General features: G+C 41.5%; 55 protein-coding genes (2 of these 55 only partly in view). 32 read left to right on the forward strand and 23 right to left on the reverse strand.

From position 1 onward, the window contains the following. From pafA to MB380_RS21865, 3 genes are all read left to right on the forward strand, one after another. Positions 1-1,190: the 3' portion of an alkaline phosphatase PafA gene (pafA, locus tag MB380_RS17385; protein WP_253528936.1), read on the forward strand. Its footprint begins 442 nt before the window's first position; the window shows 1,190 of its 1,632 coding nt (coding positions 443-1,632); its start codon lies beyond the left edge, outside the window; it ends in the stop codon at positions 1,188-1,190. 179 nt (positions 1,191-1,369) lie between these two features. Continuing rightward, positions 1,370-2,536, forward strand: a complete 1,167-nt coding sequence (locus tag MB380_RS17390; RefSeq protein WP_253528942.1) for an amidohydrolase family protein — start codon at positions 1,370-1,372, stop codon at positions 2,534-2,536. Further along, positions 2,533-2,664 (forward strand): hypothetical protein, encoded by a 132-nt coding sequence (locus tag MB380_RS21865; protein WP_256503996.1) that lies wholly within the window; start codon positions 2,533-2,535, stop codon positions 2,662-2,664. Before MB380_RS17390 ends, MB380_RS21865 begins: the two co-directional genes overlap by 4 nt. Positions 2,665-2,715: 51 nt before the next feature. Here the strand turns inward: MB380_RS21865 and MB380_RS17395 are convergent, their stop codons facing one another. Then, a complete protein-coding gene (locus MB380_RS17395) occupies positions 2,716-3,801 on the reverse strand; it encodes a hypothetical protein (RefSeq protein ID WP_253528950.1) in 1,086 nt (361 codons plus the stop codon). A 402-nt stretch (positions 3,802-4,203) separates the two neighbouring features. Between MB380_RS17395 and MB380_RS17400 the strand changes: the two genes are divergently transcribed. Genes MB380_RS17400 through recA form a run of 3 tightly spaced genes read left to right on the forward strand, consistent with a single transcriptional unit; the run spans position 4,204 to position 6,091 of the window. Beyond that, positions 4,204-4,743 (forward strand): SRPBCC family protein, encoded by a 540-nt coding sequence (locus MB380_RS17400; protein ID WP_253528954.1) that lies wholly within the window; start codon positions 4,204-4,206, stop codon positions 4,741-4,743. Between the two features lie 47 nt (positions 4,744-4,790). Then, positions 4,791-4,976 carry a hypothetical protein gene (locus MB380_RS17405; protein WP_253528957.1) on the forward strand — a complete coding sequence of 62 codons (186 nt, stop codon included), beginning with the start codon at positions 4,791-4,793 and terminating at the stop codon, positions 4,974-4,976. Positions 4,977-5,023: 47 nt separating this feature from the next. Further along, on the forward strand, positions 5,024-6,091 hold the full coding sequence (gene recA, locus MB380_RS17410) for a recombinase RecA (RefSeq protein WP_253528969.1): 1,068 nt from the start codon (positions 5,024-5,026) through the stop codon (positions 6,089-6,091). Positions 6,092-6,165: 74 nt separating this feature from the next. Here recA and MB380_RS17415 read toward each other — a convergent pair whose 3' ends face one another. From MB380_RS17415 to MB380_RS17440, 6 genes are all read right to left on the reverse strand, one after another. Further along, positions 6,166-6,843 (reverse strand): pseudouridine synthase, encoded by a 678-nt coding sequence (locus MB380_RS17415; protein WP_253528983.1) that lies wholly within the window; start codon positions 6,841-6,843, stop codon positions 6,166-6,168. Continuing rightward, a complete protein-coding gene (locus MB380_RS17420) occupies positions 6,840-8,399 on the reverse strand; it encodes an NFACT RNA binding domain-containing protein (RefSeq protein ID WP_253528986.1) in 1,560 nt (519 codons plus the stop codon). The genes MB380_RS17415 and MB380_RS17420 overlap by 4 nt, the downstream gene beginning before the upstream one ends. Positions 8,400-8,476: 77 nt before the next feature. Further along, positions 8,477-9,142 carry a family 16 glycoside hydrolase gene (locus tag MB380_RS17425; protein ID WP_253528989.1) on the reverse strand — a complete coding sequence of 222 codons (666 nt, stop codon included), beginning with the start codon at positions 9,140-9,142 and terminating at the stop codon, positions 8,477-8,479. 15 nt (positions 9,143-9,157) lie between these two features. After that, complete coding sequence (locus MB380_RS17430) at positions 9,158-9,985, reverse strand: alpha/beta fold hydrolase (RefSeq protein ID WP_253528995.1); 828 nt, start codon at positions 9,983-9,985, stop codon at positions 9,158-9,160. 10 nt (positions 9,986-9,995) lie between these two features. Beyond that, positions 9,996-10,646 carry an NADPH-dependent F420 reductase gene (locus tag MB380_RS17435; RefSeq protein ID WP_253528998.1) on the reverse strand — a complete coding sequence of 217 codons (651 nt, stop codon included), beginning with the start codon at positions 10,644-10,646 and terminating at the stop codon, positions 9,996-9,998. A gap of 108 nt (positions 10,647-10,754) precedes the next feature. After that, the gene (locus tag MB380_RS17440; protein WP_253529000.1) at positions 10,755-11,330 is read right to left on the reverse strand and encodes a Crp/Fnr family transcriptional regulator; all 576 of its coding nucleotides are present in this window, start codon (positions 11,328-11,330) and stop codon (positions 10,755-10,757) included. A 109-nt stretch (positions 11,331-11,439) separates the two neighbouring features. On the opposite strand from MB380_RS17440, the gene MB380_RS17445 reads away from it, so the two are divergent. The 5 genes from MB380_RS17445 (at position 11,440) to tatC (ending at position 17,719) form a co-directional block, all read left to right on the forward strand. After that, the gene (locus MB380_RS17445) at positions 11,440-12,930 is read left to right on the forward strand and encodes a xylulokinase (RefSeq protein ID WP_253529007.1); all 1,491 of its coding nucleotides are present in this window, start codon (positions 11,440-11,442) and stop codon (positions 12,928-12,930) included. A gap of 265 nt (positions 12,931-13,195) precedes the next feature. Beyond that, positions 13,196-15,652 carry a penicillin acylase family protein gene (locus MB380_RS17450; RefSeq protein WP_253529009.1) on the forward strand — a complete coding sequence of 819 codons (2,457 nt, stop codon included), beginning with the start codon at positions 13,196-13,198 and terminating at the stop codon, positions 15,650-15,652. A gap of 51 nt (positions 15,653-15,703) precedes the next feature. Beyond that, on the forward strand, positions 15,704-16,060 hold the full coding sequence (locus MB380_RS17455; RefSeq protein ID WP_253529021.1) for a hypothetical protein: 357 nt from the start codon (positions 15,704-15,706) through the stop codon (positions 16,058-16,060). Positions 16,061-16,185: 125 nt separating this feature from the next. Next, on the forward strand, positions 16,186-16,797 hold the full coding sequence (locus MB380_RS17460; RefSeq protein WP_253529023.1) for an OmpH family outer membrane protein: 612 nt from the start codon (positions 16,186-16,188) through the stop codon (positions 16,795-16,797). 40 nt (positions 16,798-16,837) lie between these two features. After that, positions 16,838-17,719 carry a twin-arginine translocase subunit TatC gene (tatC, locus tag MB380_RS17465; RefSeq protein ID WP_253529028.1) on the forward strand — a complete coding sequence of 294 codons (882 nt, stop codon included), beginning with the start codon at positions 16,838-16,840 and terminating at the stop codon, positions 17,717-17,719. Positions 17,720-17,795: 76 nt separating this feature from the next. Here the strand turns inward: tatC and MB380_RS17470 are convergent, their stop codons facing one another. Further along, positions 17,796-18,230: a (4Fe-4S)-binding protein gene (locus MB380_RS17470; protein WP_253529030.1), complete on the reverse strand. Its 435-nt coding sequence runs from the start codon at positions 18,228-18,230 to the stop codon at positions 17,796-17,798. A 178-nt stretch (positions 18,231-18,408) separates the two neighbouring features. Here MB380_RS17470 and MB380_RS17475 point away from each other — a divergent pair, with 178 nt between their 5' ends. The 8 genes from MB380_RS17475 to MB380_RS17510 all read left to right on the forward strand — a co-directional run bounded on the left by MB380_RS17475 (position 18,409) and on the right by MB380_RS17510 (position 28,187). Further along, the gene (locus MB380_RS17475) at positions 18,409-19,638 is read left to right on the forward strand and encodes a carboxypeptidase-like regulatory domain-containing protein (RefSeq protein WP_253529032.1); all 1,230 of its coding nucleotides are present in this window, start codon (positions 18,409-18,411) and stop codon (positions 19,636-19,638) included. 221 nt (positions 19,639-19,859) lie between these two features. Further along, positions 19,860-20,975, forward strand: a complete 1,116-nt coding sequence (locus MB380_RS17480; RefSeq protein ID WP_253529034.1) for a Re/Si-specific NAD(P)(+) transhydrogenase subunit alpha — start codon at positions 19,860-19,862, stop codon at positions 20,973-20,975. Positions 20,976-21,024: 49 nt separating this feature from the next. Next, on the forward strand, positions 21,025-21,333 hold the full coding sequence (locus MB380_RS17485) for a proton-translocating transhydrogenase family protein (RefSeq protein ID WP_390890884.1): 309 nt from the start codon (positions 21,025-21,027) through the stop codon (positions 21,331-21,333). A gap of 30 nt (positions 21,334-21,363) precedes the next feature. Continuing rightward, positions 21,364-22,761: an NAD(P)(+) transhydrogenase (Re/Si-specific) subunit beta gene (locus tag MB380_RS17490; protein ID WP_253529036.1), complete on the forward strand. Its 1,398-nt coding sequence runs from the start codon at positions 21,364-21,366 to the stop codon at positions 22,759-22,761. 128 nt (positions 22,762-22,889) lie between these two features. Then, positions 22,890-24,683 (forward strand): FAD-dependent oxidoreductase, encoded by a 1,794-nt coding sequence (locus tag MB380_RS17495; RefSeq protein WP_253529038.1) that lies wholly within the window; start codon positions 22,890-22,892, stop codon positions 24,681-24,683. Between the two features lie 58 nt (positions 24,684-24,741). Beyond that, positions 24,742-26,544, forward strand: a complete 1,803-nt coding sequence (locus tag MB380_RS17500) for a 2-oxoacid:acceptor oxidoreductase subunit alpha (RefSeq protein WP_253529040.1) — start codon at positions 24,742-24,744, stop codon at positions 26,542-26,544. Beyond that, on the forward strand, positions 26,541-27,593 hold the full coding sequence (locus MB380_RS17505) for a 2-oxoacid:ferredoxin oxidoreductase subunit beta (protein WP_101728367.1): 1,053 nt from the start codon (positions 26,541-26,543) through the stop codon (positions 27,591-27,593). The genes MB380_RS17500 and MB380_RS17505 overlap by 4 nt, the downstream gene beginning before the upstream one ends. An 84-nt stretch (positions 27,594-27,677) precedes the next feature. Beyond that, positions 27,678-28,187, forward strand: a complete 510-nt coding sequence (locus tag MB380_RS17510; RefSeq protein WP_409014600.1) for a DUF6265 family protein — start codon at positions 27,678-27,680, stop codon at positions 28,185-28,187. A gap of 76 nt (positions 28,188-28,263) precedes the next feature. On the opposite strand, the gene MB380_RS17515 is transcribed toward MB380_RS17510, so the two are convergent. Beyond that, positions 28,264-30,363 carry a BatA domain-containing protein gene (locus MB380_RS17515; RefSeq protein WP_253529043.1) on the reverse strand — a complete coding sequence of 700 codons (2,100 nt, stop codon included), beginning with the start codon at positions 30,361-30,363 and terminating at the stop codon, positions 28,264-28,266. A gap of 250 nt (positions 30,364-30,613) precedes the next feature. Between MB380_RS17515 and MB380_RS17520 the strand changes: the two genes are divergently transcribed. Continuing rightward, positions 30,614-32,965: a prolyl oligopeptidase family serine peptidase gene (locus MB380_RS17520; RefSeq protein WP_253529045.1), complete on the forward strand. Its 2,352-nt coding sequence runs from the start codon at positions 30,614-30,616 to the stop codon at positions 32,963-32,965. A 31-nt stretch (positions 32,966-32,996) separates the two neighbouring features. On the opposite strand, the gene pnuC is transcribed toward MB380_RS17520, so the two are convergent. The 3 genes from pnuC to MB380_RS17535 form a co-directional block, all read right to left on the reverse strand. Next, positions 32,997-33,650 carry a nicotinamide riboside transporter PnuC gene (pnuC, locus tag MB380_RS17525; protein WP_253529047.1) on the reverse strand — a complete coding sequence of 218 codons (654 nt, stop codon included), beginning with the start codon at positions 33,648-33,650 and terminating at the stop codon, positions 32,997-32,999. Between the two features lie 76 nt (positions 33,651-33,726). Then, the gene (locus tag MB380_RS17530; RefSeq protein WP_253529049.1) at positions 33,727-37,428 is read right to left on the reverse strand and encodes a HAMP domain-containing sensor histidine kinase; all 3,702 of its coding nucleotides are present in this window, start codon (positions 37,426-37,428) and stop codon (positions 33,727-33,729) included. Between the two features lie 53 nt (positions 37,429-37,481). Then, entirely contained in the window at positions 37,482-37,760 is a 279-nt protein-coding gene (locus MB380_RS17535; RefSeq protein ID WP_253529052.1) for an iron-sulfur cluster assembly accessory protein, read from the reverse strand. A 109-nt stretch (positions 37,761-37,869) separates the two neighbouring features. Between MB380_RS17535 and MB380_RS17540 the strand changes: the two genes are divergently transcribed. Then, on the forward strand, positions 37,870-38,394 hold the full coding sequence (locus MB380_RS17540) for a hypothetical protein (protein WP_101727977.1): 525 nt from the start codon (positions 37,870-37,872) through the stop codon (positions 38,392-38,394). Here the strand turns inward: MB380_RS17540 and MB380_RS17545 are convergent. Next, on the reverse strand, positions 38,387-38,902 hold the full coding sequence (locus MB380_RS17545; protein ID WP_253529055.1) for a DUF421 domain-containing protein: 516 nt from the start codon (positions 38,900-38,902) through the stop codon (positions 38,387-38,389). The two genes, MB380_RS17540 and MB380_RS17545, sit on opposite strands and share 8 nt — an antisense overlap. Before the next feature lie 197 nt (positions 38,903-39,099). Between MB380_RS17545 and MB380_RS17550 the strand changes: the two genes are divergently transcribed. Genes MB380_RS17550 through MB380_RS17560 form a run of 3 tightly spaced genes read left to right on the forward strand, consistent with a single transcriptional unit; the run spans position 39,100 to position 41,803 of the window. After that, the gene (locus MB380_RS17550; RefSeq protein ID WP_101727979.1) at positions 39,100-39,678 is read left to right on the forward strand and encodes an RNA polymerase sigma factor; all 579 of its coding nucleotides are present in this window, start codon (positions 39,100-39,102) and stop codon (positions 39,676-39,678) included. Positions 39,679-39,712: 34 nt separating this feature from the next. Beyond that, complete coding sequence (locus MB380_RS17555; RefSeq protein ID WP_253529058.1) at positions 39,713-41,209, forward strand: hypothetical protein; 1,497 nt, start codon at positions 39,713-39,715, stop codon at positions 41,207-41,209. Between the two features lie 45 nt (positions 41,210-41,254). Next, a complete protein-coding gene (locus MB380_RS17560) occupies positions 41,255-41,803 on the forward strand; it encodes a DUF255 domain-containing protein (protein WP_253529068.1) in 549 nt (182 codons plus the stop codon). A 282-nt stretch (positions 41,804-42,085) separates the two neighbouring features. On the opposite strand, the gene MB380_RS17565 is transcribed toward MB380_RS17560, so the two are convergent. Together MB380_RS17565 and MB380_RS17570 are read right to left on the reverse strand one after the other, a co-directional pair. Beyond that, a complete protein-coding gene (locus tag MB380_RS17565; RefSeq protein WP_253529070.1) occupies positions 42,086-43,345 on the reverse strand; it encodes an MFS transporter in 1,260 nt (419 codons plus the stop codon). Positions 43,346-43,529: 184 nt separating this feature from the next. Beyond that, positions 43,530-44,138 (reverse strand): DUF1080 domain-containing protein, encoded by a 609-nt coding sequence (locus tag MB380_RS17570; protein ID WP_253529073.1) that lies wholly within the window; start codon positions 44,136-44,138, stop codon positions 43,530-43,532. 199 nt (positions 44,139-44,337) lie between these two features. Between MB380_RS17570 and MB380_RS17575 the strand changes: the two genes are divergently transcribed. Next, positions 44,338-44,955 carry a hypothetical protein gene (locus MB380_RS17575; protein ID WP_253529076.1) on the forward strand — a complete coding sequence of 206 codons (618 nt, stop codon included), beginning with the start codon at positions 44,338-44,340 and terminating at the stop codon, positions 44,953-44,955. Positions 44,956-45,147: 192 nt separating this feature from the next. On the opposite strand, the gene MB380_RS17580 is transcribed toward MB380_RS17575, so the two are convergent. After that, on the reverse strand, positions 45,148-45,507 hold the full coding sequence (locus MB380_RS17580) for a hypothetical protein (protein WP_253529079.1): 360 nt from the start codon (positions 45,505-45,507) through the stop codon (positions 45,148-45,150). A 420-nt stretch (positions 45,508-45,927) separates the two neighbouring features. Between MB380_RS17580 and MB380_RS17585 the strand changes: the two genes are divergently transcribed. Together MB380_RS17585 and MB380_RS17590 are read left to right on the forward strand one after the other, a co-directional pair. Next, positions 45,928-46,206: a transposase gene (locus MB380_RS17585; RefSeq protein ID WP_253523194.1), complete on the forward strand. Its 279-nt coding sequence runs from the start codon at positions 45,928-45,930 to the stop codon at positions 46,204-46,206. Between the two features lie 44 nt (positions 46,207-46,250). After that, positions 46,251-47,087, forward strand: a complete 837-nt coding sequence (locus MB380_RS17590) for an IS3 family transposase (RefSeq protein ID WP_253523198.1) — start codon at positions 46,251-46,253, stop codon at positions 47,085-47,087. Here the strand turns inward: MB380_RS17590 and MB380_RS17595 are convergent. The 3 genes from MB380_RS17595 to MB380_RS17605 all read right to left on the reverse strand — a co-directional run bounded on the left by MB380_RS17595 (position 47,070) and on the right by MB380_RS17605 (position 48,894). Beyond that, positions 47,070-47,459 (reverse strand): hypothetical protein, encoded by a 390-nt coding sequence (locus tag MB380_RS17595; RefSeq protein ID WP_253529082.1) that lies wholly within the window; start codon positions 47,457-47,459, stop codon positions 47,070-47,072. The two genes, MB380_RS17590 and MB380_RS17595, sit on opposite strands and share 18 nt — an antisense overlap. 21 nt (positions 47,460-47,480) lie before the next feature. Then, a complete protein-coding gene (locus MB380_RS17600) occupies positions 47,481-48,377 on the reverse strand; it encodes a hypothetical protein (RefSeq protein WP_253529085.1) in 897 nt (298 codons plus the stop codon). Between the two features lie 67 nt (positions 48,378-48,444). Continuing rightward, positions 48,445-48,894 carry a hypothetical protein gene (locus MB380_RS17605; protein WP_253529087.1) on the reverse strand — a complete coding sequence of 150 codons (450 nt, stop codon included), beginning with the start codon at positions 48,892-48,894 and terminating at the stop codon, positions 48,445-48,447. A gap of 359 nt (positions 48,895-49,253) precedes the next feature. Between MB380_RS17605 and MB380_RS17610 the strand changes: the two genes are divergently transcribed. Both MB380_RS17610 and MB380_RS17615 read left to right on the forward strand, forming a co-directional pair. Further along, positions 49,254-50,033: a response regulator transcription factor gene (locus MB380_RS17610; RefSeq protein WP_253529089.1), complete on the forward strand. Its 780-nt coding sequence runs from the start codon at positions 49,254-49,256 to the stop codon at positions 50,031-50,033. A gap of 334 nt (positions 50,034-50,367) precedes the next feature. Beyond that, positions 50,368-50,820 (forward strand): nuclear transport factor 2 family protein, encoded by a 453-nt coding sequence (locus MB380_RS17615; protein ID WP_253529092.1) that lies wholly within the window; start codon positions 50,368-50,370, stop codon positions 50,818-50,820. Positions 50,821-50,908: 88 nt separating this feature from the next. Here MB380_RS17615 and MB380_RS17620 read toward each other — a convergent pair whose 3' ends face one another. Beyond that, on the reverse strand, positions 50,909-51,433 hold the full coding sequence (locus MB380_RS17620) for an NADPH-dependent FMN reductase (RefSeq protein WP_101728140.1): 525 nt from the start codon (positions 51,431-51,433) through the stop codon (positions 50,909-50,911). Between the two features lie 102 nt (positions 51,434-51,535). On the opposite strand from MB380_RS17620, the gene MB380_RS17625 reads away from it, so the two are divergent. Both MB380_RS17625 and MB380_RS17630 read left to right on the forward strand, forming a co-directional pair. Next, complete coding sequence (locus MB380_RS17625) at positions 51,536-52,249, forward strand: DNA alkylation repair protein (protein ID WP_253529095.1); 714 nt, start codon at positions 51,536-51,538, stop codon at positions 52,247-52,249. A gap of 29 nt (positions 52,250-52,278) precedes the next feature. Beyond that, entirely contained in the window at positions 52,279-53,541 is a 1,263-nt protein-coding gene (locus MB380_RS17630) for an aminotransferase class V-fold PLP-dependent enzyme (protein ID WP_253529098.1), read from the forward strand. Positions 53,542-53,597: 56 nt separating this feature from the next. Here the strand turns inward: MB380_RS17630 and MB380_RS17635 are convergent, their stop codons facing one another. Further along, positions 53,598-54,800 (reverse strand): DUF937 domain-containing protein, encoded by a 1,203-nt coding sequence (locus MB380_RS17635; RefSeq protein ID WP_253529101.1) that lies wholly within the window; start codon positions 54,798-54,800, stop codon positions 53,598-53,600. Between the two features lie 330 nt (positions 54,801-55,130). Here MB380_RS17635 and MB380_RS17640 point away from each other — a divergent pair, with 330 nt between their 5' ends. Next, on the forward strand, positions 55,131-55,436 hold the full coding sequence (locus MB380_RS17640; RefSeq protein WP_101727994.1) for an isoamylase early set domain-containing protein: 306 nt from the start codon (positions 55,131-55,133) through the stop codon (positions 55,434-55,436). Positions 55,437-55,499: 63 nt separating this feature from the next. On the opposite strand, the gene MB380_RS17645 is transcribed toward MB380_RS17640, so the two are convergent. Both MB380_RS17645 and MB380_RS17650 read right to left on the reverse strand, forming a co-directional pair. After that, entirely contained in the window at positions 55,500-55,790 is a 291-nt protein-coding gene (locus MB380_RS17645; RefSeq protein ID WP_101727995.1) for a Dabb family protein, read from the reverse strand. A gap of 37 nt (positions 55,791-55,827) precedes the next feature. Further along, positions 55,828-57,671 carry the 3' portion of a ThuA domain-containing protein gene (locus MB380_RS17650; protein ID WP_253529103.1) on the reverse strand. The gene runs 1,597 nt beyond the window's last position, so 1,844 of the gene's 3,441 nt are visible here — the last part of the coding sequence; its start codon lies off the right edge, out of view; the stop codon is at positions 55,828-55,830.

The following is a 57,671-nucleotide window of genomic DNA, read 5'->3' on the forward strand; positions in this document are numbered from 1 at the left end:
GTCTGGCTACGCAGTTTAAATCTAAAGTAATTGGTATTGCCGCCAAAGACCGTGGAGGTATTCTTCCGGCGGGGCATTCGGCCAATGCGGCTTACTGGTTTGATGGCAAATCGGGCAACTGGATTACGAGTACCTATTACATGAAAGAACTGCCGGAATGGGCAAAAGCGTTTAACGCCAGAAAATTGCCAGACTATTACAAAAGCCAGAAATGGAACACGTTATTCCCGATTGAGCAGTACACTGAAAGTGATGAAGATAATCAGGAATATGAAAACGTAATGAGTGGTGAGAAACTGCCGGTTTTTCCGCATGCTATCAATAATAACAATGCCATTCTTACTTCTCCGTTCGGCAATAACATGACCAAAGAAATAGCTTTGGCTGCATTGAAAAACGAGAAAATGGGCCAGGGCCAATATACCGACTTCCTTTGTGTGAGTTTCTCTTCACCAGACTACGTAGGCCATGCCACCGGAACGCATTCTATTGAAACCGAAGATACCTACCTGCGCCTTGACAAAGACATTGAAGAAATTCTTAATTATCTGGATGCCACGCTAGGAAAAGGCACCTACACGGTTTTTCTGACTGCCGACCACGCTGCGGCTGATATACCGGCTTTTTTACGTAAAAATAAATTGCCCGGTGGTGTTTGGGAAGGCTCAAAAGAAGTAAACTATCTGAATGGCCGAATTACAGAGAAATACGGCCCCGGCAAATGGATATTGTCTACAGATAATTATCAGTTGACCATGAACCGTGAACTGATGAAGAAAAACAATGTGAGCATGAACGATATGTTCAAACTGGTAAAAGAAGAACTGATTTCATTGGGTTCGCCGGTTTATCAGGTGGTTAACTTCCATGATATGGCCAATACGGTTATCCCGCCGTTTTATAAAACACTGGTTGAAAACGTATATAACCCTAAACGCAGTGGCGATTTTATGATTCTGCTGGAGCCGGGCTGGTTCCATAGCGGAAGCAAAAAGGGCACCACCCATGGCACTATGTGGCAATATGACCGCCACGTACCACTTTTATGGTATGGCTGGAATATACCTGCAGGAGAAACTACCGAACAAACCTATATATCAGACATTGCCGCTACGCTTGCCGCCTTGCTTAAAATTCAGGAGCCGAGCGGTTGTGTGGGTAAGCCTATACAAGCTATATTAAAGAAGTAGGCTGTATAATGGCTACCATCAGGCAAGCCGGAAAACACTAAATAAAAAAAAACGTTTTTCATGACCACAGGAAGGATTATCTTTCCGGTCTGGAAAACGTTTTTTCGTTTACAGTACATATAGCCAATGCAACTATTTCTTTATTTTGAACATCTATCAATCAACATAACCTCAATAAAATGCGTCCGTATCTATCCTTCATTCTCGTTTTTATATCGTTGGTCTCCTCGGCACAAAAACCCGGCAATTACCTCATTCAGGTAGGGAAACTATATGATGCCGAACATAAGAAGTTCGTTACCAATCAGAAAATACTTATTGAAAACGGCATTATTAAAGATGTAGGCGCTCAGGTAGCTCAAAAGAAAGGAACAAAAATCATTAATTTAAGTAACTGCACAGCCACTCCGGGGCTAATTGATATGCACAGCCATTTGTTACTACACCAGAAACAGACGGCTGATGGCATGGTGGAAGGCTCAAAACTGGCAGTGGCAGAACGCCTGAAGAAGGGACAGGAATTTGCGAGACAAAATCTGGAGGCAGGCTTGACAACGCTAAGGGATCTGGGTAATTCAGGGCAATATCTGGACCTTGCACTTAAAAAACAACTAACCGGAACAACCGCACCAACCTTGTACATATCGGGGCCTATTATTAGCCCTCTGGGTGGTCAGTTTGGTAAACTGGCCCCTGCCGACAGTTTTGTTATTAAACAGGAATACAGAGTTGTAAAAGGCGCTGATGATGCACGGGCTGCTGTGCTTGAACACATAAAAATGGGTATAGATGTGATAAAAGTTTGTATGAATACTGATAACCGTGTTTTAGCTCCTGACGAAATTGGTATTATTGTAAAAACTGCGCATGAAAACGGTATTCCTGTAACTGCACATGCTACTTATGACGAATCGGCGCGGGATGCCGTTATGGCGGGTGTCAATGGCATTGAGCATGGCTACGTCTTATCTGACAGCACGCTTGAATTGATGGCTAAACGCGGCACCTATCTGGTGCCGACAGATGTAACCAAAGAGCAGGCCATGATTCTGGTAGATGGCGTGGGTATGAAAGGTAAAGAGGCCGAAAATTATGCTAATAGTTTTCTGAAAAGCGTACATGAAAGGCTGAATCGTGCGGTAAGCAAGGGCGTTACCATTGTAGCAGGCTCTGATTATTACCTCAACATTGATGCCTTACCCCGTGTCAAAGGCGCCGTAGGTGTAATATTATCATATCATGAGGCGGGCATTCCGGTCACTGAAGTATTGCAATATGCCACGGTTAATGCCGCTAAAGCCCTCGGCGCATCTGAAAGCATCGGAGATATAAAAAAAAAGGCATGAAAGCTGATATTGTGTTTTTCAACAGAGATCTTGAAAATGATTTTGCAAGAAGCCTGTATGAAGTAGAGATGGTCTTAAAAAATGGGGTTGCGGTATATACAAATCCTGGAAAGCAAAAATCAAAATAAGATTTTAGTACTAATAAAGCCGGGAAAATTAACTCCCGGCTTTAAAAGCTATCATGGCAAGTTATATTTAACATAAAGGCCTTCAGAATGCTCAAACTTGCCATTCTGTACATCGTAATGAGGCTCAACGCGTAACGAAACATTTAACCCGTCTATCACTTTCCAGTCTCTTACCAATCTCAGAAGCAGAATGCTACGGTAGGCTTCGTACCAGTCTGAATACCCAAATTTACGCGAGTATGACTGGAACAAATCGTTACCCATTGGCGAATTGAAAAAATGGCCAAACCAATAACTTACCCCAACCTGATATTTAGGATTCTGCCAATAGCTGTTCAGGTAATAGGCGCTTCCCTGAAAAGGCGACTCATAATAGCTTACATAATAATTATCGGCTGTCAGTGTCTGCGTCTTGGTTAGTTCTTTCTGTACCCTTACCCCTACTGCACTATTGAATAGTGTGCGTACCGGCTGAGTTGACTGAATATTCTGCCCGCCCATATGATAGATACTACCCTGTACCAGCCCTTTCAGTTTAAAGCCCTTCACCATTACACCAGGGCTTATAAAAGACGTGCCTCCCCAGATATACTCCTGACGGGTTTGTCCGGGGCTGGTACTTTGTTGCATATCAATCCAGGAATCAAAAAATGTTTCATCTTTTATGTCTGTTTTGCCAATGGTACCTGTCTTATTGTATTTAACCTGTATTCCACGTTCAAGCGGATTAGTAACCAAGCGCTCGAAACTCATCATGGGTTCTATCATCCGGTGGTTAATGTTGGCATCGAGATTACCAATCAGAAACTGCCAGTTATTCTGTTTAATAAGCACAGTAAAAGTAGGTTCAAGGTCTTTAAGTCCTTTCGCGCCAAAGTCTTTACGGGCAAATCCGCCCAATTCTAACAGTACTTTTTCATGTGGCTGATAACTTATTCTGGGGTTTATATAAGTACCTAAAAGCGTGTAGCCGTCTGCTATATAATTAAAATATTCGTTGTTTCTCACATAGCTTAACGCCGAAAACCTGAATTGAACTTTTCCAAGTTTAGACCTACTATAAGAATAGGTATCCTCGAGCGATGTTGTATTGGTCTGGGCCTGCAGTTTCAAGGAGATGGCAAGCAAAAATGTCATACAAAAAATTTTCCAATTATAAAATCCGTTCATCATTAAAAAAAACCGTTTATCATTTTTTAAGTGTGCAATATTCATATTTTATATATCTTTGTATTGTAATCAAGCGTAACAAATAAATAAATCCGGCATGACAGAAAGTTTTAAAACAGGCAAAAAACAACAAAAACACTGATTGTATTTTTTTTATAAAGTTCCTTTAAAAAACTAATCAGCCGTATAGATATACTTTCTTAAAGATAGGAAAGTAAATAAAAAAAACGGAAAACAGGCATAGCGGGTTAGTTTTAAATTATTAGCAAGACACAAGAGCATAGATTGAGTAAAGCGGGAAAAGGTTGGAAAATATTCATTAGCACCTATTGTTTACAGATAAATATTAACCTTAAAATTATTCCTGAAATGAAAACGCTTAAAATCATCCTTTTTGCTGTAATCGGCATTATTGCTCTTGCGCTTGTTGCGGCTATGTTTGTTAAAGAAGACTACACTGTAGAAAAAGAAGTGATTATAAACAAACCCAAAGCTGAGGTTTTTAACTATGTAAAGTATCTGAAAAACCAGAACAATTTCAGTGTCTGGGCAAGTATGGACCCTCACATGAAAAAGACCTTTAAGGGAACAGACGGAACCACAGGTTTTGTGTCGGCCTGGCAAAGTAAAAACGAAGATGTAGGTACTGGCGAACAAACCATTATAAATGTAGTAGAAGGCCAAAGAATAGATTATATGCTCCGTTTTATTGAGCCGTTTGAATCAAGCGCCAATGCCTATATGGCTACCGAAAGCGTAGATTCAACGCATACCAAAGTAAAATGGGGTTTTTCAGGAAAAATGGAGTATCCAACCAATCTGACGCTTGTTTTTATGAGCATGAACCAGATGATTGGCAAAGACTTTGAAACCGGACTGAATAATCTAAAAGGCATACTGGAGAAATAAGTTCAAGCTGAATATTAATAGCAAAACCCAAATTTGTGAATAAAATTATGAAAACTGCATTGAGCAAAAAACAAAACCGTTTCTACTGTTTCGACCTGCTGAAAATGGCGAGACAGCAGGAAGCCGACAAAAAAATCAAAGATGTGTTGATAGTGTCGGATTTATTAGCAAATTTTCAGCGGTTAATTGAGGAAAAATGCATACCGCCTGCACTCAATGCACCCAAGAAATAATTTATTAATCTGACAACTTAGTATATAATTTTCAATAACAATAAATAATGGCAGCAGAAAAAGAAAACAACAGCGACAAATTGAAGATTCTCCAGACGACCATGGAGAAAATAGATAAAACCTTTGGTAAAGGTACAATTATGCGCCTGAGCGATACTAAAGTTTTAGAGATTCCATCTATTTCTACAGGTTCTCTTGGCCTTGACCTTGCCCTGGGCGTGAATGGTTTTCCGAAAGGACGTATCATTGAAATTTATGGGCCTGAATCATCAGGTAAAACAACCCTTGCCATGCAGGCAATTGCCGAAGCGCAAAAAAGCGGTGGCATAGCCGCCTTTATTGATGCAGAGCATGCGTTCGACCGAGTTTATGCACAGAAACTGGGCATTGATACCAAAAACCTGCTTATATCTCAGCCAGATTACGGCGAGCAGGCATTGGAAATTGCCGAACACCTGATTAGCTCAGGCGCAATTGATATTTGCGTGATTGACTCGGTAGCGGCTTTGGTGCCAAAAGCTGAGTTGGAAGGCGAAATGGGCGACAGCAAGATGGGTCTGCAGGCACGTATGATGTCTCAAGCCATGCGTAAACTGACAGGTACCATTAATAAAACGGGCTGTTGCTGCATATTCATCAACCAGTTGCGTGATAAAATCGGTGTCATGTTCGGTAACCCTGAAACAACCACCGGTGGTAACGCACTTAAATTCTATGCTTCGGTAAGGATTGATATCCGCCGTATAGGAGCCATAAAAGACGGCGACGAAGTGCTAGGTAACCGCACAAGAGTGAAAGTGGTGAAAAACAAAGTGGCGCCACCGTTTAAAGTTGTAGAATTTGATATTCTTTACGGCCAGGGGGTTTCTAAAGCAGGCGAAATACTTGACCTTGCCGTAGACCTGGAAATTGTTAAAAAAGCAGGATCATGGTTCTCTTATAATGGCAGTAAATTAGGCCAGGGTCGCGACGGCGTAAGAGATATGCTGAAAGATAACCCTGAGCTATTGGCTGAGCTGGAAGAGAAAATCAAGGCAACTGTAGCCGTTGACGCTGATGCATTGATGGATACCAAACCCGGCGACCAGGATGGTTTAGTTGATAAAGACGAATAGTATTTGTCTATTACTATATTCTTAAAAAAGACTGCCCTGAAGGGTGGTCTTTTTTTGTTGATAAGCCATAAGAATTATAGTTGAAAACCATCCAGCACCTTATACCCCCCGGGTTGCAAATCTCCTAATTCCAGAGTGCCAATTCTTACCCGCATGAGTTTCAGCACTTCATAGTGCAGTTTATAACACATACGCCGTATTTGTCGGTTAAGCCCCTGCACCAAAGTGATTCTGAAGGTAAAAGCATCCAGTTTTTCTATAGTACATGGCAAGGTTGTTTTTCCCATAATCTTAATCCCGCCTGCCATAGTTTTCAGAAAATAGCCGTCAATTTCTTTATCTACTGTTACAATATATTCTTTTTCAGTTTTGTTTTCGTTCCGCAGCACTTTGTCATAAAGTGTGCCATCGTTGGTAAGTAGCAATAGCCCCTCCGATTCCTTGTCAAGCCTGCCTACAGGGAAAAGCTCTTCTTCAAAGGGCAGAATGTTTTTCAGATTATGAGGTATAGCGGCATTCAATGTTGTTTCTATACCTCTGGGTTTGTAAAAAGCCACGTAAACGAGTTTTTTTGCTGCTTTCAGCACTTCATTATTATAAATCACCTCATCGGTCTGACTTAACTCTACATTGGTTTTAACGGCACTTCCATTAATCAAAACATGGCCTGAAAGAATTATTTGCAAGGCCTGCCGGTTAGAAACCTGTAATTTTTTAACTAACAGATATTGAAGCCTGTTTCTGAAAGTCATGAGATATCAGGCAATTTCGGTTCTACCATAACTACTTCTTCTTTTTCTACAATAACCTGCCCTTCGGCTAAATCTTTGGTTTTGCGTACAAATTTCTTTTGGGTAAGTATAACCGGTGCCAGGGTCTCATTACGCCTTTTAGAAAAATAGGCAGCCAGAGAGGCCGCTGCTTCTTTCACAGAATTCGGAATCTTCTTACCCGCTTTGTATTTTACCAAAACATGAGACCCCTGCGCATCTCTCGCATGCAGCCAAAGGTCTTCTTTATAGGCATACTGTTGGGTAAGCACATCGTTGTTTTTAGCGTTGCGGCCCACCAGTATTTCAAAACCTTCTACCTCAAACCGCTTGAATAAATCTTTGTAAGATATAGCCTGTGTAGTATTACGGCTGAGCTTATGGGTTTTCAGATAAGTACGCAGGGCTTTCAGGTGTTCGGCTTCTTCAATTTTTTCAATGTGCAGGTTGAGACTTTTCAAAAGTTCTTCACGGTTTTCAATGTTCTCCATGATTTTCTCAATCTCTATTTTCTCATTTTTAGCCTTGCGATAAAAATTTTCAGCGTTTTTTTGAGGCGTTAAATCCGCTCTCAGTTTAATGCTAATATCCTGATTGCGATAAAAATCAAAAAGCTCGGCTTTTTCTGCCCGTTCAGGTATTTGATGCAGATTGGCCATTAAAATATGGCCTATTTCTTCATTCTTGATGGCAGAGTCAATCGTCTCCAGTCTTTGGTAAGCATCCTTTAAATACAGTTCGGTCTGCTTTTTCTCTTTATTCAGTTTCCGGAGTATATCGGCCTTTTCTTTGTCAAGCGTACTTACTTTGTTGTATTGAACATAAAATACATTGATGGCCTCAATGGGTTCTTGAAAGGTTTGCAGTACATCAGCCATCGGTAGAAGAGACAGGTGAAGTTCATGCTGCCAGCGTATGAGATAATAGCTCGGATACTCCAGTTGATGCACCACTTTTTGTATGTTCTCCCAAGTGATAGGTTCCTGCTCAAGAAAGGCATTCACCAGTTTCCCGAAGGTTGGGAATAGCTTCTTATAATCCTGATTATTCGCGAGGAATGCCTCATAAGACTGGTCAATCGGTCGGTCCAAAGCACCGACATTCAGATTTTTATCGGCTACAATTCGGCTATGGAAAAGGTCTATTACCTCGCCATTGCCACACAGAATAATATTGGAGCGATTGCCGTACATTTTAAAAAGCAGCGAAAACCCCTGCTCAAACTCAATGGCAAAACAGCGTTCGTTCAGAAACTGGCGGACACCCGTTACCTCTAAATCAATGAGTTGATTGAATAAACCAATGCTGTTTTTTCTGGCCCTTTCAAACTGGTCGGTAAAATAGAGACACGAGAAATCAGGGAAAACAACGGCTTTTATATAAAACTCCTTATAATTCTTCTTTTTTCCACGGGCAGCAGCAAAGCCCAACACCAGTTCGTCTTTCTCCTGACTGAAACATTCCATCAGTTTCAATCCGCTGATTCTGGTTTCAATCTGCCCGGTAAGCTGCCTTAAGAAATAATAATTATTTTGCACAATTCATCTGTATTAAGGAGGCAAAGGTAGATGAAAAATTGGAGAGATACGAAAATATAGGCCTTGTGCCAGCACCGTTATAATTTCGTAATCTTCAAATCCTTAAAATAACCTTCTGTTCCTACGTCGACCCACAAACCAATTCCACCAGAGGTGGTGCCGTATTTCATATCTTTTACAATCAGTGAGGGTTGTTTTGCATTGTTTAAGTATAACCTTGCTTCCTGAGCCTTAATGACGATTTTCATACTTATCCATTCATTCAGGCCCATATCTGCATAGCTTTCATATTTTTCCGGGGATTCTTTCCTTAACCTGTCAAATTTAAAATCGGGATATGAATAGTATTGTATCGAATGATTACGCCTTACCTGGTCATCAGCCCTACCATTAGTTGGCCTAATATAAATACTTTCGTATTTTGAGTTACTTTCATCAATTCTATAAGCAATACCTATAAAACCCCTTGCCATTGCCGGAGCATTCTTCAATAGACGACTCAAAACTTTTACTTCAATAATTCCATTTGTGAAGTCTACTCCTTTCATACGTACAAATGTAGGTTCATCGACTGCCTTAATGGCGGAATCCTTCACAACTTTCACCACTTCTGTACCATTCCATTTCTCGATGACATACGATACCTGATTAGATATAAGATTACCCCTTTTAAATCCGATTGTTTGTGCTTGCGCAACAATTGCAAATGAAAGAGAGAAAAATAACAGAATGAGTTTTTGCATATTTTTAACTTTATACTAGTTATTCAAAAAGGGTACCATACATGCCCACACAGCACCAAAGTTTTCTAAAAAAACTACATGCCCGGTATTCGGGATAATCCCGAGCTGACATTTGGGTATCATGTTATAGGCATTGATAACAGTAGGTAAAGGGGCATTGCGGTCAAGTTCTCCGGATATCAAAAGCACCGGGCATTTAATACTGGCAAATAATTCTTTGCTAGCCGACATGGTATTATAAAAATGGGTAAGGTTTGTCCAATACTCCTGCAGTCTTTCCGGTTGAGGCATGAGCGACTTTTGTTGAGTAATAAAGGCTTTATCTAATTTAGTTGCCTCATTAACATCTAAAATAACCTTTCGCAAGCCCGGCACTTGTTCACCTGCACCAATGGCTATAACTTTCGTAATCCTTTCAGGATACATACTTGCCACTTTATAACTAGTGTAAGCGCCATCGCTAAAACCGAGAATAATGACAGGTCTCTGCGTTACCGCATTCATAACAGCCATCACATCATTCGCTTTCTGCTCATAGGTAACAGGCTTTGTACCTATTTCAGATATGCCATGCCCCCGGGTAGATATAGCAATTACCTGATACCTTGTTTTCAGACTATCGATAAATCTCGCCATTTCAATGGTAGAACCGAATCCTCCGCCATGCAGCAATACAATGGGCTGTCCGCTGCCATATACTTCATAATAAATTTTAGCGTCGTCTGCCCGCACATAATGCCCTGCGGGAGCATTAGCACCATAGGGTTGTCTCGGGTTTTGTTGCCCCTTAACAAACGGGCAACAAAACAAAAGAGTGAGTATTACAATCAGATTTAACTTCATTGATAAAATATTAGATTTTAGATTTAGCTTCTTCAACAGTTACGGTTTTACCTAATGCACCAAACTCATGTAAATCGCCGAATACCTCAATCCGGATTGATTGGTCTAAACCACCAACTCGCACAGGTGCAAAACCATTGGCTTGTATAAAATTTTCTACTGTTTCATTAATAACGGTATCATCTGTGGCATAAAATAATACTGATGCAGGCTCCTGATTGACAGCGTTGGCTAAAGAAGCAGCACCTAATGTACCCAATGCTTTAGCGAGTCTGGCGCCTTGTGGCAAAATAGAAGTATTGATTTGTCCGGCAGATTCGTTCTCTCCAATAATTTTATCAAAACCACCTTTCTCATTCGGAGCTATTGGGTTGGAAGGGTCAATGATAATTTTGCCTTGCAGAAGAGCTTCATATTGATAGAAAACTTCTTTAATAGCCGAAAACCAAACTGCTAATACAATAATGTCAGCCTCTCTTATAGCTTCTCCAATACTTAAGGGTTTTGCCAAGCTGCCTAATTGTTCGGCTATGTTGGTAGATTTTTCAGTATTTCTATCTGCTACAATGACAGAATGATTATTGTTTACGAGGTTTTTTGCTACAACTTGGCCTATATTCCCAAGACCAATAATAGCTACTTTTGAAGTTGTTGTTTGCATTATCTTAACTATTTTTGATTAATTTGATAATGCAAAATTACCGAGTGCATAACGATTACACCCTTGACCTATATTAAGAAATACGCTTAATGTAGCTTAAGAAAAGGATTACTTCTTGCTTAACTCTTTACGTATTCTGCTTAAAAACTCAGGTGTAATACCCAGATAGGAGGCGATTTGTGTATTAGGTAGGCGATTGGCAAGATTGGGGTATTGCTCAAGAAAGCTGAGGTAGCGTTGTTCTGCTGTGGAGCTAAAGTTTTGTAAAACCCTATTTTGTAGTTCTACATACTTGTTTTCGATAATAACTTTAAAAATACGGTCAAGCTTAGGAACATTAATATACAGAAAATATAAATCCTGTTGCTCTATCTGAATAATTTCGGCAGGTTCAATAGCTTCAATAAACAATTTACTAGGTTTCTGACTGTGGAAACTGCCAATATCTGCAATCCAGTCACTTTCGGCTGCAAACTGAATATTGTGTTCATAGCCTTTATCATCAACCCCATACATTTTAAAGCAACCCGATACCACAAATGTATAATGCTTACAGACAAAACCCTCCTGCAATATCATTTGTTTTCTTTTGACTTTACGCGTCTTATGCCTGTCGGCCAGTAACTTCAATTCGGCTTCATTAAGAGGGATATACTTCTGAAAGTGTTCAACGAGTGCCTGCATGTTTTTAATATATTTGTTCAAATTTAGCAAATCCTGTGTAAATATCAGATTTGCTTTTGCTACTCTAAAAGTGTAACTTTGACAATTAAAATTCAATCTAAAATTTAACATGCTACTCCTCGGAATTGACATCGGTACTTCTTCCATTAAGGCATCAGTCGTAGACGCCGACACCCAACAAGTAATTGCATCTGCTCAGTACCCTGATATTGAGGCGCCAATTTCGTCGCCCCAAGCCGGATGGGCCGAGCAAGACCCTGAAATGTGGTGGAACAACACTGTTGAGGCCATAAAAAGAGTAAGTGCGTCAAGTAGTTTTAATCCGCAGGACATCGGCGCCATAGGAATTGCTTACCAGATGCACGGGCTGGTAATGGTTGATAAAAATAAAAATGTATTGAGACCGTCTATCATCTGGTGCGACAGCCGTGCCGTTCAGATTGGAGAAAAGGCATTTAGTGGTATAGGCGAGGAAAAGTGCCTGAACCAACTGCTGAATTCTCCGGGCAATTTTACGGCATCAAAACTGGCATGGGTAAAAGCCAATGAACCGCACATTTTTGAGCAATGCGATAAAATTATGCTGCCGGGCGATTACATAGCCATGAAACTGACTGATGAAATTACATCTTCTAACTCAGGCTTGTCGGAAGGTATCTTCTGGGATTTCCGTACCAATGCAGTTTCAAAAGATTTAATGAATTACTATGGCTTTGATGAAAGCATTATACCGGATATTAAACCGGTTTTCAGTGAACACGGAAAAGTTACAAACACAATAGCAGATTTATTAGGCATCAAAGTAGGCGTTCCGGTAACTTACAAAGCCGGAGACCAGCCTAACAACGCGCTTTCACTGGATGTTTTGAATCCGGGCGAAATTGCAGCAACCGCTGGCACCTCAGGGGTGGTGTATGCCGTAAGCGACCAGATTTCATTCGACAGCCAGTCGAGAATCAATTCGTTTGCCCACGTAAACCACCAGATAGGCGGCGAAAACAGAGTAGGTATTCTGCTTTGTATAAATGGCACAGGTATTTTAAACCGTTGGGTAAAAGATAATTTTGGCAAAAACCTGAGCTACCCCGAAATGAATAACCAGGCGGCACAGGTAGCAATTGGCAGTAACGGGCTTCTGGTAATGCCATTCGGCAACGGCGCCGAACGTATGCTGAACAACCGTATGCTGGGTGCCTCATTCCATAATCTTGATTTTAACACACATTCGCAGGCGCATATTTTCCGTGCATCGCAAGAAGGAATCGCCTTTTCATTGAACTATGGCTTTGGTATTATGCAGGCCAATGGTGTAGAGCCAAAGGTTATCAGAGCAGGCAAGGCCAATATGTTTTTGAGTGATGTTTTCAGCAATGCACTGGTAAATGTAACCAATACACCAATAGAACTGTATGATACCGATGGCGCCAAAGGCGCGGCACTGGGTGCCGGTTATGGCGTGCAGTATTACAGCACCCCTAAGGAAGCCATGAGTAAACTGATAAAACTGAAAGTAATTGAGCCAACAGCGCAAGATGTTGCCGCTTATGAGGATGTTTATCAGGATTGGAAAATGATTCTTGAGAAACTAATGCAAAACTAATAGGTAGTATAGCCCTTTTTACAGGCTCAATCGGTATAATAATCGGTTGAGCCTGTTTTGTTTGCACCAGCAGGTTAGGGCATTATTAAAAAAATCCTAAAAATTAAACAAATAATAAAATCATCAATTCTTTTTTTTACATTCGCAACGTAAAAAACCAGCTCATAAGCCTTAAAAAGATAAGTTTCTAAAGGCTTTCAAATGAGCTAACCAGCTTAAACAAACCATTAACCATATTCCTACCGATACAATTACTAATTCATCTATGAAATTCATCAGGTTTATTGTAAGTCTTTTGCTGGCTGCTGGCTTGACTTACGTCTTTAACAATCCTTTAGGCGCTTTACCGGCACTGGGGAAACTATTCAACCCCTTTGAGGGATTCTGGCAAAATGGCGGCACAAAACTTTCGGCTGACGAATTAAAACTGGAAGGTATAAAAGACGAAGTAACCGTTGTTTTCGACGACAACCACGTGCCTCACATTTTTGCACAGAACGAAGATGACCTCTACTTTGCGCAAGGCTATATGGTTGCACAAGACCGCCTCTGGCAAATGGAGTTTTATACGTTGGCTGCTGCCGGTAGACTGACCGAAGTAGTTGGTGACAGAGCCTTACAACTTGACCGCTACAACAGGCGCCTGGGTATGGCAGAAACCGCAAAGAAAATTACCGCAAGCTACAAAAAAGGCGATACCGCACTTAAAATTCTGGAAGCATACGCCGCCGGGGTAAACGCATATATCAGGCAATTATCTTATAAAGATTTGCCGGTAGAATACAAAATTATCGGGTATAAGCCGGAAGAATGGGCTCCGTACAAAACAGTTCTGATGCTGATGAACATGCGCAATGTTCTGAACGGCGGAAGCGATGATTTCAGGATGAGCCATGTGCTGGCCAAATATGGTGCCGATGTCGTGAAAGAGCTGTTTCCCAATTACCCCGTAATAGAATCGCCCATTATACCGGTAGGCACCAAGTGGGAGTTTACACCCGTACCGGTACCGCCTGTACCTGCCGATATTGCTGCCAAACCAGAAGAAGAAGGCAAGGTAGCTTATAACATTGCCTCACCAGCACCAGAAATAGGTAGCAACAACTGGGCAGTTGGTGGCAGTAAATCAGCCAGCGGGCTACCTATTTTGGCCAACGATCCGCATTTGCAATTAACCTTGCCTTCTATTTGGTACCAGATACAACTCTCAACCCCAACCATGAATGTCTACGGTGCCTGTTTGCCGGGCGCACCCGGCGTTACTATCGGGTTCAATAAAGACATAGCCTGGGGTGTAACCAATGTGGGCTCTGATGTTATGGATTTTTACCAGATAAAATTCAGGGATAAAACCATGAAAGAATACTGGTATAACGGCGCCTGGAAACCTACAACCACCGTTATTGAAGAGTTTAAAATAAAAGGCAAGGCTGAGCCTTTAAAAGATACCCTTGTTTATACGCATCATGGCCCGATACTATACAACCATGCAGAAGACAACAGTTTCAGTAAAAACGTACCCATAGGCCACGCCATGAAATGGGTTGGCCATATTGAAGACAATACTGACCTGCTCGGGTTCTATTACCTGAATAAAGCCAAAAACTACGACGACTACCGCAAAGCGCTAACCTACTATAAAGCGCCTGCACAAAACTTTGTTTTTGCCGACAACCACAATGATATTGCCATAACCCCGAATGGGAAACTTCCTTTAAAATGGAAAGAACAGGGCAAGTTTATCCTAGACGGCTCAAACCCGGCGCATGACTGGCAGGGATGGATACCGGCAGACCAGAACCCAACAGTTAAAAATCCGCCCCGGGGTTTTGTGAGTTCGGCTAATCAGTTTTCTACCGACCCTACCTATCCATATTATTTAGGCTGGAAATTCGCTCCGGCAGAAAGAGGCCTGCGCATTAATGAACGCCTTACTGCCATGCAACAGGCAACAGTAGATAGTCTGCGTTCGGTACAGAACGATAATTTCAATGTGGAGGCACGCCGGGTATTGCCAGATATACTAAAAATACTGGCTGAAGACCCCGCCAATAAAAACAATGCAGCTTATGAAACCCTTGCCAGATGGAACATGAGAAACGATGCTAACGAAATTGGCCCGACCATTTTTGAAAGATGGGTAAAAGAACTGAGAGCATGGGTATGGGAAGATGAGTTTCCGACCAAAAATACTGAAGCGATAATGGCTCAACCAACCAGAGACCGCACCTGGGACATGATAAAGAACCAGCCCAATGCCAAATGGTTTGATAACGTAACTACTACCGGTAAAGTAGAAACCATGCAGGATATTGTAAGAGGTAGCTTTAAAGCAACAATTGACTCATTAACTGCTAAACTGGGCCCGTTTGATACCAAAACCTGGGCATGGACCAAAGTAAAAAGTACTGACATTAACCATCTGGGCAGAATAGCCGGCTTTGGCAGACAAGACATACCAAATGGCGGTGGCCCGGGTATTGTAAATGCTACTTCAGAAACCCACGGGCCGTCGTGGAGAATGGTGGTGCAACTAGATAAAGAATGGCCTAAAGCGTATGGGCTATACCCCGGTGGCCAATCTGGTGACCCCGGTAGCCCTTACTACGACAATATGATTGACAAATGGGCTAAAGGCGAGTTGAACGAACTGCTCTTTATGAAAAACAAAACTGAAAAGAGCAGTAGAATTGTATCAAGCACTAAAATAACAGCTAAGTAATAGTAAGAGTCGCTATTAGCTTATCATTTAATTATAAAACGAAGTTATCTCATGACATATATCAGAATTCTCGTTATCAGTGCCATTGCACAGTTTTTTCTTCCGTGGTGGGTCATTGCACCTATCGCCTTTTTGGTAGGCATGTTTACCTCGAAATCAGGTAAAGGAGCATGGCTGGCCGGAGCAGGCGCCATTGCCACATTATGGATAGCCTATGCAGCCTATCTGAACATAACACATGACGGCCTTATGCTCGACAGAATAGGCAATCTATTTGCCGACAACCTCAAATTCCTTAACAGTATTCCGTTTTCAGTATCGTTTTTTCTGATTATGGCGCTTATCGGCGGTCTTGTTGGCGGCTTCTCGGCTCTGGCGGGTTATCAGCTCAGGCAGCTAATCAAATAAAAGCCTTTATAGTCAGTCTTAAATAGTTTGGTTTTTCTATCTTTGCAACCTTTATTTGCATAAAATTTATCTAAATACCTTTTTTAATGGCGCCTCAAGCGGTGGTGCATCAAATTAATTTTCTCATGAAAAAACTTTCAGTTTTCGTTCTTTTAGTTTCTGTTATTGCCTGGGGATGCGACAAGTCTGCTTCTACTTCAACAACATCTGGTGGCAAACAGCCATCTGGCCGTATTGTTTATGTAAATACAGACACCCTGCTAACCAAATATGATTATTACAAAGACATTTTGAAGGCTTCTGAAAATAAAAGATTCCAGTTAGAAAACGATTTAGCTAACAAGGCCCGGTCGTTCCAGAACAAAGTTCAGTTTTTCCAACAAAGAGCCCAACAAGGCCACATGACACAAGAGCAGGCGCAAACAACACAAATGCAATTGCAACAGGAAGAACAAAACCTGATGGCCTATCGTGACAAAAATGCACAACAACTGGCGCAGGAAGAAGGAAAAAAGACCGAAGATATATTGAACAAAATTCATGAATATCTGAAAGAATTTAACGCCGGCGATAAATATGATATGGTAATTGGTTATTCTAAAGGTGGCGGAGTACTTTACGCCAAAGAAGACCTTGACATAACCAAACTAGTTTTGGAAGGCCTGAATAAAAAATATGCTGACGATAAAAAAAGTGGCAAAATAAGTGTTGAAAAAGACACAACCGCCAAAAAATAATAGCTCGCTAAAAGTACACTAAAGAAAATTATTGAATAAGATGCCGTTAGATCAAACCCCTTATTACGATTACGATAATGATAGCGAAAGCGAAGGGAAAGAAGAAGGGAAAGAGATGTCGTTTCTTGACCACCTCGAAGAACTTCGCTGGCACCTGATTCGTGCTGCTGCAGCTATTGTTTTCTTTATGGTTTTCGCTTTTGTCTATATTGAGGAAATCTACGATACCGTTATTCTGGGCCCTTCTAAAGTTGATTTCTGGACCTACCGGATGATGTGTAAATTAGGGCAGGCTGTAGGAGCCCCGGGCCTGTGTGTAGAAAAACTCCAGTTTAGTTTAATGAGCCGCGAGGTATCCGGCCAGTTTATTATGGCTTTTACCTCGGCTGCTATTATAGGTCTGGTGTTTGCGTTTCCTTATGTTTTCTGGGAAATCTGGCGTTTCATTAAGCCCGGCCTGAAAATGACCGAGCGGAAATCGGCCAGAGGTGCGGTTTTCTATGTAACCTTCCTTTTCTTTTCGGGTGTAATGTTCGGGTATTTTATTGTTTCTCCTTTGGCTATTAACTTTCTGGTTAATTTTCAGATAAGCAAAAGCATTGAGAACCAGTTTGATATCAGTTCTTACATTTCATTGCTGGCTACGCTTACCCTGGCCTGCGGTGTGGCTTTCCAGCTACCAATTGCCATTTTTGTTTTGACCAAGATTGGTATCATAGGGCCTCAGTTTATGAGAACGTATCGCCGCCATGCAGTGGTAGTTATCCTGATTGTGGCAGCGGTTATCACTCCATCGCCTGATATCACCAGCCAGTTACTGGTGGCATTCCCTTTATATATATTGTATGAAGTAAGTATTATTATATCGGCCAGAGAAGAAAAAAGACGTTTAGCCGATCTTGAAAAAGAAAGCGATAAATGATAAATATCTGCTATAAAAACCAAAAGCCACCTGTTTAATGCAAGTGGCTTTTGGTTTTTATAAATGCCTCAAAGGCTTATGCTGTAAAACCTATCTTGGTATGGGTGCCATCGCAAAAAGGTTTGTTTTCCGAAGCCCCGCAGCGGCACAACGCCGTTACTTTATGCTTTTTGGTCAGGTTTCCTTCCGTATCTTTAATCAATATATTACCATATACCAGCAGGGGGCCATCTTTGGTGGTTTCAATAATGGTTTCGCTGTCAATTTGTTTTTCTTTCTCTCCTACCTCGTTTATAAAATAAGACAAAGCGCCAGAAGGGCATTTGTCTATCTGCTCCATAATTATCTGGCCGGATTCTTTCTCAGGTGTAACCCATGGACGCTTGCGGGGGTCGAACACATGCGGCAAGCCTTTAAAACATATCGCTGAATGAATACACATGTGCGGTTGCCAGACAACCGTTAATTCTTCATTGGTATAGTGCTTGGTTATTTTCTTTTGTTCTTCCATGAGTTCATTAATTTTAATTCAATATTAAGAAAACTCAGGTAAATTTCAAATCTTACGTATAACCATAAAGCCCTATCATAAACCTATCACAATCTATTTTAACCTTAATTAACCTGAAACTAAGAAATTAGTTTCTACCTTTGTAGTATTATTACAAATTAATCTTACCGAAGTACAAATGAAGAACCGGATTGCGGCCTTTTTCTTTTTGATAATGAGCGCCCCTGTGCTAAGCCTGGGGCAGCTCAATATTGAAGGGCGGGTTATTGATGCCTCAGACAAAAAGCCATTGCCCTTTGCCAATGTGTTTATCAGCAATACTACCAAAGGCCAGCAAACAGACGACAAAGGCCGGTTTAAGTTATACAATGTGCCGGGTGGTACTATTGACCTCGTAATCAGTTTTGTAGGTTATAGAACATTTTCATTACAAATTAAAGCCGATACGCTGAAAAGACCCTTGCTGTTACTGTTACAACCTGATGCCATTGAGTTACAGGGTGTAACCATAAAAACAGTTAAAGACGGCTACAAGAAGTATATACATTTGTTTCAGGATGGTTTTATGGGCAAAACCCTTTTCTCGGCTGCCTGCAAACTTAAAAACCCAAAAGCGTTGTCGTTCAGGCTAAGCAATGACGATTCCGAATTGATTATTAAAGCAGATGAACCCCTGATTATAGAAAACAAAGAACTAGGGTATGTAATTAAATACCAGCTGGAAGACTTCAGCTATCATTTGAGGCAACAGTATGTTTCATTTTATGGATACCCTTTCTTTGAAGAAATGCAAACCAAAAGCAATAAAAAGAAGAAAGAGTGGATTGAAAACCGTAACCGCGCCTATTATGGCTCTACGCAACACTTTTTTAAAGCATTGGTTGATAAACGACTGGTTGAAGAAGGCTATACTATGCACAAGCTGATTAGAGAGCAGAAGAAGACATTTCTTGTACCGATGTTTCCGGAAAAAAGAGACAGCCTGGGTAATATAGTTACAGAGGCATCAAAAGAAAAAATTATCATAGACTCGGCCGATGTTAAACTTCGCGCCGACCATACGCTTAGTAAACTACCTACCAGCAGTTTTGCCCGCCATGTGCAGTATCTGGTAAGAACACCGCTGAAAGAATCAGAGGTAATCAGCCCGTCAGAAGACATATATAAAATAGATTTCAGTAACCATATATATGTTGTTTATAGCAAAGAGTATGAAGAACCACAGTTTCTTTCGGCCGGACAAAAAAACATACCTCAGGTATCTATTTTATCTATGCTTGAGCCCCCCGCACTGGTTGAAAAAAACGGCCATTTAATTAACCCGCTCTCCATTATTTTTGAAGGCCGTTGGGGAAATGAAAAAATCGGAGAGCTACTACCACTTGATTATGTGCCGGAATTACCTTAAGATATCGGATTACCCTATACAGAACCGCCAAAAAAAGGCAGATGCTTCACGTTTTAAAAAAACAGAGAGTATCTGCCTTTTCTGTTTCACTATTACCCTAAATCTCCATCCTTCAATCTGTACAGGTCAGGCTTTTTGAGGAATATAAAATTTAATTTATCATTATATCTGCAATTATTTGAATTATTTCTATATTGTAATCAAAAAAAAGTAACGACCCTGTGAAAATAGCGATATTAAAAGAAACCAAGCCCTTTGAAAGACGCGTAGCCCTAAGTCCTGAAGTTTGCAAGCAACTGATTCAAGCCGGATTTACCTGTGCTATTGAGAAAAATGCCGGAATAAGCTCCTTTTTTGAAGATGCCTCTTACGAGGCCGTTGGCGTGCAGGTTGCCTCAGATAAATCGGTCTTGCTTTCAGACGCCGACACAGTTGTAAAGGTAAATCCGCTGACAACCGAAGAAGTATCTTTCATGAAAAAAGGAGCCGTTTCTCTTTCTTTCATGTATGCAGCCACAAATCCTGAACTGATTGCCGCTAGTGTAAAACAAGGTATTTCAGCCTTCTCTGTAGATGCCATCCCCCGCATTTCAAGAGCACAGAAAATGGACGCCCTCAGCTCTCAGGCCAATCTGGCAGGTTACAAATCAGTTATCATCGGGGCTTATCACCTGGGCAAAATATTTCCTTTACTTATGACAGCCGCCGGCACCATTAAACCGGCCAAGGTAGTAATTATGGGCGCAGGTGTGGCCGGGCTTCAGGCCATTGCCACAGCCAAAAGACTAGGAGCGGTGGTTGAGGTAAGCGATATCCGCCCCGAAACCAAAGAGCAGGTGGAATCACTAGGCGGAAAATTCATTGAGGTAAAAGGTGATGAATCTATAAAAATTGAAGGCGGGTATGTAAAGGGCGTATCGGAAGATTTTCTGAAAAAACAACAGGAAGTAATTGCCCGCCACATAAGCGAAGCCGACCTGGTGATAACAACTGCGCTGATACCCGGTAAAAAAGCGCCGTTACTTGTACCCGAAGAAGTTGTAAAAAGCATGAAACTGGGCTCGGTGATTGTAGATATGGCCGTTGAGCAAGGCGGTAACTGCGCCTGTAGTGAATATGGTCAGACAGTTGTAAAACATGGTGTAACCATTGTAGGCGAACCCAATATACCATCGCTGCTGCCTTTAAATGCCAGTGAGCTATATGCCAAAAACATGGCTACTTTTCTGCTGCATCTGGCTACCAAAGACGGCTTCAAATGGGAAATGGATGAAGAAATAACCAAGGGCTCATTAATAGTACACGAAGGCAAAGCGGTGCATGCCTCAGTTATGTAGACTTTGTGTAGTTGCCCAATCAGACATCAACAAAAACCTTTTTTAAGATATGATAAACGATATAGTGAGTTTCATTGGCCAGCATATAGAGATGATATACATCATCATCTTGTCTGTATTCGTAGGCGTTGAGGTAATTGGTAAAGTACCGGCCGTTTTACATACACCACTTATGAGCGGAGCAAATGCCATACACGGGGTTGTAATAGTTGGGGCCATTATTGTAATGCTGAATACCCCGGCAGATAACATTGCCGCGCTGGCGCTGGGCTTTATAGCTGTAGTGCTGGGTACGCTAAACGTGGTGGGTGGTTTTGCAGTAACAGACAGAATGCTGGAAATGTTTAAGAAAAAATAAGGTGATACTTTATCCTGACCACCCTGCCTAATGGAAACAAAATATATTCTTGATATTATCTATTTAATAGCCTCAATAACCTTTGTGATGGGGCTTAAAATGCTAAGCCACCCCGACACCGCCCGTAAGGGAAACCTCTACGCAGCCTTTGGAATGACCCTGGCAATTGCAGGCACCATACTGCTCTATCAGCATCCGGATGGCTACACAACCAGAGAACCAATTAAGATTACGCTCATTCTGGTGGCCATTGGTATAGGTACCATTGCAGGCTGGCTAACGGCCAATAAGGTGCAAATGACCAAAATGCCTGAGCTTGTATCGCTATTCAATGGTATGGGTGGCGCCTGTGCTGCCTTGATTGGTATTATGGAATACGAGCATAATCTGGGGAATCCCGGGGCAATGGCCACCATTATCGGTGGTCTGGTTATCGGCTCAGTTTCGTTCAGCGGCAGCATTATTGCTTTTCTGAAACTGAACGAAACCATGAAGAAACCAATCAGGCTACCCTCTTATAATATTCTTAATACGGTAGTTATGGTGGCACTGGTTGCCTTTGGCGCATACATTGTCTATGCCCGGCCCGAACACATGCTGCTGCCTGTATTACTTTTTGCAGCCGCACTGATTTACGGTGTGCTGTTTGTAATTCCTATCGGTGGTGCAGATATGCCTGTGGTAATTTCATTGCTCAATTCATTTACGGGCCTGGCTGCGGCATTTGGCGGCTTTTTGTATCAGAATCAGGTAATGCTCACCGGGGGTATCCTCGTGGGTTCGGCAGGTACCATTCTTACACTGGCCATGTGTAAAGCCATGAACAGACCCCTGAGCAATGTGATTTTTGGCGCCTTTGGCCCAAGCGCAGCCGGAACAGGTGCTGAGGTAACGGGTAGCATAAAAGATATTTCAATTTCAGACACCGCCATTCTGATGAACTACGCTCAGAAAGTGGTTATTGTGCCAGGTTACGGGCTGGCTGTGGCACAAGCCCAGCACGTGATTCATGAGTTGGAAACCCTGCTGGAAGAAAGGGGCGTTGAGGTAAAATACGCTATTCATCCTGTGGCTGGCCGTATGCCCGGCCACATGAACGTGCTGCTGGCCGAAAGTAATGTATCTTATGATAAACTGGTAGAAATGGAAGAAATTAACCCCGAATTTGCCAAAACAGACGTAGTGCTGGTGGTAGGTGCCAATGACGTGGTGAATCCGGCCGCCAAAACAGACCCGGCCTCTCCTATTTTCGGCATGCCCATACTGGATGTAGAAAACGCCCGTAATGTAATTGTAAACAAACGCAGCATGAATGCCGGCTACGCCGGTATTGATAACCTGTTGTTTTATCAACCCAAAACAAGTATGCTTTTCGGTGATGCCAAGGGGGTTTTAACCAAACTGGTAAGCGAACTGAAACAGATGTAAAATTTGTATTTTCTTGACAATAATTCATATAATAATTGCCACTTTTACAAAATTTCAGAATAATATTTGGCATTGATTTTTTAAATTGAATAGATTTACCTACGATTTAATTATAAAATATTCAACAGTTGGAACCTACAAACGTAAATGACCCCGAGTACTACCATAAGGTAGTAGATTGTCAGTACGCATGTCCTGCACATACCCCTGTTCCTGAGTACATCAGATTAATTGCCGCCGGGCGTTACACCGAAGCCTATATGGTTAACTGGGAATCGAACGTATTTCCGGGAGTGCTGGGCCGAACCTGCGACAGGCCCTGCGAACCTGCCTGCCGACGTGGCCGCGTTGAAGAAGAACCGGTAGCTATCTGTCGCCTGAAAAGAGTAGCTGCAGATAATAAAGGAGACATCAAAAACCTGATACCGAAAGCGCCCGCCGTTGGGAATGGCAAGAAAGTGGCCCTCATTGGTGCCGGGCCGGCTTCACTCACTGTAGCCCGCGACCTGGCCCCTATCGGTTATGAAATCCACGTTTTTGATGAACAAATCAAAGGCGGTGGCATGATGCGCAGCCAGATTCCATCATTCCGGCTTCCGGAAGCTGTTTTAGACGAAGAAGTAAACAATATACTGGAAATGGGGATTCATACCCATTTCAAAACCTATGTTTCAAGCCTGAAAGAGGTACTAGATATGGGTTATGATGCAGTTTTTATTGGTACCGGCGCACCAAAAGGCCGCGACCTCGATTTGCCCGGTCGTAAGGAAGGAGCAGCCAATATCCACATAGGTATTCAATGGTTGGCCAGTGTGGCTTTTGAGCATACCAATAAAATAGGCAAAAATGTAATTGTACTGGGCGGTGGTAACACAGCTATGGACTGCTGCCGCACTTCACGCCGATTAGGTGGCGAAAACGTTAAGGTAGTTGTGCGCAGCCCTTTTGCTGAAATGAAGGCTTCGCCATGGGAGAAAGAAGACGCCATGCACGAAGACATTCCGATTCTGGATAACCATGTACCCAAATCTTTTGTGGTGGAAGAAGGCCGCCTGAAAGGCATGACCTTTGAAAAAGTACACGCCGTTTATGATGACAAAGGCAAACGCTCTTTGGTATCAACCGGCGAACCTGAGGTTTTTATTGAAGCAGATGATGTACTGATAGCCATTGGCCAGGAAAACAGTTTCCCCTGGATTGAGCGGGATTTAGGCATTGAGTTTGACAAATGGGAAATGCCAAAGGTAAACCCGGATACATTTCAGTCAACCAATCCGAAGGTCTTCTTTGGCGGTGATGCCGCGCTGGGTCCTAAAAACGTAATTACTGCCGTGGCGCAAGGGCATCAGGGAGCTATCTCTATCGATTTGTTCTGTCAGGGACAGGCCTTGACCAACCGCCCTGCCCCATATACCAATCTGGTTTCTCAAAAAATGGGAATCCACGAATGGAGTTACGATAGCCTGGTAGTAACAGACCACCGCTTTGTGGTAGCACAGGCCGATAAATCTGTTACCCTGAAAGACCGTAAAAAAGAAGTTGAACTGGGCTTTAACCCGATTGAAGGTTTTAAAGAAGCACAACGCTGCCTGAACTGCGATGTGCAGACAGTATTTACCGAAACCCGATGCATAGAATGCGATGCCTGCATGGATATTTGCCCTACCTCTTGCATTACCTTTACGGTAAACGGTGAAGAAGAAGACCTTCGTACAAGGTTGATGGCTCCGGCACTGAATCTGGAACAGGAACTACTGGTTTCGGGCAATCTGCCAACCGGAAGGGTAATGGTAAAAGACGAAGACGTATGCCTGCATTGCGGTTTATGTGCAGAGAGATGCCCCACCTCAGCCTGGGACATGCAAAAGTACTTTTATAACGTCACCAAAGCACATCATGGTTGCCAGACGGCAGCCGTTTGATAGCAAACCAACCCGGACAATTATTTATTAACGACAAAACTCTTCTCAGGCCAGCAAAATGTCAGCGCTCATAAATGATTTTGTAGTACGCTTTGCCAACGTAAACGGCACAGGCTCTGCCAGTGCCAACGGTATGTTTGCCAAGGCTATTTTTAGAATGGGAATCCCCGTTACGCCCAAGAATATTTTCCCATCTAACATTCAGGGGCTACCCACCTGGTATGAAGTCAGGATTAATGAAAAAGGATACCTGGGCCGCCGTGAAGGCATAGACCTGATGGTATGCGTAAACCCGCAAAGCATGCTGAAAGACGTGCAGAGTGTGCGCCCCGGCGGCTACTTCATGTATGACAGCACCAAGCCACTTCATAGCGAATATATCAGAGAAGACATTACGTATCTGGGTATTCCATTAATGGATATCTGCCTGAAACAATATACAGACCCACGCCAGAGGCAATTATTCAAGAACATTATCTACGTTGGCGCGCTTTCTGCCCTGCTTGACATTGAATTTGGCGTGCTTGAGCAATTACTGGCCGAGCAATTTAAAGGCAAAGAAAAACTGATACCTGCCAACATTCAGGCCTTACAGCTAGGTGTGCAATATGTGCACGAAAACTTCAATTACCCGCTTGACATAAGAGTAGAACGCCGCGATAAAGTAGGTAACCGCATTATGGTTGATGGCAATGGTGCCTGCGGATTAGGCGCTGTATTTGCCGGAGCAACCGTGGCGGCGTGGTATCCTATTACGCCTTCTACCTCTGTTGTTGAAAAATTTGAGAAATACGCCAAAAAATTTAGAACCAATAAAGAAACCGGCGAAAAGAATTATGCCATTGTGCAAGCCGAAGACGAGCTTGCGGCCATAGGCATGGTGATAGGCGCTAACTGGAACGGCGCCAGGTCTTTTACAGCCACCAGCGGGCCGGGCGTTTCGTTAATGAACGAGTTCTTAGGTTTAGGCTATTTTGCCGAAATACCAGCCGTTTTGATTGACGTGCAACGCACAGGCCCCTCAACCGGTATGCCTACCCGCACGCAACAGTCAGACATTACCATTGCGGCCTACGCCTCACACGGCGACACCAAGCACGTATTGCTGTTTCCGAGTAATCCGAAGGAATGCTTTGAACTGACAGCGGCTGCCTTTGACCTGGCCGAACGCCTGCAAACCCCTATAATGGTACTAACAGACCTTGACCTGGGAATGAACGACCACCTGACCGAACCTTTTGAGTGGAACAATGAACGAAAATATGACCGGGGCAAAGTACTGAACGCCCACGACCTGGAGAACATGGGCCGCTTTGGCCGCTATCTGGATGTAGATGGAGACGGTATCCCTTACAGAACCTATCCGGGTACGCACCCAACCAAGGGTTCGTATTTTACACGGGGTACCTCGCGCGATGAATACGCCGTATATACCGAAGACGGGGCAGTGTATGTAAGAAACATGGAACGCCTGGAGAAAAAATGGGAAACCGCCAAAACTTTGGTTCCCGCTCCGTATTTCTATCAGGAAAAAAACATGAGCCCGCTGGGTGTTATTTTCTTTGGTACATCAACCTACTCCTCAGAAGAAGCCATAGACCTGCTGCGCGAGCAGGAAGTAGTGCTCGATGCCATGCGCATCAAAGCATTTCCGTTTAGTGAAGAAGTAGAAAGATTTATAGAAGACCACGAAACAGTTTATATAATTGAACAGAACCGCGATGCACAGTTACGTTCGCTGCTGATTAATGAACTGGAAATAAATCCAAAAAAACTGATTCGCGTGCTTAATTATGATGGAATGCCCATTACGGCCGCTAAAATTGTTAATGAAATCAATCAAACGCTTGTACACTCATGACCTACGTTAGACCTGCCTTCCGGCACCCAAAACTGCCGAAAAACAAAATAAATTATACCAAAAAAGATTACGAGGGAGCGCTGTCAACCCTTTGTGCAGGCTGTGGGCATGACTCTATCAGCGGCGCTATTATTCAGGCCTGCTTTGAGCTGGCCATTGAGCCGCATCGCATTGCCAAGTTATCGGGCATTGGTTGTTCATCCAAAACACCTGCTTATTTTTTGGGTAATTCGCATGGCTTTAACTCGGTACACGGCAGAATGCCTTCAGTAGCAACCGGAGCATACCTGGCTAACCGTGACCTGGTTTATTTTGGTGTATCTGGCGATGGTGACTCTGCCTCTATCGGCATGGGGCAATTTGTGCATGCTATCCGCCGTAACCTGAATATGGTATATGTGGTAATGAATAACGGTTGCTATGGCCTTACTAAAGGGCAAGACTCTGCCACTGCAGATGCCGGCTCAATCAGCAAGGCAGGCTCTACCAATCAGTTCAATGCCATTGATCTGGTGGGCTTAGGACTTGAGCTGGGCGCAACGTTTGTGGCCCGCAGTTTTTCGGGAGATAAAACGCAGTTGATACCTCTCATAAAGGCGGCTATGTCTCACCCGGGCTTTGCTTTAATTGATGTCATTTCTCCATGTGTTACTTTTAATAATAATAGTGGTTCCACCAAATCTTATGATTATGTCCGTGAGCATATTGAGGCCACCTCTACTATTGACTTTGTACCTACAATGGAAGAGATTACCACAACTTATGACGAAGGCGATAACCAGGAAGTAACCCTGCACGATGGCTCGGTGCTAAACCTGCAAAAGCTGCACCAGGGCTGGAATCCGGAAGATAAACTATCAGCCATGACCGCCCTGCAAAATGCCAAAGCCAGTGGCGAAATATTAACAGGCCTTATTTATATTGAACCCAACACCAAAAACCTGCATGAAGTATTAGGCACTACAACAAAACCACTAAACGAACTGAAAGAAGACGTACTCTGCCCCGGTGCAGATGCACTGGAGGCATTGAACCAAAGCCTCAGATAATACAAACCCTTTCAGTTAGGGCTTATCAAGGTGTAAGCCCTATTTTTTTGCATCGATAAATTCAACCTGTTTACCAACAAACCTATGAAAACCTCAACGCACACATTTTTTGTGTTTACATTATTAGCTTTGGGTCTGTTTATGAATCAAGCTGCTAAAGCGCAAGCCGGCAAAGCCACGCTGAACGATGTAGCCTTTATGCATGGGCATTGGCAGGGCGCATTCAACGGCGGCCCTATTGAAGCGTTCTGGGCTAAGCCTGCCGGCGACAACCTGACGGGCTTTATCAGGATGATGAAAGATGAAAAAGTGACCATGTATGAAATGCTCATTTTTGAACAGACCGAAAACGGCCCCGTTGTATTGGTAAAGCACTTTAAACCCGGCCTGATAGCTATAGAAGAAAAAGAGGTATCAGACAGGTACCGGTTCATTGAGTCAAAAAAAGACTGGGCTTTATTTGAAAAACAAGATGGTTCGATCAGAATTATCTATGAAAAACGTGGCCCTAGCCAATTGGTGATTCAGCGAGGCAAACAGGAAAACGGCAACTGGACTTTCGCCGATTTGTTTGTATTTAATGCCGTTAAATGACCAACCCATACTTTACTACGCAAGAAAAGCCTTTTGAAGGTGTACTCCAAAAGGCTTTTCTTGTTACTGAAAGACTTCAACCTTTCATAAAACGTATCAGCAGAATTTCGGCCATTAAAAAAGCCAGGGCGAGCATTATGCAGTATTTCCAGAGTGGTGTACCTACATTATTTTCACGGAAAGTTTTCACAAAATCGCCATCCAGCAGATTATCAAAAACAGTTACATTTTTTTGCCCTGCAAAGAAGTTTTTCAGTTCTTCAGGCGTATAAAATTCCATTTTAGATTCCTCATTGTCATGGTTCAATGCCAGCATTTTTTCTGTTTTACCATCAAGCTGCAACTCATAATACCCCGACTCCAGCAATTGGTTGTCCGTCAGTTGGCTCGACTTTGGCAATTCAAGCGTTAATTCATTGCCATTAATCCGCTGTACCGGAATAATCTCCATGTTATTGGTTCTCCCTTCGGTGGCTATGCTCTTCAGTTTATAAGTGGCATTTTTCTTTCCATCGGGTACATCAATCGTAATGCTGCCTTCACTAAAATTATAAGCTGCCCTTTCACGCCTTACGCTCATAGAGGCTATCTTAAACATAGTAGGCACAAAAAAAGCGTGTTCGGCAAAGTTACCGTAGTTTCTTTCAAGCGGGGATGCAGACAAATATACCCGGCCCGATGCCGCATTAGTAGCCGTAATAAAATTTTGCTGGTTTTTGAACGTCAATATTTTCTCTCCAATGCCAGACCACCTCAGCACCGGTTGCATAACAGGCGAATTGGTTACACCCTGCAAGGTAGTTCGTTCAAACACATCAGCAAAAAACGGATTCCGTCTATCCGGCTCTGCCACAGGCAACTGGCTTTGAGGTAACGGCGGCTGCCTCACAACAGTTATGCTGTTGATTCCGAAACCACTCAGCAATTGACCGTACTCCTCAGCATCGGGGTTTGCCGGCGGGAAAATCATTAGACTACCACCCCTGCGCACAAATTCTTCCAGACTTGCCCTGAAACTGCCGTTAATATGCTCAACCCCTTCTACCACAATCAGATTTGCATTTTTAAACTGGCCTACATCAACATTATTGGCACTGTAGGCTCTGTAAGAAAAGAGGCTGTCGTTTTCAAAAACTTTTTCAATATAATCGGCGGCGCTGCGTTGTTCATACAAATGCAAAACCTGAATAACGGGCGACGCATCCAGCACAAAATAGTAATCATTATCAAACGTAACAGGCTGGTCATCAAAAGACACCCGACCTTTATGAAAACCCTTGCTTTTTACAGTAAAGTTAAAAGTTGCAGTAGCCGAGCTGTTAGGGGCAATGTCAACCGAGGCCGTTGAGGCCTGGGTATCATCTATAAAGAGCTTTACAGGCAGTTTTTCTACCTCATTATCGCCCGAATTAAATACCTTCACAAACAGTACATTGTTTTGCATTTCTCTGATAAACGGAGAGGCCAGCCAGACCGAATCGACGAACACATTCTGAGATGCCTTACCCCGAACAGGCACCAGAAACAGCTTGTCAAGCGAATCGGTTTTAATGTTTTTCAGGTTTCCGGCCGTACTCTTCTGAAAATCAGAAAACCAGAAAAACTGGTTACCTGCGCTGGCATTGTGCTTTTGCGCCAGGCTTCGCTGGCGTTTATACACATTTTCTAAAGTACGCGGGTTTGGCGACAACCCCACAGACGTGAGCCTGTCTTTTATTTTGGTTGTATTGGTTACGGTCTGGTCGTCGCCGGAGAAATCGTTAGTAACTAATTGCACATTGGGCGACTGACTGAAAAGTGTCAGTAACTCGTCTATTTTTGTAATGGCCAAGTCAAGATACCTTTTGTTTTCTGTTGTATTCTGCATACTCAAAGAGTTATCAAGATACAAACTGGTTACCCCCAAACCAGTTGAGCTATTGGCAGCGGCATTTTTAGCAGGCAGAAAAGGCTGGGCAAAAGCCAGAGCCAGAAAAACCAAAAACAACACCCTTGCAGCCAGTATAAGCCATTGCTTCAACCGCCTGAAAGAGCTTGTCTCAGATTCAACCACTTTCAGAAAAGCCACATTGGTAAAAAACACCTTTTTTGTGCGCCTGAAGTTAAATAGATGAATAATGATTGGTATCGAGATAGCCAATAAACCCCACAAAAAAGACGGAAAGATAAACTGCATATAATCAAGCCCTGAGGGTATATCTTTTTAATTTTAATTATTAAACGTAAAAGTGCTAAAATCCTTTCAATGTTTTTACTGATATTTTAGTTGCTTTTCAGCTCATGTCTTATTTGCGCCGGAATAGGTGCCTCAGGGCAAATTATGCGTTGCTCAATTTATGGTAAATCTGCTTTTCAAATATCCAATCGCATTAGCAAACTTAACAAAATCAACTAATTTTGTCAAAACTTATTACACCCTGATACACATGAAAAAACACTTCATCCTGTTAGCAGTTTTATTTTGTTCTTTAACCACAAAAGCGCAGCTCACTGTCGAAAAAATTATGCAGGAGCCCTATAAATGGATAGGTACTTCGCCAGGCAATATCTTCTGGTCAGAAGATTCGAAAACCATTTATTTTTCGTGGAACCCTGATAAAAACAAGAGTGATTCATTGTACAAAATAGTGCTTCCAGACAAAACACCTTTAAAAGTTACCCCAAAAGAAAGAAGAAGCCTGCCGTCTCAACAAGGCACTTACAACAAAGACTATTCATTAAAGGTATATGAAAAACAGGGAGAATTATACCTTTTATATACCAATACCCAAAAAATAAAACAATTAACCAGCACCATTGAGCGTGAGGCAGGCCCGTATTTCAGTGGCGATGAAACCAAAATTATATTCACCAAAAGTGGGAATCTTTTCAGCCTGAATCTGGCCGATGGCATGATTTCTCAACTATCAAATTTTATTGTTGGTAATAAAAAAGCAGAAGCCAGGCTGAACGAAGAAGAAAAATGGTTAAAGAACGACCAGATTGCCTTGTTTGAGATTCTGAAAGAACGAAAGGAAAAGAAGGACCTAACCGAAAAAAATGCAAAAGCAGATTTGGCCAAAAGACCAAAAGAGATTTATCTGGAGGGCAAAAATCTGGAAACCCCGATGGTAAGTCCAGACTTACGGTTCATAACTTATCGGCTTTCAACTCCGGCAGTTGGTGCCAAAAACACCATTGTGCCTAGCTATGTAACTGAATCTGGTTTTACTGAGGATATTCCTGCCCGCACAAAAGTGGGCAGCCCCATGAGCAGCTATGAGAGCTACATTTATGACACTAAAAAAGATACGGTGTATCAGATAAGCACAAAAGACCTGGCCGGCATAACGCAACAGCCCGAGTTTTTGAAAGATTATCCTAAAAAAGACACAACCAGAAAAAAACAGGCCGACCGCAAGGTGATTGTAGTTGGGCCGAGGTGGTCAGACAACGGAACGCAGGCTGTGGTGGTGGTTCGGTCGTTCGACAACAAAGACCGTTGGATAATGCTTCTGAATGCCGAAACCGGTAAATTGAAGTTACTTGACCGCCAGCACGATGAAGCATGGATTGGCGGCCCCGGCGTCGGATTCACACTAAGTGTGGGTAATCTGGATTGGATTGACGACCAGACTATCTTTTTTCAGTCTGAGGCTGATGGTTACTCGCATTTATATACCCTTAATGTAATTACAGGTGAGAAGAAACAACTGACCTCAGGTAAATTTGAGATTCAGCAGGCACAGCTTTCTAAAGATAAACAATGGTTTTATCTAACCACAAACGAGGTGCATCCGGGTGAAACCCACTTATACAAAATGGCTGTTGCAGGCGGAGAACGCATCAGAATAACCAACCTGACAGGTGGTAATGAAGTTACGCTTTCGCCCGATGAGAAAACCATAGCCCTGCGGTATTCTTATATGAACAAGCCCTGGGAATTATATGTGCAGGATAACGCTCCGGCGGCCAAAGCTGAGCAGGTAACGCATTCTCTTACCGATGAGTTTAAGGCTTATGCCTGGAAAGAACCCCAGATAATTACCTTTAAAGCCCGCGACGGCGTTGATATTTATGCCCGTATATATGAGCCTGCCAAAAAGCTGAAAAACAAAAAGGCAGTGATATTTGTACACGGCGCGGGGTATTTGCAAAATGTACATAAATGGTGGAGCCAGTATTTCCGTGAGTATATGTTCCATAACCTGTTGGTTGATAAAGGTTATACCGTTTTGGATATTGACTACCGCGCCAGTGCCGGATACGGACGTGATGTACGGACGGGTATTTATCGTTTTATGGGAGGTAAAGACTTGACAGACCATGTTGATGGCGCCAAACTTCTGACAGAAAAATATGGCATTGACCCTAAGAAAATTGGTATCTACGGTGGGTCTTATGGTGGGTTTATTACCCTGATGGCCATGTTTACTACACCTGATGTTTTTGCCGCAGGTGCCGCCCTGAGACCAGTAACCGACTGGGCCGCGTATAATCATGGCTATACGGCCAACATTCTGAACGAGCCACAGACAGACAGCCTGGCGTACCGTAAAAGCTCGCCTATCTACCATGCCGCAGGCCTGAAAGGCCATTTACTTATCTGCCACGGAATGGTTGACGTGAACGTTCACATACAGGATTCTTACCGGCTTGTACAGAGATTAATAGAACTGAAAAAGGAAAACTGGGAGATGGCAAGCTACCCGATGGAAGACCACGGTTTTGTAGAACCCACCAGCTGGATGGATGAGTATAAAAGAATACTGAAACTGTTTGAAGAACGATTGAAATAATGAGTTTGAGGGTGTCGGAAACGGCACCCTTTTATTTTGCCTTTCTGAATTCTTTTGTCCAGCTCATGGCGCCCAAAAGCGCGATTACACAGAAAACAGCATATAACAAAGAATACAACTTTACATCTTTCACAAAGTACATATAGGTGCTTATAATATCTACCCCTAACCACACCCACCATGACTCCACTTTTTTACGAATTAAAAGAAATGTGGCAAAAATGCTCATAATGGTTGTAAAGGAGTCCATATATGGAAAAGCGCTGGGCATGCTGAAAACCATCGGTAACCACTCATGCAGTTTGCTGGCAAATGTACCCAGCAACAAGGTTCCTGCCAGGCCTATCAAAGATAACAAACCAAATTGCTGAATTGACAACTGGCTGATTCTCAATTCATTTTTCCGGTTAGCCTCTTCCTGCCTGGGGTATTTCCATTGCCAGAAACCTATCAGGTTGGTAATAAAAAAAAACACCTGCAGAAACATATCGGGGTATAGCTGAATCTGATAAAACATAATAAATGCCAACACCACGTTAGCCAACCCCACCACCCAGCTCCAGACGTTTTCGCGCGCTGAAAGAATAACGGCAACCAAACCTGTAACGGTAGCGTAAAACTCAAGATAACTCATTTTTACGCCCAGAAGCTCAAAGAAAATATTATTGATATCAAAAAAATCCATTAGCACCTATTTTTAGGCAAGATAAGCCCGCAACTTGAAAAACGAATCACACCGGGGCTATTTTCTGTAAATTTGGCTACAAAGAGGGCGCCAGCGGTAAGTCAATAAAAAATGTAGTGCCACGGTTGTTTTCGGTTTCAAACCAGATATTGCCCCCGGCGTGTTCTACGCCTCTGCGAGCCATGGCCAATCCAAAGCCAGACCCACCCACTTTGGTCGTAAAATTAGGCCTGAATACCTTTTCATGGTGTTTTTCGGCTATGCCTGCACCGTTGTCCTGAATCTCAATTATTACTTTGTCGTCTTCAGTTTTATATAATCTCAGATTTATAATCGGCCTTTTACCAAAAGGAACCGACTGAATACCATTAATAATTAAATTGGTGATTACCCTGCTCATAAACTGCCGGTCGCCAATTACCAGTGCCTCGCTTTCTCTTATATAAGCATTGAGCGCTATTTTGTCATCCTCAGCGTATAAATCAGCCGATTTCTGAACCAGCGAAACGAGGTCAAAAATTTCACTGCGAGGCACAGGCATCTTGGCAAATTCTGAAAATGAATTAGCAATTTCGCTGATGTTATCAATCTGCTCGGTAAGTGAATCCAGGGTTCTTTCAATACGCTCCCGTGCTCTCGGACTATCAATCACGAGTGTGCGCTGTAGCTGCTGGATGGATAACTTCATGGGGGTCAGCGGATTTTTTATCTCATGGGCCACTTGCTTGGCCATTTCTCGCCAGGCAGTTTGTTTCTGGCTTAAAGAAAGCGCCGTCTTGTTGTCTTCCAGTTTTTTAATTACCTTATTGTATTCTCTTACTACCAGCCCGATTTCGTCATCAGAGCTCCACTCCAGCCGCTTAACAGACTTGCCGGCATTACTTACTTTTAATTTATCAACCACAATTTTGAGAGGCTTCATTAACAGGCCAGAAACCAGGTAGGAAATCAGTAACAGCAAAAAAAGCAATATTGTGGCTACTATCAGAATAGAACCAACCACCTTTTGTACCTGTTGGCTTAACACAGAATCGGCATCAAAAAAAGGCACGCCAATAATTCCCAGGGTGTGGCCATCCTGCTCTTTTACAATTGCATAGGCAGTTTTGTAATTACGGTTGCTCAGGCGTTCGGGCAATACAATGCCATTTTCTTTATCATTAAGGATGTTTCTGTAAGCTACGGGATTGATGTAATCAGAAACAAAGCCTTCTTCATAGATCAACGGCAGGGTGCTGAAACTCAGCCTGCCATCAGGGTTATACAGATTAATATCCAGTTGGGCATCATGCGCCAGTTTGCTTATTTCCTGTTTCAGGGTTGCCTTGCTACCGTCTTCCTGTGCCAGGCTTTTCAATCTTGACTCAATGATAGAAGAAATATTGACAGTACTGTCGAGAAAAGCTTTTTCCTGATTAATCTCTGAATTTTCTTCAAGAATAATTACCGTAGTTATAACCAGCAAGGCCAGGGGCAGCAGAAATACTACGTTAAGGTATAACTGCATTTTGGCCGAAAACCCGGCCTTGTATTTGCGTATGCTGTATTTTAAGGCATAGATTATCATTACAATAACCGTACACCAGACAGAAAGCAGAAACAAAAAAGAAAAATTAGTAAGCAGGTGATTCCAGAGATGGTAGTCTGACGATATAACGACCTTGTAACCGCTCTTACCACTTTTACCTACATGCTTGTAATTATTGAGTATAATGCCTTTTTCGTAAAGGCGATTCATATTCAGCAGCGAGTCTGGCAAACTGATGCTGTAATTAAAATCGCCTGAATTAAAAATGAGTTTATTCTGTCTGTCAAAAATAGCGTAGCTGTAGTTTTTAGCTTCGGCTATGCTGGCAAACCTTTCGTCTACCATCCAATCAGGGTAAGCCCCCTGCTCAAAATCGTCTTTGGGTATCAATTCAAGCACTACCACGCCAGATAGCGAGGCCGTTTTGCCAACCGGTATAAAAACTACGTAATGCGGCACATCATTGCTTGCGGTCTTATCAATAAAGAAAACAGAGGGGTTCTGGGTTTTAAACTGCGCTTTGGCAAATTTTTCCTTATAAAAATCAAGGGCAGGGGCGGTTTTGTCTGGCCCTAACGGATTCCCCCTGCTATCAAAAGTCAAAACATCGGCTTCGTAGCGGTTAAGGTATTCGTTCCAGTAACGGTCTTCTAAAACCTTTTGCACCCCACATGCCGGATTGGTGCTTTTCAGTAATTGCTCAATGGCCGAATCCCGGTTCAGAGCCTTAACCAGGTCTGTCAACACATGCGCACCTAACACATTGTTATCAGTAAGATACCGCTGTGCAATTTTCTGCTTTACAAAAAAATCTTTGTCTTGCTCGCAATCAAAAACCACAAACATAGCAATGGCCGCCGACACAAACGCCCCGGTACCAAAATAAAGGTTTGTTCTGAACGTAAACTTATAAAAAAACCGTGGCAGGCGAGCCGCATAAACAAATATAAAATAAACCCCGCCCAACAGATAAACCCAATGGAATTCATCTAAAAAAGAGATTATCAACAAGCCTGTCAGCACACCAAACACCCATTTGATAGCGCCTTGCACGAAATCTTTATTGAGCCTGAGAAAAATACTGATAAGCAAATGATTGATCAAGAAAAAAACAATTGACGAGGCCAGATACAGTACTAAAGCCGCTATTTTAAAAGAAGAAAAGCTGGCTGCAAGCGTCAAATCAATCGTAAACATCGATTTTTCGTAGATACTGCACAGGTTACGGTAAAACAAGAAAGTTGAAAGCACCGATGCCCCAGCCACTGCTACTGAAAATACATGCTTAAAAAAAGCAGGAGCCTTTGTGAGCCTGTAGTAGTTTTCTGACCTGTAAAAATACATGGTCAGGTAACCTGCCAATATAAAACATACAAGGGTATCTAGCAGGGCATTTCCCATTGAGGGCACCCAGGGGCTGATGGTAAGATATTTAGGATTAAAATATTCTGTTTCATAAACGGCATATAAAACTCCGTTTGAAAGCATGGCCAGCCTTACAAAAATCAAGTAGGCCGCAAGTAATAAAAATGCCCGCCCGTATTGGCGATTGCTGTGAAAATCATGAATAAATAAAATTACCAACAAACCCAATAGCGCTAAACTGGCTATAACCATTAAAACTGTATTACCCGATACAAACGGAATACCATCATGCCTGGCCAGTGCCGGGGCAATAGAAAACAAAAAATGGCCGTTGCCGTCTCTGATATTCAGATATAATACCGATGACGGCAAATCAGATAACTTTGCAGGTCTGTTTGCAAAAATCCGGCTGTTGTAATTAATACTTTGGTTGGGGCTTTTCTGATATAAATAAATGAGCGAGAAAATCTCAATTTTTTTGCCGTTATCATCAAACCTGTAAGTGTTTACTATAAATTTATGATTTCGGCTATTGAGAAGCGAATTTGCTGCGTTTCTGTCTAAGCGCTGGTAGTCTGGCACAAAATCCTGGTCTGACCAGTAGACCAGTTTGCCGTTGCTGAAAATATAATACGGATAGGTGGTTTGGCCGGGCGATTGGAACTTACCCATTGGTTTTTGCCGGTAATTGATACTTACCCGCTGCAACTCCTCATCAGATATTTGTATTTGCGCCTTCAGATTTTCTCTTACCCCGTTTGCATAGTATTCCTGCGCAAGGCGCGTCGGGTCGGTTTCCACAAACAAAGAATTAAACGCCGCAGCCAAAGCAAATACTATAGAAAGAATAAGTAAAATAGGTTTCTTAAACAACTTCCAATCCATGATGAAGGTTAAGTTCTGACTTCAAACTCTCTCGAAAACCATGCCAAAAACAATCATTCTTTCATAATTACAAATCCGGTGCCAGCATCCGTTTGGGTGTAATCTATTTTTGTTCCAATTACATACATCAGGTGCCGGCGGTCAATTACCACTACTACACCCTCAATTTCATACACTTCGTCATGATCAGAGGCCTTGTCTAACCCGAGCAGATAACTACCTGAGCAAGCGCCGCCTTTCATTCCTACGCGAAGCGCATAACCATCAGGTATACCGGGTGCACTGAACGTTCTCAATATCTCCTTTTTTGCTTCAGGTGTAAATACTATCATTTCTTTTGCCTCGTTATCTACATGCACTGGCAAAAATAATCACTACATTGTGATATTCTCTCAATGAGTAATTTATAATTTTGCATTTTTACAACTCACAGAAGCAATAATGGCTTTAATTACTGAATTACTGAAAATTCTTATCCCGGCGGCGGCTGTTCTTTATGGTATGTACCTTACAGCACAGGCTTTTCTGCAAAAACAATTTGAACAAAAACAAATAGAGATAAAACAAAGAAACACAGAGATTGTAACGCCCCTGCGATTACAGGCTTACGAGCGCATGACGCTGTTTCTGGAGCGAATAACACCCAATAATCTACTGGTAAGGCTTGGCAATAATGGTTTGCATGTACTAGATTTTCAACAATTACTGTTAAAAGAAATAAGAGAAGAGTTTAACCATAACCTGGCTCAACAGGTTTATATATCTCATGAAGCCTGGGAGAAAATCAGACAGGCCATGAACGATGTAATTGCTCTGATTAATACCTCGGCGTCTGGCCTGGCAACAGATGCCCCTGCTATTGATTTATCGAAGAAGATTTTTGAGCGGGTCATTACAGAAAACAAACAGCCCACTACCGACGCCCTCAGATTTCTGAAAGAAGAAATCCAATCGGTTTTTATGTAGTGGCATTGGGGTTTTGCAAAGTTTTGTGGATACGCTTTCTGCGAGACCTCGTTTTGAAATCATCAGTCAGCACACTTACGTTGCCGTCTACCTCCAATACAGCCAGGTCAACCTGTTCAATTTCCTCAATGCCATGTTCTCTGATAGCGGCCTCAAGCTCAGCCATTGTAAACCCTGCTTTGGCCAGATTCTTTTCTTTAACCTTGCCATCATAAATAAGCATTATGGGTTCTCCCTGTATCAGTTTTCCTACTTTTTGGTATCTGCCAATTAATTTCTTGAGCGCAAAATTGGTAATAAACAATACGCCTGCCGCTACCAGACCACCAGCAAGAGAGTTATCAGGCCCAACCATGGCGTTCTGCACGGCATTACTGATAAGCAATATAAAAACCAGGTCAATAACTGATAACTGTGCCAGTTCTCTTTTGCCAAAGAGCCTGATGGCCAAAATCATGAAAAGATAAACCGTTAGTGCCCTTAGCCCTATGTCTAGATATGAGGTCATAAAAAGAAAAAATTAGAAAGCCCGATAGCCTGAGCCAAAAGTAATGAAACTTTTAATGATAAAAACGCCACCTTACAGGTAAAATTTACTCCTGTGGTCGTGAAGTAGTTGCTTTTTGTCGCTTTTTTTATTAATGTTGATGAGCAGTTGCCTACGCACGCAACCAAGAACCAAATTATAGCGTACTGGTATTAACTATGGTGAACCAATTGCCTGAAAGACCTGAAGAATTACTTATTGCAAGCTTGAAAGGCGACCGGCAGAGTCAGGAGAAGCTCTACAGGCAGTTCTATGGCTTTGCCATGAGTGTGTGTTTGCGGTATAACCATAACAGGGAAGAAGCCTTGGAAATTGTAAATGACAGTTTTCTGAAAGTATTTACCAAAGGCGAACAGTACGACGCCTCCGGAAGGCATTCTTCGTTTCCGTTTAAGGCGTGGTTCAGACGCATCATTGTTAACACTGCATTAGATTACTACAGAAGCCAGCAAAAACACTACTTCCACGAAAATCTCGACGAGGCATACGATGTTTCTTCAACCGAAAGCAATGCAATAAGCCAGCTAAACCATGAAGCGTTAATGGAACTTGTTCAGAAACTGCCTTCAGGCTACAAGGTGGTTTTTAACCTGTATGTGATAGACGGATATTCGCATGAAGAAATAGCACAAAAATTACAGATATCAGTAGGCACATCGAAATCTAATCTATCAAGAGCCAGAGAGACCCTGCGCAAAATGATAATGAAAATAGATGGAGCGCTAACCGACAACTAAAACACAGGCTTTTATAAAAAGTCTAATAAATAAAATGAGCAAAAAGATACATGATTTATCAGATGACGAGTTCGATGAGCTTTTCAGGCAGTCAGCCGAAAAGACCGACATCGACTTTGACCCTGAGGCATGGAACCAAATGAGCCTGAAACTTGACGCAGCCGGTACGGGTGCGCCGGTTAAACCTAAAGGTGGCAATACCCTCGGCAAATGGGGGCTTCCACTTGCCATTCTGCTGTTGCTTATACTAACCGGGGTTTACTTTTTTATTAACCCAAGTACCCAAAATAAGGTAAATCAAGTAACAACGGGGGCAACCAAAACACAGAGTATAGAACCAGAGCTAAGCGCCACCAAATCTAATACTGCAGACACTGAACCCCAAAGCGCAGTTGAGGTGAACACTAAAGAAAACAATGAAAGCTTGAAGCCGGAGACAACTGCTCAAGCCTCGGCGGAAAAACAACCCAAACTTAACAACGTAACAATTAAAGACGCCAAACAACCTGAAGCATCAGCAGATAAGCTTCCGAAAAAAATAAAAACATCAAGTACCTCAACTCATGACCTGCCAGTAACATTGGCAGAAAGTAATGAAACGAAGCAAACGCCAACCACAACAGAAAAACCGAAAGCCATTCGCAGCGGCTATTCTTCAGGCAACAGAGGGGCAATGAAAAAATCATTGTTTTCTTTAAAGAACAAACCTCTTGCGGCAGGCATAAAAACAGAAAACTTTGGTAGTGAAGGCATGAAGGCAGCTAACGAAAATTACAAGGCAAACACTGCCATTGCCACTCCGGCCGAACGCCTTCAGTGGGCTGCACTGCATTCTTTAACGCCTCATAAGCGTATAAAATCGGTAAGATATGCGCTACCTGAAATTGATTACGCACCCATAGAATTGCCTACACCCCCCAAAATAAAGCAGGGTTCTATTTTTAACAAAGGTCTCAATATCAGGCTGGCGTTATCGCCAGACCTTAGCTTTGTTGCCTCTAACCATATTGGTAAAATTGGCACCAACTGGGCTGCATTGCTTGAATATCGTTTTAATCAACGGCTGAGCGTGCAGACAGGCGTAATACGTTCTATGAAGCGTTATCATGCGTATCCGTATCAGTACGAGTGGGCCAGTTATCTTTCTTTGCAATCTCCGCTAAAAGATATTGATGCCACCTGCAAAATGCTTGATATACCTCTAAATCTGAGATACGACATAACCACCCAGCCCAATAGCCGTTGGTTTGCAAGTGCCGGATTTACAAGTTACATTATGCTGAATGAAACATATAAGTATAATTATGAAAACCCTGCAGACCCGAATATTAAACGCCGTGGATGGCAGGGAGAAACTGGCACTTACCCTTTCAGCGTACTTAATCTATCGGCTGGTTATGAACATAGGCTTTTCAGAGGTCTTACTATTCAGGCGGAACCCATCTTTAAAGCACCTTTAGGTAAAGTAGGCTATGGGAAAGTCAGGCTGGCTACAGCTGGTATATTTTTCTCGGTTAAATACCCATTATGAACCGTTAAGGCACAAAAAAGCGTTTTCAAGTAAAAATACTTTTGTATGCTAAAGATACTTTCAATGCTGGTGTTTCTGATGGTGGCTTTCGTCACCAATGCACAGCCCAATACAGGCACAAAAAAACAGATAGAGTGGATAAGCCTGCAGGAGGCCTACAATCGCACGCAAAAAGAACCCCGTAAAACTATTATTGATGTATATACAGACTGGTGCGGCTGGTGCAAGGTAATGGATAAAAAAACGTATGGTAATCCTGTAATTATTGATTACCTGAACAAAAATTTTTATGTGGTAAAACTGGATGCCGAAAGCAGGAATGACATATCAGTTGGTGGAATAAAATACAGTTTTGATGCACAGAAAAACGCTAATCAGGCGGCTATTATTCTTTTACAGGGTAATCTGAGCTACCCAACCACTGTTTTTCTTGACTCAGACTTTAACATGATACAGCCCATACCGGGTTATTTGGAAGCACAGGAGTTTCATCAGATAATAACCTTTATAGGCGGAGACAATCACAAAAAAGAACCCTTTACCCAATACAAAGAAAACACCTACAAAGAGGTGTTTCGGGATCTTAAATTTTAGCAGCAGCAAGTGTTCCGGGTTAATCAGGGTGGCCAAAGTGAGCAAGCTCATCTTTATTGGTCTCTTAATTATATATGCAAAGGTAGCCTGTTGCTGTACATACTCATAGCGTAAAAATACGCAATCCGTAAAGGGATTTTACGCGTTTTTAAGCTTTCAATGCTTGTATTTGATACCGCCCAATAACATTATTTAGCAAATCGGAACATTTATTAGCTAAAAATCCCGGAGAATCACCTTTTATGGTATTCCCCGGGATTTTTGAATTTTAACTCCTGATGTCTATTCTTCCAGAAAATCCAGGTCTTTTCCGTGTGTTTCCTGGATGGTAAGTGTAGAATAAAACCCGATAGCAAAACATAGTGCGCCTACTATGGCACCGGCTATAATTACCCCCTGGTCGGGTTTAAAAAACTTGTATATGATGGTCATAATTACCACTGTACCACGCACCATATTGGGTATGGTTGTGGCAGCAGTTGCCCTCAGATTAGTGCCAAACTGCTCGGCTCCTACTGTTACAAACATGGCCCAATAGCCGGTTCCCAAGCCCAGCCAGCAACACATGGCGTATAATAAATCGGGGCTTTTGATACTTCCTGAAAACAAGAATACCAGCACACCAACAAAAGCAAAGGCCATCATGGCTGCAATGGCTTTTTTGCGCGAATGAAACAAATGGCTGATAAACCCACTGAAAAAATCACCTACCGAAATACCCACATACGCCCACATAATGGCCAGCCCCGGGTCTACTTTTTCTGTTATGCCCATGGCTTCACCAAACTCGTTACTAAAATAGGTTAAAATACCTATACAAAACCAGGTTGGCAGCCCAATGCCTATACATTTCAGGTATTTTATAAGCCGCTCGCCATCAGTAAAAAAGGCAAAAAAATTACCTTTCTGTACATGAGACTTCTTCTCTATGTCTTTATAAATACCAGATTCTATAACCCCTACCCTAAGGAGCATAAGGGCAATACCCAGGCCACCACCAATCAGATAGGCGATGGTCCAGTCGCCAGATAATTTTACCGTAAAAGTAGCTACAACCGCCCCGCAAAGCCCGATACCCGCTACCAGCGATGTACCTATGGCACGCAAATTTTTAGGTAAAACCTCTGAAACCAGCGTAATACCAGCACCCAGCTCGCCCGCAAGCCCTATACCGGCAATAAATCGCAGCCATTTGTAAGCCTCTACCTTATCTATAAAATTGATATGCGGTATAAACCCACAGGCAATATTAGCAAGCGAATAAGTAATAATTGAACCAAACAAAACAGACAACCGGCCCTTTTTATCACCTAAAACACCCCATAAGATACCCCCAATCAATAAACCTATCATCTGAAAATTGATGATGGTTGTACCCACTGACGATATTTCTTCTTTTGAGGTAAGGCCGAGGCTTTCAAGGCTCTGAACACGCACAATGCCAAACAACTGGAGGTCGTATATATCAACAAAATAACCAAGGGCAGCAACAATTACAGGCAGGCTAAACAAATGCTGTAATGTGGTTTTTTCTTGCTTCATAAAGTTTAGGTTTTTAATATTTCTGGGGTTGGGTGTGTGTTATAACCAATGGTTCTGATGGTAAATCAGGCCTTGTTTTTTGTCTTTCAGATTAAAACAAATCGCATTAGGCTAAAAAAGACCCTCTCCTTAAAATAAAGAGAGGGGAAGTACATAATTTCGTTTCAAAGCACAAGGCTGGCTATTACAATTCTTTTACAACAATGTTTTTCCATCTTACCTTTATGCCGCCACCGCTATGAATCTGCAAGGCAAGTATTCCATCTCTTTCGCCTATTTTCGGGTCATCAAGTTTAATCATTTCTGTGCCATTCAAGATAGTAGTAACCACGTTGTCAACCACTCTCACGGTCATTGTATTCCATTCGCCCATTTTCAATGCCTTGTCTTTAGCTGGGTCAGGTTTAATTAACCATCCACGGCCATGAGACTCATAAATACCGCCGGTTGAATGACCCGGAGGCGCTACCTCTGCCTGCCAGCCTGTTATGGTAGTGCCGGTAATAGACGAATGAAAAAACACGCCACTATTACCGTCAGCCTCTTGTTTAAAATCTAGTGTCAGTTCAAAATTTTTGAATTTCTTTTCTGTGCCCAGGTAACCATATTGCTTATCGGGCCCGCTTTCACAAACCAGAATACCGTCTTCTACATACCATTTTTCAGTACCGTAAACCACCCATCCCTTCAGGTCTTTACCATTAAAAAGTTTTTGTCCTTTGCTCTTTTGTGCAAAGCTTAAAGCAGAAATCAACAGAAATGTAAAAGTTAGGAAACTTAGTTTTGTCTTCATTTTGAATAGAGTTTATTTACTGTTACAAAGAAAAGATAAATTTCTTATCTTGCATCACCAAGCAAAAACTATTTCTATGCCAACGCGGATAATCTGTGGTTTTCTTTTGTCATTTTCCTTTTTGGGTACATTTTGTTTTGCTCAAAACTCATTATCAAAAGAAACTTTTGACGGGCAAATCAATAAAGCCCCAGTGCTGATGACCCTCACATTTGACGACAACCTCATCTACGGCACACTGGTTTATAAACGCGTGGGGCAGGCCATTAAGGTAATAGGCTCGCTTGAAAACGGACAGGTTTTATTATATGAATTTGACCCGAAAGCAGAGGTTACCGGCGTATTTTTCGGCACAAAAAAAGGGAATGAAATAACCGGTACGTGGTCTAAACCAAGTATCAATAAAGAGCAGATATTTACACTAAAGAAAACCTCTGAAATAAAAACGCAAACAGACCCCGTAAGTGTTACTGGCACTTATGCTTATAATTTTGGCAAAGAAGGTGGTGCGGGTATGTTATCGGTGAGCCAGACCGGCCGCGAACGCATAGTGGTAGAAATGCAGGCCTACAGAGGCGCCCCCAGCTACAATCAGGCTACTATTGAAAAAACCACTTTGAAACTTGCAGGGAATCAGGCCATCTATGAAAACAACGAGTTTGGCAAGTGCAAACTGAAACTTTTGTTCTTTGAAGGCGGTGCAGCCATTATTTATCAGGACGAAGCCTTTGAATGCGGGTTCGGCAATGGTGCTACTGTTACGGGCAACTATCTGAAAACCGACAACAAACCCACAAAATTTGAAAAACAGGATTAAGTAATTAGAACAAACATCGATATTCTCATTTTCTCTCGGTGCAACTGCCACATACATTTGCCGAAAAAACAAGCAATAAAAAAAATATCATCTTCCACTGATTTTAAAACTTATGGTTTTAGCAATATCGTATACCTCTGTTCGGCTGAAATTCAGCCGAACAGAGGTATACGATACAGGATTTTCGGAACATTAAGGTATAATCACTATTCTTATTTTACTTGATTTAGAATAACAGTTACTAAATGCATTATCAAAAAATACTTTACCATATGGGTTTAGAACCACATTACCTGTATAAACCATTGTACTGTTCATATATATCTCAAATTTGAAATTTGTTTGGACACCTAAATTACTAATTACTTCAAAGTTATTATTACATGTATGCTGCCCGTTAATTACGTCATATGAAAAAGCAAAGTCGTGAGGATTTTGCCCCTGATTGTTATAAACATCAATAGTAGCATATAGGTTGTTAAAAGTTTGTGCTGAAACTTGTTCTGCACCAAATAGCAATAAAATCATTATTACTGATTTGAAAAATTTCATATTCATAATCTTTTGAATTAGTTTAGAATTAATATTGATACAAATGCACATCAATTAACTTATGTATTTACAATAGCCTTTTATATCTGCCTGACAATACTATTGGTTACCGACTACAACCTTCAATATCATAGCTTATCCTCTTATTTGGACACATATTCATCTACAATAGAATTGTTAGTCTTTGTGTCTAAGGTTCTTAAAACGGCCTTGTCAACATTTCGTTCAAAGAACGGTATTGGATAATCAGAACTTACACGCCACGAATCTTTCAATTAGTCTCATTATAAATTCCGAAACCCACTTTGCTGCATGGTCATTTATTCATCTTTATTGAAATAAAAACTAAAGGCACTATAAATTATAGTTCCCCCCTAAAATAGTACCAGTAGTTAAGTTGAAAAGACTTAACTTACACCGATGAAAAAGACAAAGCGGAAGTTTACTACAGAGTTCAAATTACAGGTAATTCTGGATGCCTTGACTGAAAGGCAAACCTTATCGGCATTAAGCCAAAAGTACGGATTGCACAGCAACCAGATTTCGCTATGGAAGCAGGATTTTCTCAATAAAGCCAAACAGATTTTGCAGGCGAAGCCTGCAAATACTTCTGAGCAGGATATGGAGAAGAAGGAACTTTACAGTAAAATTGGTCAGTTACAGATGGAAGTTGATTTTCTTAAAAAAAAGTTATCCTGACTGACATCTCGGTACGATATAGTTGGTTAGATACGCATGAGCAGTTGAGTATCCGCAAACAAAGCGAACTGCTTTATATTGCTCGTTCAAGGCTGTATTACAAGCCTAAGTCGGAGGGTTTAGTCAATTTACACCTGATGCGATTAATTGATGAGCAATATACCCGAACGCCGTTTTATGGTGTTCCTCGCATGTACGAGTATCTACAAAGGGCTTGTCCTAGGTGGATACTTAATAAAAAGCGAATTGAACGCCTGTATGCAAAGATGGGATTACGAGCCGTTTTGCCAGGTCCGCATACCTCAAAACCCGATCCGAAGGCAACATATCGGTTTCCGTATTTGCTAAAAGGGTTAGAAATAGAACGAGCGAATCAGGTTTGGGCAGCCGACATAACCTACATCCCGATGAGTAGAGGATACCTGTATCTGTACGCTATTATTGACCTTTACAGCCGTTTCATTGTACATTGGGGAGTATCCAACTCGATGAATGCCGAGCGGTGTACCACCCTCACACGAGAGGCGATTGTACAGAGTGGAATACCGACTATTTTTAACACAGATCAGGGAAGTCAATTTACTTCAGTCTGCTTCCAGAATCTGATTAGAGAGTTCGGTATCAGCATGAGTATGGATGGTAAAGGAAGGGCGATTGATAATATTTTTATTGAGAGATTTTGGCGAACTCTCAAATATGAGTATGTTTACCTTAACCCAGCCAACGGAGGGCTTCAGTTTTACTTTGGATTAGATGAATACATCAGATATTATAATTTTCAAAGACCCCATGAGGCAATTGAAAAAATGACACCTGCCTCCAAATATGGCATTCAAAATTTAACTAATTTTTCAACCAAATATTCAACTTCGCTGGTTTAAGTTTGGGGGTAAGTTAAAAATTGATGGATTCTTCCCACTTGATTTATCCACATTCATTTTACTGTCTCTATGTTCGAGAGCTTCGGTATATGTAGAAAAATAGATAGCCACCTTGGTAAGGTACCTTGACCCTGTTTGTCTGTAAATATAACTGTTAAATTGTGATTCTAATTTTCCAGTGGCTATGCTTGCCCAATCACCAGAACGATAATTATCTACCTTAAAAGAAAAAATATTGGTATAATATGTTGTTTTTGAAGCCCCATCATTAACATTACAATAAGTATAATAAGTGATAGTTTCTTCTTTTTGCGCATGCGCCTTGTTTGCCATTATTACTAATACAAACAACATTGTTGCTAATTTTTTCATTTTGTTTTAGTTTTAAAATATTTAGTCAAATTTTAAAGGTTCAGGTGCGCCACAAAGTTTACGCAAGTGGTTAAATGCCTTGTAAATTTGACTGTTTTCTATTGATTCAATACTAGCCTTCCCATAAAATAGAGGCAAATAATTATCCGTTTCTTTTTCATTTCCCTTTTCATAAAACTGGATGAAATAAGTTGCTGACGACACTCCTTCTCCCTGCCTGTACATTGGCGAGATTCTAACAATATCGCTCAAGCTGACATGAATGCCCAAATTTTCATTAGAATATCTGTAAGAAACGTGCAAATCAAAGTCATTAATATTGTATTTGGATTGAGTTAATTTAGCCTTAATATTTTGATAAGAATACATATTTTGAATGTTACCATACCTTCCATCCCCCTCTACATGTTTAATCTGGCTTAGATAGCCATTTATATATTTCACGGTTTCATCAAAAGAAGGTTTGCCCGGAAACTTACTCTCAATAGTGATCCGACTCAAATGTATAAATGCAGCCTCTAAGTTTTCATCCTTCTCTTTAAATATAGAACCATTTATGAAAATATAATCAACATAGTCTGTGAATGTATTTTCTCCGGTAACATTAAGATACCCCTTCGATATTACACTATTCTCTTTTTTAAATTTAAGCATCAAATTCCATTTGCTAAAGTTAATTTCTTCAAAATCAGTCCAATCCATAATTTTATGTTCCTCTCTTCTCTTTCCACCCTTTAGTATTAAAATTATTTCATTTCCTGTAAATGATATTTTATCATATTCTTCTTTTAAAGAATTCTGAAGTCTGCTATTTATGTAGCTAATTGTTTCCTCTTTACTTGAAGCAGTTGAAAACCTTTGAGCGTCTGCTTGTGAAATACAAATAATAAATAATACGATTGATAGGGTATAATTCATTTAGTTAAATTTTAGGGATTCTTTTTTAGACCTGGTATTTTAAAATCTATACGTAGCAGATAATATGCTAATGCACCCAGTTTTCTTGCCAATACTCATTACCGGAGTAATATAAACGCATTTCTTTTTTTGCAGCATTCAGGGCTTCTCCGACAGTGTTTCCAAACCCTACAGCATAAGCCGATTTTAAACAATTATAGCCACTTATTGGCTTTTTATAACGAAGAATCACCGCACCCTTTTTTGAAGTAGATGAAAATATCATAACATTAGATGGGGAAACATTATACTGACTAGATAATAGGTCAGAAACTACCTTTGTTATATCTTTAAGTTTTCCGCCATTAATTTTGTAAGCATAGCCCACAGCTTCATTAAATTTCTTGCAACTGCCTGACATAGGCTTATAAGCAATACCTATTGCAATTTGAGCTTGTGAAACCGAAATTCCAAATGAAGTAAAAAACAGTAAAGTTAGTTGTATCACTATTATTGATTGTTTTCTTAATGGATTCAAAAGATTTAAAATTTAAAGTCACGATGTTACAGACTTGAGAATACAATACCGTACTCTAAACAACAGGACACAACAAATAACCTAAGAGAAAAGCTATAAATCCAGAAAAACCATTCCATTCAATATTGTTTAATAGAATCTTGTCCCAAAAGCCAATCAACTTAGGACCCTGCACTGCTGAATCTCTTATTGGGAGCAATACTGCCTGAAAATTCACACTTTTTTCTCTTGGCATGGATGTTTATTTGTTCTGCAAAATTGTATATTTGATGATTCATGCACAATACCTCTTTTGGGGTATTTTTATTGAATGTCTATCACGTATTTACCTATTTATTTAGCAATGGCTGTTGTAAAGCATGCAAAAGAAAAGTAGTATTACCTATCTTCAGTACCTTGAAAAAATCATGAGCCGGGACACAGGAAATCATGATTTTATTCAGCATATTGATGAAGTTGTTTCAGTCAGTAGGTTTTTAAAAAACTTTTCAGCGACTGTGTTTGTGGCCGATTTTCAAAATGGCACTTATCCGTACATCGGCGAAGGTATTGAAGATATTATAGGCCACTCAGCAGAGTCCATTATGGAAGGGGGGTTAATGTTTACTGCCCATATGATGCGTGTACCGGACTATATTGATAAGAAATGTATGATGGAGCAAGCGAAATTATACAATAATCTGAACGAGAAAAAACTATCTGACCTTCGTTTTAAAAGTATCTTCCCCATACTTGATAAACAAAAGAAAAAGAGATTTTATTACCAGCAATATAAACTCATTTTACAGGGTTATGAAGAGATACCGATTGGTTTCTATGGTTTTCTTTCTAAAGTACCGCTTGCAGGGGAAGAAAAAATAATCCAGCAGATAGAGGTATTAAATACTGAAAAAAATGAGTGGGAAGATTGCAGTAGTCTTGAGTTTTACCTTAATGTAGATGAGAATAAACTACTGAGCAAAAGAGAAATTGAGATATTGAAGTGGATTTCAGAAGGATTAAATAGTGTAGAGATTGCGGCTAAACTTTATATAAGCGTACATACAGTAAAGACCCATAGAAAAAATATGCTCAAAAGAACCAACTCTGCAAATGCATCTGATTTAGTTTGTTATGGAGTGGAGCATCATTTATTATAACAGCAGTTAAAATCATGGTAATCCAACTGATTCTATTTGTATAAATACTTAAAAGAATCATTCCTTTATTGTGCTAGATTATAAATATAAAGATGAACCCCAATACTATAAGATAAAGTTAATTTATACTAATCAAATATTGGCAAAGGTGAACTAATGGTATTTTCTTTGCCCTCATACTAACAAACTTTGCCGCATACTTTACTCTATCGATGGATATTTTTCACATAGTTATACATTTAATGGCTGTATGTACGAAAGTCAAATTAGAAGTATAAAATCCATTATATCAGCATAGAAATAATTAAGAGCTTGTTTAAAAAACTTATATCAAATGAAAAAACTATTTACAATCCTATTCCTTTCTATCACCACCATTGCCTTTGCCCAAACCGACCACGAGCAAATCAAAACTACCATCAATCAGGTGTTTGATGGCATGAGAAAAAACGACACAACGCTTATTCGTCAGGTACTTTACCCTTCCTGCTTTCTGAAATCAATAATTAAAGATAAAAACGGAGAAGTAAAGCTACAGGAAGACCCTATCAGCGGCTGGCTGAAGTCTGTAGGAACCAAGCGCGAGGGAGTAGTTTTAGACGAAAGACTGACAGCGTACGATATTAAAATTGATGGAGAAATGGCTATGGCCTGGACCCCCTATGAGTTTTATGTCAACGATAAGTTCAACCATTGCGGTGTAGATGTATTTACTATGATAAAAACCGACAAGGGCTGGAAAATTGCAGGCATTGTAGACACCCGTAGAAAAGAAAATTGTAAATAGATAATGCCTGCGTACCAATGAAGATTTGTGCCGCATGAGAATAATTATTTAAAGAACAGACCGCCGTCGCCGATGGAAAGTCTGTTCTTTAAAATGCAATCAGTTGCTTTGCCTGGCGTTCCAGAAAATTACGATATACTTCAAACGTAAAATCATCACCATCAAAATGGCTTCTGATACTGCCCAGTTTCATTCTCAGCCCCAGTACATCGGTACCCATATAGCTCAGTATATCATTCAGATGCCCTAAACCTACCGAATTACCCTGCACGCCTGACGATATACCAACCAAAGCAGCCTTTTTATGATTGAAACTGTCAGGATACCGCAGCCCGTCCAGAAAAGTCTTTAATACACCCGGAAAAGAGCCGTTATATTCAGGAACAATGAAAACAAATTTCGGGGTTGTATCAACAATTGTCTGAAATTCATTGAAAGAATCGTTGCGGCCGGAGTTATGATATAGCGCCGAAAACGCAAAATCCTCCGGCAAATCGGCCAGGTCTACCAACCGGGTTTCTGCTCCTAACGAACCTAGTAACTTCTGATAATAGACGCCAACTTTACGGGAAACAGAATTTTTTCGATTAGTACCAATGATTATAGCTATCATTTTTAAGGGGATATTTTCATAACAGACCCGGGAATTTAAAACCCGGCCTTGTATGCCATCATATTTTATTATCTTTAACAAAAAAAATGTCAAATCGTTTCAATGAACGAACTCATTTCAGAATTGCAGGCCATAGCTACGCCCGAGCGGGCAAAAACATCGGCATGGTTCTTTAAAACCGGTAAGGGTCAATACGGAGAGGGTGATATTTTTATAGGCATTACCACGCCTCAGTTACGGGGCATCTGCAAAAAGTACCAGGCACTTCCATTAAATGAAATACAGGTTTTGCTCGATGACCCCATTCACGAATACCGAATGGCCGCGTTGATGATTCTGGTTAACCAGATGAAAAAAGCCAAAGGAGATACAAAGCGCGTAATTTATGAATTCTATATCAAGAATCTGCACAACATAAATAACTGGGACCTGGTTGATTGTTCAGCACGCGACATTGTGGGGAATTATCTGTTCGATAAAGACCGGCGTATTCTATATGATATGGCGCATTCTGCCCACCTCTGGACCCAGCGCGTAGCCATTATAGCCAGCTGGTATTTTATAAACAAGCAACAGTATGATGATACCCTGCAGATAGCTGAAATACTGCTGCCGCACAAACATGACCTTATACATAAGGCCGTTGGCTGGATGCTGCGGGAAATATGGAAGAAAGAGTCGGCAGTAGGAAACAGACAAAACAAGGTTGAACTATTTCTTGAAAAGAATATCAGAAATATACCAAGAACCGCACTGAGATACAGTATAGAAAAAATGAACGACGAACGCCGGAAATATTTTATGCAACTAAAGTAAATTGACCATATCAATAACACTCCACTTACATGAACAAACGCCAGTTTATCAAGACCTTTGCCGCAACGGGTATGTCTCTTCCTGCTTTTGGAAAAAACCTGGACACCGCCCTGAAACGGATAACCTCACAAACACCAGAAGAGGTAGCAGCCAATGAGGATTTCTGGGCAGAGGTAAGAAAAGACTATAAATTAAAACCAGACTATATAAACCTGGAGAACGGTTATTATTCTATAGCCCCCCAACCTACCTTGCAGCATTTTTTGGGCCATGTGCAGGATGTTAACCTGGAAGGCTCTTATTATATGCGTACACGCCAGTTTGATGATAAGCTTGAACTAAGAAAGAAACTGGCAGCCATTGCCGGATGCGCTCATGAAGAACTGGTTATTACCCGTAATACCACTGAGTCGCTGGATACTGTTATTGCCGGAATAGACTGGAAAGTCGGCGATGAAGCCATCATGGCCGAACAAGACTACGGCGCTATGCTGGATATGTTTAAACTGCAGGCCCGTCGATACGGCATTGTTAATAAAATAGTGTCGGTGCCTAATAATCCCGGTTCAGACGAAGAAATTGTTTCTATCTATGAGAAAGCCATTACACCTAAAACCAGGCTGTTGATGATTTGCCACATGATTAATATTACCGGCCATATACTGCCTGTAAAAAAAATATGCGACATGGCACATAGCAAAGGCGTAGAAGTAATGGTTGACGGCGCCCATGCTTTGGCCCACATTAATTATAAAATAAGCGACCTGGGCTGCGACTACTACGGCAGCAGCCTGCATAAGTGGCTCAGCGTACCCCTTGGTACCGGATTACTTTACGTAAAAAAAGACAAAATTGCCGGGCTTTGGCAAATGTTTGGAGACATGGGCTATAAAGATGACGACATCAGGAAGCTGAACCATACGGGTACGAATCCGGTACATACTGATTTAACCATTGCTGATGCCATTACTTATTATGAAAAAATTGGACGCGACCGCAAAGAGGCACGGTTAAGGTTTCTACAAGAGTACTGGACCAGACAGGTAAGACACCTGCCTAACATAGTAATGAACACCCCGGCAGAGAGCCATAGAGCCTGTGGTATAGCCAATGTGGGCATTGCTACCATGAAACCTGCCGATATGGCTAAAACACTACTTACAAAATATAAAATCTGGACGGTGGCCATTGACTCGCCCACTGTAAAAGGCTGCCGGATAACCCCTAATATTTATACAAGTTCTAAGGAGCTGGACACCTTTGTAAAAGCGTTGAAACAATTAGCAGCATAACAAGGAATGCCCGCAGGTGTATTATCTACGGGCATTCCTTTTGATAGTTTTTCTGCCTAACGGCTTATCTTGATTGTTACTTTTGAATCAACTGAGGTTTCTATTTTAGACTGAATGATAATTCTTCTTTGCGGTATGCCCCTTTCAATTAATAATTCTCTGAGGGCATAGGCCCGGTACTCGCCCATATTGTCGTCGGCACTCTGCCCGCCACCGGCAATGGTTATGGCAGCAGACGGAGTATTTCTGAGGTACCTGACAATATCACTTAGCCCCCCGGCGTACCTTACTTCAGCGCTTCCCCTATCAAAACTCAGCTTCGGAAGCATAATCCAGTTATTGCTTGAGTTGAGTTCTTCGCCTAACACGGTGGCTGACTCTTCTGACGAGATAGTTGCTCCTGTTGAAGGCGCAGGTTTGGGTGCTGGCAGTAATGAATCACCCTTCTGCAACAACTGGCCTGGTGATACCAGAACAGTATCTTTTACCGGCTGGCTTAGTGCTGAATCTGGCTTTTCAAATACGGTTGTATCTTTTAAAGGTAATTGTTCGGCAGGCAGTGAAGGTACCCCCTTTTCTCTGAACTTAAACATATACACCACGCCTGCCCCTAATGCTAAAACCAATAAAAGTAAGAAAATCCAGACCATAGGGCTACCGGATTTAGTTTCTCTGCTTTCAGTTTTTACTTTTTCTTTACTTTTAGAAGGTTTTTTGCTGCCTGTTTCTTCTTTAGAAACCAGTTTATTAACCAGAATAGGCGGTATAGCTATTAGAACGCTTTCTTTTTGCTCTTGTAAAAGTTTTTTCAGACCAGATATCCCCAGGCCTTCCGATTCCACCACCTTACCCAATGCACCAAGCACCATAGGCGAAACAAGCCCAAGTAAAGAAGAGGCAGAAGTTTTCCGGATATCGCTCAACGAAGCAATAGTGTCTGAAACAATCTGGCTTTTTCCGCCGTAAAAATGATTAAAAATATTAGTGCCTACTGAAATCAACAATTGAATTTTCTCCGGGCTGGCAAATAAATCTCCCAAATCATCCAGAATCTCTCCGGTATGCCCGCCATCTTTCAGCACATCCATTACCTTTCCTGCGTTCTGATCAGTAGTTGTCAGAATAACAACCCCAAAAACGGTTGGCAGCACTTTATCTAAAGCCACACTTATGTTCTCGGGGCGCTCTCCCAAAAAAACACTAATCTCTTCAATCTCTGAGCCGGTTAGTTTCTCTTTAATTAATTCGAGTAAATTCATATATCAAATCACGTGGCTATTGAACAAAATTAGGGACGGGTACAAATTACATTAAAATTCGCAAAAACTATGCCCAAAATAAAATGCCTCTTAAAAATGGGCATTTATACCTGTCAAATACTACTTCATGGGCTTAAGCCTATTTTTAGCCGACAAGAACTAAAAAAACAAGGCCGGTTACCAAAAAATAAGGCTGATAAACCGCCAAATATTATCATTCAAAAATATAATATAATCATTCAAAGAATTTTAGGTTTCAATTGGCTGATAATCATGCAATTATAATTTATATAATATAATTTTGCTACGAAAATCAAACTTATGCATATCATGTCAATTGTAAAACAATTTTCAAAAACCAAATCAGTTTGCAAAGTAACGTTCACGCTACCTTCTGAAGTTGTAAATAACGCAAAGAAAGTAGCACTGGTAGGTGAGTTTAACGATTGGAACTCAACCGCCAATTTGTTAAAGAAACAGAAAGACGGACAATATAAAACTTCACTTGAGTTACCTTTAGGCGCAGAATTTCAGTTCCGCTATTTATTAGATGGCTCTGAATGGCTAAACGACGAGGCCGCAGACAAGTATGTCAGCAACGAATTTACAACTCAAAATTGTGTAGTGGTATTGTAATGCCAACCTGGTAACATAAAAATAGCCCAGGCTTTCGTCCGGGCTATTTTTATGTGTTTCTTTTCAAAGTGACTCATAGTCTAACTCCAGAAACTCTTCAACATTACTATGCCAGTGCTGGTCTACAAAAGCTATATGAGCAGGGTGAGTGGTGTACTGCTCATAAACCTGTGTATCGGCAAAATCCATAAACAAACCGTACTGATAATTGCTGTGCTTTCCGGTTTGTTTGTAGCAAACAAAGTTCTGCACACCTTCAATAGCCGTCAGTTTCCTGACCTCATCAAAAAACAACTGTTCTTCCTCTGAACCCACCGGGTGCTTTAACTTAAAAACAACTGAATGTCTTATCATTATGTTAATTTCTTAAATTGTGTATTTACATATAACCTTAATTGAATCTGAGTGTTTTAAACTTAATCAGATTATCGCTTGGTTTATCTGACTTCACTGCTATAATATACAGGTCTCTGAAGCCGTCAACCGGCTTATCAAGCTTACTTTCTACCCATTTCATTTTACCCCAGCCTTGTGTTGGCTCAAAGGTAGTGCGGGCAATAACTGGCCCCGCCACTGAGTTTTCTCTGACCTCTATCACACCTGACTTATCTTGCGAGGCATACTCAAAAGCAATGGTATTAATATTGGTAAGGTCAATATTTTTAAAAACCAGATAAGCCTTAGATGCCCCCTGGCGTAATTCTCCCCAGTCAAACACAAAACCCGGGTGTCGGTCTGCATCCATGGCACGTAGTTCATGGTAGCGCAGGCGCACCACATCTTCTGCTTTTTCTGGTTTGCTGCCGGCTGTGCCGTTATCAATATAAGATGCCTTAATGGTATAGTAACCAGTGGTTTTGTTTTCCTGATGCTCTTTTAAGGCTATGCTACCCGTTGTTGCTATAGGCTTGAAGTTTTTGTTCGGGTCATTAATGGCCAGAATATACTTTACCATTTCGTCGGCGTCCTGTGCCGATAACTGCGGGTGTGCACTCATTACGTGTGTGCTGCCCCAGCTGCCACCGCCACCATCAATAATTTTCTTCGACAAGGTTTTGATAGTCTTGTTGTCGCCATTACCATATTTTTTAGATATAGCCAGAAACGATGGCCCAACCGAGGTTTTATCAAGCGTATGGCAGGCTTTACAGTCGCTGGCATCAACCAGTGTTTTGCCCAGAGAGCCCAGTTCAACTTTAGAATCTGACTTGCTAACATCCACAGGCTGGTACGGATTCGGATAATAGTTGTACTCTACTTTACGTTTTTTGGCATTAATTACTTTATCTTCTGCATCATTGACCGAGACGGCATATTCAAACGGCTGGTTGTCCCAATAAAATGCCTTATTCTTTTTGGCATTGATTTTTACAACCGGCACACCATTGCCCACCCTTACCGCAAGCGTATCGGTTGCTGTTTTTCCGGCAAGGTCTTTTACCAGAAATACAACCTTGTAATTACCACTTTTAGTAAAGGTATGCACAAACATAGGTTTATCGCCCTCTTGTTTTGCTCCGTTGATATACCACTCATTAGACAGTTTATCATCAAAATCCAAATCAGTTCCTCTACCCGAAAATCGCAGTTTTAAAGGTGCTTTGCCGGCCCATTCCTTATACTGAGGCATTTCTCTTATTTCTGAAGTAATGAACGATTCTCTTTGTTTTTTGGCCATCATTAAAGTATCAACAATTGAGGCAGTGGCCAGAGGCGCGCGGTTATCGTAGTTATATTCAATCTTTACCAGCCGGGCATCTTTGTTATCAGCGCCATAAACTGAGCCGTACTCCAGCACATACATAATGCCGTCTTTGCTGAAAGCCAAATCAATAGGCCTTCTGAAATCGCCTTTGGTAGGCATAAAAGCTTCCGTTTTTACATAGTTTTCGTCTTTGTCTAATCTTGTAGCCAGCATCCAGTTACGCATCCAGTCGAAAATAAACAGCGCACCGTCATAATACCTGGGTATTTTGTTTTTGTTGGCTGATGCTTCATTAAACGTATAAAACTCTCCTGCCATGGCACTTCGGCCACCGGTTCCTAATTCCGGAAATTCCGGAGAAAGTGCATACGGGTACCAAATCATAGGTGGTGTTGCGGGCGGCAGCTCTTTCAAGCCCGTATTGTTGGGCGAATTATTAACCGGTTTGGCAGGATTATAATGAGGGCCGGGTTTATTGGCGGTAAAATCCCATTCAGAATAGGCGTAATTGTTACCGACAAAGTAAGGCC

The organism is Emticicia sp. 21SJ11W-3, from assembly GCF_024138715.1.
GTDB lineage: Bacteria > Bacteroidota > Bacteroidia > Cytophagales > Spirosomataceae > Emticicia > Emticicia fluvialis.

Coding starts and splice junctions, on each gene's coding strand:
- MB380_RS17390 (WP_253528942.1), top strand. CDS start 1,370: ATGCGTCCGTATCTATCCTTCATTCTCGTTTTTATATCGTTGGTCTCC.
- MB380_RS21865 (WP_256503996.1), top strand. CDS start 2,533: ATGAAAGCTGATATTGTGTTTTTCAACAGAGATCTTGAAAATGATTTT.
- MB380_RS17395 (WP_253528950.1), bottom strand. CDS start 3,801: ATGACATTTTTGCTTGCCATCTCCTTGAAACTGCAGGCCCAGACCAAT.
- MB380_RS17400 (WP_253528954.1), top strand. CDS start 4,204: ATGAAAACGCTTAAAATCATCCTTTTTGCTGTAATCGGCATTATTGCT.
- MB380_RS17405 (WP_253528957.1), top strand. CDS start 4,791: ATGAAAACTGCATTGAGCAAAAAACAAAACCGTTTCTACTGTTTCGAC.
- recA (WP_253528969.1), top strand. CDS start 5,024: ATGGCAGCAGAAAAAGAAAACAACAGCGACAAATTGAAGATTCTCCAG.
- MB380_RS17415 (WP_253528983.1), bottom strand. CDS start 6,843: ATGACTTTCAGAAACAGGCTTCAATATCTGTTAGTTAAAAAATTACAG.
- MB380_RS17425 (WP_253528989.1), bottom strand. CDS start 9,142: ATGCAAAAACTCATTCTGTTATTTTTCTCTCTTTCATTTGCAATTGTT.
- MB380_RS17430 (WP_253528995.1), bottom strand. CDS start 9,985: ATGAAGTTAAATCTGATTGTAATACTCACTCTTTTGTTTTGTTGCCCG.
- MB380_RS17435 (WP_253528998.1), bottom strand. CDS start 10,646: ATGCAAACAACAACTTCAAAAGTAGCTATTATTGGTCTTGGGAATATA.
- MB380_RS17440 (WP_253529000.1), bottom strand. CDS start 11,330: ATGCAGGCACTCGTTGAACACTTTCAGAAGTATATCCCTCTTAATGAA.
- MB380_RS17445 (WP_253529007.1), top strand. CDS start 11,440: ATGCTACTCCTCGGAATTGACATCGGTACTTCTTCCATTAAGGCATCA.
- MB380_RS17450 (WP_253529009.1), top strand. CDS start 13,196: ATGAAATTCATCAGGTTTATTGTAAGTCTTTTGCTGGCTGCTGGCTTG.
- MB380_RS17455 (WP_253529021.1), top strand. CDS start 15,704: ATGACATATATCAGAATTCTCGTTATCAGTGCCATTGCACAGTTTTTT.
- MB380_RS17460 (WP_253529023.1), top strand. CDS start 16,186: ATGAAAAAACTTTCAGTTTTCGTTCTTTTAGTTTCTGTTATTGCCTGG.
- tatC (WP_253529028.1), top strand. CDS start 16,838: ATGCCGTTAGATCAAACCCCTTATTACGATTACGATAATGATAGCGAA.
- MB380_RS17470 (WP_253529030.1), bottom strand. CDS start 18,230: ATGGAAGAACAAAAGAAAATAACCAAGCACTATACCAATGAAGAATTA.
- MB380_RS17475 (WP_253529032.1), top strand. CDS start 18,409: ATGAAGAACCGGATTGCGGCCTTTTTCTTTTTGATAATGAGCGCCCCT.
- MB380_RS17485 (WP_390890884.1), top strand. CDS start 21,025: ATGATAAACGATATAGTGAGTTTCATTGGCCAGCATATAGAGATGATA.
- MB380_RS17490 (WP_253529036.1), top strand. CDS start 21,364: ATGGAAACAAAATATATTCTTGATATTATCTATTTAATAGCCTCAATA.
- MB380_RS17500 (WP_253529040.1), top strand. CDS start 24,742: ATGTCAGCGCTCATAAATGATTTTGTAGTACGCTTTGCCAACGTAAAC.
- MB380_RS17505 (WP_101728367.1), top strand. CDS start 26,541: ATGACCTACGTTAGACCTGCCTTCCGGCACCCAAAACTGCCGAAAAAC.
- MB380_RS17510 (WP_409014600.1), top strand. CDS start 27,678: ATGAAAACCTCAACGCACACATTTTTTGTGTTTACATTATTAGCTTTG.
- MB380_RS17515 (WP_253529043.1), bottom strand. CDS start 30,363: ATGCAGTTTATCTTTCCGTCTTTTTTGTGGGGTTTATTGGCTATCTCG.
- MB380_RS17520 (WP_253529045.1), top strand. CDS start 30,614: ATGAAAAAACACTTCATCCTGTTAGCAGTTTTATTTTGTTCTTTAACC.
- pnuC (WP_253529047.1), bottom strand. CDS start 33,650: ATGGATTTTTTTGATATCAATAATATTTTCTTTGAGCTTCTGGGCGTA.
- MB380_RS17530 (WP_253529049.1), bottom strand. CDS start 37,428: ATGGATTGGAAGTTGTTTAAGAAACCTATTTTACTTATTCTTTCTATA.
- MB380_RS17535 (WP_253529052.1), bottom strand. CDS start 37,760: ATGATAGTATTTACACCTGAAGCAAAAAAGGAGATATTGAGAACGTTC.
- MB380_RS17540 (WP_101727977.1), top strand. CDS start 37,870: ATGGCTTTAATTACTGAATTACTGAAAATTCTTATCCCGGCGGCGGCT.
- MB380_RS17545 (WP_253529055.1), bottom strand. CDS start 38,902: ATGACCTCATATCTAGACATAGGGCTAAGGGCACTAACGGTTTATCTT.
- MB380_RS17550 (WP_101727979.1), top strand. CDS start 39,100: ATGGTGAACCAATTGCCTGAAAGACCTGAAGAATTACTTATTGCAAGC.
- MB380_RS17555 (WP_253529058.1), top strand. CDS start 39,713: ATGAGCAAAAAGATACATGATTTATCAGATGACGAGTTCGATGAGCTT.
- MB380_RS17560 (WP_253529068.1), top strand. CDS start 41,255: ATGCTAAAGATACTTTCAATGCTGGTGTTTCTGATGGTGGCTTTCGTC.
- MB380_RS17565 (WP_253529070.1), bottom strand. CDS start 43,345: ATGAAGCAAGAAAAAACCACATTACAGCATTTGTTTAGCCTGCCTGTA.
- MB380_RS17570 (WP_253529073.1), bottom strand. CDS start 44,138: ATGAAGACAAAACTAAGTTTCCTAACTTTTACATTTCTGTTGATTTCT.
- MB380_RS17575 (WP_253529076.1), top strand. CDS start 44,338: ATGACCCTCACATTTGACGACAACCTCATCTACGGCACACTGGTTTAT.
- MB380_RS17580 (WP_253529079.1), bottom strand. CDS start 45,507: ATGAAATTTTTCAAATCAGTAATAATGATTTTATTGCTATTTGGTGCA.
- MB380_RS17585 (WP_253523194.1), top strand. CDS start 45,928: ATGAAAAAGACAAAGCGGAAGTTTACTACAGAGTTCAAATTACAGGTA.
- MB380_RS17595 (WP_253529082.1), bottom strand. CDS start 47,459: ATGAAAAAATTAGCAACAATGTTGTTTGTATTAGTAATAATGGCAAAC.
- MB380_RS17600 (WP_253529085.1), bottom strand. CDS start 48,377: ATGAATTATACCCTATCAATCGTATTATTTATTATTTGTATTTCACAA.
- MB380_RS17610 (WP_253529089.1), top strand. CDS start 49,254: ATGCAAAAGAAAAGTAGTATTACCTATCTTCAGTACCTTGAAAAAATC.
- MB380_RS17615 (WP_253529092.1), top strand. CDS start 50,368: ATGAAAAAACTATTTACAATCCTATTCCTTTCTATCACCACCATTGCC.
- MB380_RS17620 (WP_101728140.1), bottom strand. CDS start 51,433: ATGATAGCTATAATCATTGGTACTAATCGAAAAAATTCTGTTTCCCGT.
- MB380_RS17625 (WP_253529095.1), top strand. CDS start 51,536: ATGAACGAACTCATTTCAGAATTGCAGGCCATAGCTACGCCCGAGCGG.
- MB380_RS17630 (WP_253529098.1), top strand. CDS start 52,279: ATGAACAAACGCCAGTTTATCAAGACCTTTGCCGCAACGGGTATGTCT.
- MB380_RS17635 (WP_253529101.1), bottom strand. CDS start 54,800: ATGAATTTACTCGAATTAATTAAAGAGAAACTAACCGGCTCAGAGATT.
- MB380_RS17640 (WP_101727994.1), top strand. CDS start 55,131: ATGTCAATTGTAAAACAATTTTCAAAAACCAAATCAGTTTGCAAAGTA.
- MB380_RS17645 (WP_101727995.1), bottom strand. CDS start 55,790: ATGATAAGACATTCAGTTGTTTTTAAGTTAAAGCACCCGGTGGGTTCA.